This window comes from Haloferula sp. BvORR071 (assembly GCF_000739615.1).
In the GTDB taxonomy this organism is placed as follows: domain Bacteria; phylum Verrucomicrobiota; class Verrucomicrobiia; order Verrucomicrobiales; family Akkermansiaceae; genus Haloferula.
Genome location: NZ_BATP01000047.1, coordinates 115344 through 173014, shown reverse-complemented (window position 1 = coordinate 173014; position 57671 = coordinate 115344). Strand labels below are relative to the sequence as shown.

40 protein-coding genes and 1 tRNA gene (1 of these 41 only partly in view) are annotated in these 57671 nt (G+C 63.5%); 15 read left to right on the top strand and 26 right to left on the bottom strand.

Annotation, left to right across the window (positions count from 1 at the left end):
• The 10 genes from BV071_RS24830 to BV071_RS24785 all read right to left on the bottom strand — a co-directional run.
• A protein-coding gene (locus BV071_RS24830) for a hypothetical protein (RefSeq protein ID WP_035612889.1) crosses the window boundary here: on the bottom strand, positions 1 to 241 show its start. 842 nt of this gene lie to the left of the window's left edge; only the first 241 of its 1083 coding nucleotides appear in the window; it begins with the start codon at positions 239 to 241; its stop codon lies off the left edge, out of view.
• Positions 242 to 916: 675 nt separating this feature from the next.
• Positions 917 to 12154, bottom strand: a complete 11238-nt coding sequence (locus tag BV071_RS24825; RefSeq protein WP_081886221.1) for a filamentous haemagglutinin family protein — start codon at positions 12152 to 12154, stop codon at positions 917 to 919.
• Positions 12155 to 12172: 18 nt separating this feature from the next.
• On the bottom strand, positions 12173 to 13057 hold the full coding sequence (locus tag BV071_RS24820) for a peptidylprolyl isomerase (RefSeq protein ID WP_052573865.1): 885 nt from the start codon (positions 13055 to 13057) through the stop codon (positions 12173 to 12175).
• A gap of 116 nt (positions 13058 to 13173) precedes the next feature.
• Positions 13174 to 13833 (bottom strand): hypothetical protein, encoded by a 660-nt coding sequence (locus BV071_RS24815; RefSeq protein ID WP_035612884.1) that lies wholly within the window; start codon positions 13831 to 13833, stop codon positions 13174 to 13176.
• Positions 13834 to 13838: 5 nt separating this feature from the next.
• On the bottom strand, positions 13839 to 15686 hold the full coding sequence (locus BV071_RS24810; RefSeq protein WP_035612881.1) for a putative porin: 1848 nt from the start codon (positions 15684 to 15686) through the stop codon (positions 13839 to 13841).
• Between the two features lie 19 nt (positions 15687 to 15705).
• Positions 15706 to 16371: a hypothetical protein gene (locus BV071_RS24805; protein ID WP_052573863.1), complete on the bottom strand. Its 666-nt coding sequence runs from the start codon at positions 16369 to 16371 to the stop codon at positions 15706 to 15708.
• Positions 16372 to 16376: 5 nt separating this feature from the next.
• Positions 16377 to 16790: a biopolymer transporter ExbD gene (locus BV071_RS24800; protein WP_035612878.1), complete on the bottom strand. Its 414-nt coding sequence runs from the start codon at positions 16788 to 16790 to the stop codon at positions 16377 to 16379.
• Between the two features lie 22 nt (positions 16791 to 16812).
• A complete protein-coding gene (locus BV071_RS24795) occupies positions 16813 to 17214 on the bottom strand; it encodes a biopolymer transporter ExbD (protein WP_035612875.1) in 402 nt (133 codons plus the stop codon).
• Positions 17215 to 17253: 39 nt separating this feature from the next.
• Positions 17254 to 19173, bottom strand: coding sequence for a DUF2341 domain-containing protein (locus BV071_RS24790; protein ID WP_081886220.1), 1920 nt, complete (start codon positions 19171 to 19173; stop codon positions 17254 to 17256).
• Between the two features lie 41 nt (positions 19174 to 19214).
• Positions 19215 to 20834 (bottom strand): ShlB/FhaC/HecB family hemolysin secretion/activation protein, encoded by a 1620-nt coding sequence (locus BV071_RS24785; protein ID WP_035612872.1) that lies wholly within the window; start codon positions 20832 to 20834, stop codon positions 19215 to 19217.
• Positions 20835 to 21148: 314 nt separating this feature from the next.
• On the opposite strand from BV071_RS24785, the gene BV071_RS24780 reads away from it, so the two are divergent.
• On the top strand, positions 21149 to 22420 hold the full coding sequence (locus tag BV071_RS24780; protein ID WP_035612869.1) for a hypothetical protein: 1272 nt from the start codon (positions 21149 to 21151) through the stop codon (positions 22418 to 22420).
• A 12-nt stretch (positions 22421 to 22432) separates the two neighbouring features.
• Here the strand turns inward: BV071_RS24780 and BV071_RS24775 are convergent, their stop codons facing one another.
• Together BV071_RS24775 and BV071_RS24770 are read right to left on the bottom strand one after the other, a co-directional pair.
• Positions 22433 to 23293, bottom strand: coding sequence for an MYG1 family protein (locus tag BV071_RS24775; protein ID WP_035612865.1), 861 nt, complete (start codon positions 23291 to 23293; stop codon positions 22433 to 22435).
• Positions 23294 to 23419: 126 nt separating this feature from the next.
• Positions 23420 to 27898, bottom strand: a complete 4479-nt coding sequence (locus BV071_RS24770) for an autotransporter-associated beta strand repeat-containing protein (RefSeq protein WP_265594840.1) — start codon at positions 27896 to 27898, stop codon at positions 23420 to 23422.
• 565 nt (positions 27899 to 28463) lie between these two features.
• On the opposite strand from BV071_RS24770, the gene BV071_RS24765 reads away from it, so the two are divergent.
• Positions 28464 to 29132, top strand: coding sequence for a VanW family protein (locus tag BV071_RS24765; RefSeq protein WP_265594839.1), 669 nt, complete (start codon positions 28464 to 28466; stop codon positions 29130 to 29132).
• A 193-nt stretch (positions 29133 to 29325) separates the two neighbouring features.
• Here BV071_RS24765 and BV071_RS24760 read toward each other — a convergent pair whose 3' ends face one another.
• Positions 29326 to 30522 (bottom strand): hypothetical protein, encoded by a 1197-nt coding sequence (locus BV071_RS24760; RefSeq protein ID WP_265594838.1) that lies wholly within the window; start codon positions 30520 to 30522, stop codon positions 29326 to 29328.
• A 428-nt stretch (positions 30523 to 30950) separates the two neighbouring features.
• Between BV071_RS24760 and rpsB the strand changes: the two genes are divergently transcribed.
• The 4 genes from rpsB (at position 30951) to BV071_RS24740 (ending at position 33474) form a co-directional block, all read left to right on the top strand.
• Positions 30951 to 31634 carry a 30S ribosomal protein S2 gene (gene rpsB / locus BV071_RS24755; RefSeq protein ID WP_035612858.1) on the top strand — a complete coding sequence of 228 codons (684 nt, stop codon included), beginning with the start codon at positions 30951 to 30953 and terminating at the stop codon, positions 31632 to 31634.
• Positions 31635 to 31788: 154 nt separating this feature from the next.
• Positions 31789 to 32655: a translation elongation factor Ts gene (tsf, locus tag BV071_RS24750; RefSeq protein ID WP_035612857.1), complete on the top strand. Its 867-nt coding sequence runs from the start codon at positions 31789 to 31791 to the stop codon at positions 32653 to 32655.
• 164 nt (positions 32656 to 32819) lie between these two features.
• Positions 32820 to 33080: a hypothetical protein gene (locus tag BV071_RS24745; RefSeq protein ID WP_052573860.1), complete on the top strand. Its 261-nt coding sequence runs from the start codon at positions 32820 to 32822 to the stop codon at positions 33078 to 33080.
• Positions 33073 to 33474: a type II toxin-antitoxin system VapC family toxin gene (locus BV071_RS24740; protein WP_035612855.1), complete on the top strand. Its 402-nt coding sequence runs from the start codon at positions 33073 to 33075 to the stop codon at positions 33472 to 33474. The genes BV071_RS24745 and BV071_RS24740 overlap by 8 nt, the downstream gene beginning before the upstream one ends.
• A 10-nt stretch (positions 33475 to 33484) precedes the next feature.
• On the opposite strand, the gene BV071_RS24735 is transcribed toward BV071_RS24740, so the two are convergent.
• Together BV071_RS24735 and BV071_RS24730 are read right to left on the bottom strand one after the other, a co-directional pair.
• Entirely contained in the window at positions 33485 to 34345 is an 861-nt protein-coding gene (locus tag BV071_RS24735; protein ID WP_265594837.1) for a BPL-N domain-containing protein, read from the bottom strand.
• Entirely contained in the window at positions 34345 to 35079 is a 735-nt protein-coding gene (locus tag BV071_RS24730; RefSeq protein WP_035612848.1) for a peptidase E, read from the bottom strand. The genes BV071_RS24735 and BV071_RS24730 overlap by 1 nt, the downstream gene beginning before the upstream one ends.
• Positions 35080 to 35227: 148 nt before the next feature.
• On the opposite strand from BV071_RS24730, the gene BV071_RS24725 reads away from it, so the two are divergent.
• The gene (locus BV071_RS24725; RefSeq protein WP_035612846.1) at positions 35228 to 36310 is read left to right on the top strand and encodes a virulence RhuM family protein; all 1083 of its coding nucleotides are present in this window, start codon (positions 35228 to 35230) and stop codon (positions 36308 to 36310) included.
• A gap of 43 nt (positions 36311 to 36353) precedes the next feature.
• Here the strand turns inward: BV071_RS24725 and BV071_RS24720 are convergent, their stop codons facing one another.
• Positions 36354 to 37658 (bottom strand): DUF5009 domain-containing protein, encoded by a 1305-nt coding sequence (locus BV071_RS24720; protein ID WP_035612843.1) that lies wholly within the window; start codon positions 37656 to 37658, stop codon positions 36354 to 36356.
• Between the two features lie 140 nt (positions 37659 to 37798).
• Between BV071_RS24720 and BV071_RS24715 the strand changes: the two genes are divergently transcribed.
• Both BV071_RS24715 and BV071_RS24710 read left to right on the top strand, forming a co-directional pair.
• Positions 37799 to 38395: a hypothetical protein gene (locus BV071_RS24715; protein ID WP_265594836.1), complete on the top strand. Its 597-nt coding sequence runs from the start codon at positions 37799 to 37801 to the stop codon at positions 38393 to 38395.
• 119 nt (positions 38396 to 38514) lie between these two features.
• The gene (locus BV071_RS24710; RefSeq protein ID WP_052573870.1) at positions 38515 to 39480 is read left to right on the top strand and encodes a DUF72 domain-containing protein; all 966 of its coding nucleotides are present in this window, start codon (positions 38515 to 38517) and stop codon (positions 39478 to 39480) included.
• A gap of 4 nt (positions 39481 to 39484) precedes the next feature.
• Here the strand turns inward: BV071_RS24710 and BV071_RS24705 are convergent, their stop codons facing one another.
• From BV071_RS24705 to BV071_RS24680, 6 genes are all read right to left on the bottom strand, one after another.
• Complete coding sequence (locus BV071_RS24705) at positions 39485 to 40045, bottom strand: cupin domain-containing protein (RefSeq protein ID WP_035612837.1); 561 nt, start codon at positions 40043 to 40045, stop codon at positions 39485 to 39487.
• Between the two features lie 86 nt (positions 40046 to 40131).
• On the bottom strand, positions 40132 to 41613 hold the full coding sequence (locus tag BV071_RS24700) for a LamG domain-containing protein (RefSeq protein ID WP_081886219.1): 1482 nt from the start codon (positions 41611 to 41613) through the stop codon (positions 40132 to 40134).
• A gap of 40 nt (positions 41614 to 41653) precedes the next feature.
• Positions 41654 to 42523 (bottom strand): LamG domain-containing protein, encoded by an 870-nt coding sequence (locus tag BV071_RS24695; RefSeq protein WP_265594835.1) that lies wholly within the window; start codon positions 42521 to 42523, stop codon positions 41654 to 41656.
• Between the two features lie 26 nt (positions 42524 to 42549).
• Positions 42550 to 44064: a LamG-like jellyroll fold domain-containing protein gene (locus tag BV071_RS24690; protein ID WP_035612830.1), complete on the bottom strand. Its 1515-nt coding sequence runs from the start codon at positions 44062 to 44064 to the stop codon at positions 42550 to 42552.
• Between the two features lie 276 nt (positions 44065 to 44340).
• Positions 44341 to 46848, bottom strand: a complete 2508-nt coding sequence (locus tag BV071_RS24685; RefSeq protein ID WP_081886217.1) for a LamG-like jellyroll fold domain-containing protein — start codon at positions 46846 to 46848, stop codon at positions 44341 to 44343.
• Positions 46845 to 48278 carry a cytochrome c peroxidase gene (locus BV071_RS24680; protein WP_035612827.1) on the bottom strand — a complete coding sequence of 478 codons (1434 nt, stop codon included), beginning with the start codon at positions 48276 to 48278 and terminating at the stop codon, positions 46845 to 46847. The genes BV071_RS24685 and BV071_RS24680 overlap by 4 nt, the downstream gene beginning before the upstream one ends.
• A 131-nt stretch (positions 48279 to 48409) precedes the next feature.
• Between BV071_RS24680 and BV071_RS24675 the strand changes: the two genes are divergently transcribed.
• Together BV071_RS24675 and BV071_RS24670 are read left to right on the top strand one after the other, a co-directional pair.
• Entirely contained in the window at positions 48410 to 49657 is a 1248-nt protein-coding gene (locus BV071_RS24675) for an MFS transporter (protein ID WP_035612824.1), read from the top strand.
• Positions 49654 to 50748, top strand: coding sequence for a zinc-binding dehydrogenase (locus BV071_RS24670; RefSeq protein ID WP_052573859.1), 1095 nt, complete (start codon positions 49654 to 49656; stop codon positions 50746 to 50748). Before BV071_RS24675 ends, BV071_RS24670 begins: the two co-directional genes overlap by 4 nt.
• 12 nt (positions 50749 to 50760) lie before the next feature.
• Here BV071_RS24670 and BV071_RS24665 read toward each other — a convergent pair.
• The 3 genes from BV071_RS24665 to BV071_RS24655 all read right to left on the bottom strand — a co-directional run bounded on the left by BV071_RS24665 (position 50761) and on the right by BV071_RS24655 (position 52158).
• Positions 50761 to 50833: transfer RNA gene (locus BV071_RS24665), tRNA-Lys, on the bottom strand.
• 79 nt (positions 50834 to 50912) lie between these two features.
• Positions 50913 to 51581: an HAD-IIIA family hydrolase gene (locus tag BV071_RS24660; RefSeq protein ID WP_265594834.1), complete on the bottom strand. Its 669-nt coding sequence runs from the start codon at positions 51579 to 51581 to the stop codon at positions 50913 to 50915.
• Positions 51582 to 51618: 37 nt separating this feature from the next.
• Positions 51619 to 52158 (bottom strand): hypothetical protein, encoded by a 540-nt coding sequence (locus BV071_RS24655; protein WP_265594833.1) that lies wholly within the window; start codon positions 52156 to 52158, stop codon positions 51619 to 51621.
• A gap of 166 nt (positions 52159 to 52324) precedes the next feature.
• Between BV071_RS24655 and BV071_RS24650 the strand changes: the two genes are divergently transcribed.
• The 4 genes from BV071_RS24650 to rbfA all read left to right on the top strand — a co-directional run bounded on the left by BV071_RS24650 (position 52325) and on the right by rbfA (position 57188).
• A complete protein-coding gene (locus BV071_RS24650) occupies positions 52325 to 52987 on the top strand; it encodes a family 16 glycoside hydrolase (RefSeq protein WP_052573857.1) in 663 nt (220 codons plus the stop codon).
• A 224-nt stretch (positions 52988 to 53211) separates the two neighbouring features.
• Positions 53212 to 54477, top strand: a complete 1266-nt coding sequence (gene nusA / locus BV071_RS24645) for a transcription termination factor NusA (RefSeq protein WP_035612819.1) — start codon at positions 53212 to 53214, stop codon at positions 54475 to 54477.
• Positions 54474 to 56708, top strand: a complete 2235-nt coding sequence (infB, locus tag BV071_RS24640; protein WP_265594832.1) for a translation initiation factor IF-2 — start codon at positions 54474 to 54476, stop codon at positions 56706 to 56708. Before nusA ends, infB begins: the two co-directional genes overlap by 4 nt.
• Before the next feature lie 123 nt (positions 56709 to 56831).
• Positions 56832 to 57188, top strand: a complete 357-nt coding sequence (gene rbfA, locus BV071_RS24635) for a 30S ribosome-binding factor RbfA (RefSeq protein ID WP_035612816.1) — start codon at positions 56832 to 56834, stop codon at positions 57186 to 57188.
• A 29-nt stretch (positions 57189 to 57217) separates the two neighbouring features.
• On the opposite strand, the gene BV071_RS24630 is transcribed toward rbfA, so the two are convergent.
• Complete coding sequence (locus BV071_RS24630; RefSeq protein ID WP_052573856.1) at positions 57218 to 57670, bottom strand: GNAT family N-acetyltransferase; 453 nt, start codon at positions 57668 to 57670, stop codon at positions 57218 to 57220.
• Position 57671: the final 1 nt, after the last annotated feature.

The window sequence follows — 57671 nt, the reverse complement described above, 5'->3', positions numbered from 1 at the left end:
AGAGTGCCTTGAGATCTTCACCGATGTCGCCGATGGCAGTCAGCGTGATCGGGCTGGTGGCATCGCGGAAGGCGGCGGCGGAACCGATATTCACCAGCAGCACGCTGGTATCACCCGGCTGTTCGGTGGCCCGGAAGCCCATGAACAAATCACCGGTGGTGTAGGTCGGAGCCGCAGCAAAAAGAGCTGCGGGAAGGAATGCGCCAAGGGCGGCTAGCAATGAGGGGAAGGTGCGGGTCATGGGTATCATGGAGAGTGCGGTGGCGGGATTCGCCATCACCTTTGGAACGCGATTCGCGGGCTTGGAAGGGGTACATTCTGACGCATTCGTCACACGGGGAGCGCCGCAGTTAGGAATCAGGTTTCAAAAACGACACGAATGTTTACGGAACTACTATTAGTCACGTAGTAGTTATACCGTGACGGATTCAGACCAAGGTGACGCCTCCGTCACAAACGAGTGACCGGAGCGGGGCGACAGGTTTCAAAAACGTCACATGAGACGCAGCCAGAGGCGAAAAGGACTCACCGGGAGTGGTGCTTCTTGAAGGGACGGCTTTGCGAGCGGGCGACGCGGGCCAGCAGGCAGGGTGGCTTCGCGATGACCTTGCGGCGGAGAGCCCGCGAGAGGCCCGGCGCTGGCGGCGCGCATGGGCCGCTTCATTCCCATCGAGCGAGCGAGCCGCAAGATGCACTCGAAAGCTGGGGATGACCCCAGCAGTCCGAAAGCCTGCGGCGGTCATCGGGGTGCACGCATGGATAGAAGAATGCGGGTCCTCAACTGCATTGGCCTTGAAGCGGACGGAGCTGCCCTGACGACCCAAATTTCCCGAGGGCCTTGCGTGTGGATCCGCTGCAAGAACTGCTTCGTCCGCCTGAAGGCGGGACTACCTACCCTTGAAGCCGGGCCGCCCTCTTATTGGGTCGGAGCAGTCCCCTCCCCTTCCTGCTGCGCTTTGTCCTTATCCTTGTCTTTATCTTTGTCCTCCTCGTCGGTGGCGCCACCGTAGCCGATGACTTCCGCAGTGATGAGAGACGGGGACTCGACGGCCTGCTCACCGGTGGCTGCCTTCTCCGCGGCACCCTGATTGCTGTTGGTGGCGGCAGTCGTGGCGGCGGAGGTATTCGAGGCGGAGGTGATACTGGCCACGGAGGGCGCGGCGACGCCGCTGGGTGCGGCACCGGCGGCGCTGCCACCCACGGAGATGTTCGAGGCATTCACCACCACGGCGGCGGCAATGTTCAGGTTGCCCGAGACGCGAATACCGGCATCGCCTGCATCGATGGTTCCTTCCGGAGCGACGAGATCGACATCGGCCGGATCCACACCGGCGACCGTGGTGAGCACGCCGATACCACCACCGGTGGCAAGACCTGCAAGGTCGGTGCGGACATCGGCGCTCTGCGGGTCGATCAGCACGCGGGTCGGCGGGGCGGATTGGACCGTCTTGGAAGACGAACCAGCGGCGATATTGCCGCGGGTGGACCAGATGATTTCATCCCCGCCGCGCAGCGTGAAGATACGCGAGATGCCGAGGTCGACGTTCTTGTCGGTGAAGACATTGATCGCGCCGCCGGACTCCGTGATGATGCCCGGAGGTGCCAGGATATTCGACTGCTGGGTGGTGGCCAGGGTGAGCGAGCCGCCTGGCAGCAGCAGCGAGATACCGCCGCCATTGCGGGTGCGGATGTCGCGCGAGTGGGTATCGATGTTACCGCTCCAGTCCGTGCCGGGGAAGAGCGTGGCCACCGCGTCCTTGCCGGCATCGTAGTTGCCGAAGCCCGGGCTATCCGGATCGTTGTGATTGCGGCCGGCATCGCGCAGGACGAAGAAGAAGATCTTGAGGGCCACCTGGGCCTGTTCTTCGTCGCTCAGCGCGTCGAACTCCGCTTGGGTGATATCGAGCTCCTTGAGGTGGTCGGTGCCGCCGTCGCTCTTCACATACTTGGCAATGAAGGCAGGGAAGTCGGCCTTCGAGTCATCAAGCGAGGAAGCCACGCCGATGCCCGCGGCAGCCAGGATCTCCGCGCCATCGAAGGGCAGTGCCGGATTGCGGCCATTGCCGATGCTGGTGATGCCGGTGCCGGTGCCGTCGGCGTTATTGCCGCCGATGCCGAGGTCGAGATTACGGCCGGCCAGAATCTGAATTGAGCCCGGGCCGGAGACCTGGATGTCGCCTGCCTGCGGGGCCGAGCCTAGCGAGACGATATTGCCCGCGGAAGCCGCCACGCTGCGGGCGGGCGAGGTGCTATCGTAGAGGATGATGTCGCGGCCCGCGGCGATCACACTGGTGTCCTTCGCACCGAGCTGCTGCACGTAGAAGGACACGTCGCGGATGTCGTTTCCGGCGAGGATGCTAACGCTCTTGGGCGAATAGAGCGTGAGGCCGTGGATGTCTCCCGTCTCTGCGTAGATGCGGACGGGGTCCGTATCACCGGCGTGAAGCAGGCCGGGGGCGTGCAGGAATTGCTTCTCCGACAGCGTGCCATTCGTGGAACCGGTCTCCGTGAAGAGGCGGTCGAGCGTGAGGAAGGTGCTCGTCTGGGTGACGCGGGTGGTGCCGGAGGTGAAGCCGAAGAGGGTCTGGTTCGCCAGCGGATTGACGATGCCGGGGACGGAGGCTGGATCGGCGTCCGAGACATTGATGCGGCTGTCATCCCAGATATTCACCAGTGGGCCGGTGCCGCCGAGCTGGCTGCGGCCGGCGATCGTGAAGCCTTGTACGGATCCCGCGGCCAAGACCGAAAGGCCACCGCGCGGTGCCGGCGAGAGGGTGATATTGCCATGCATGTTCACATCCCCGGTGAAGGACACCAGATCCATGTGAGCCGGACGCAGGCTGAAATTCGTGGCGAAGGGAGCCACGCTGCTCTCGGTGAGGCGCAGCCAAGGCTGCAGGAAGGAGGAGGAGCTCGAGCTCAGCAGTTGCTGGGTGGTGATCCACACGTGCAGCGCGGAGTTCGACGGGTAGTTCGTCTGCGTGGCACCCGGCGCGTAGGCGATCGAGTCGCGCATGTTCACCGATCCGCCGAGCGAGGACACGCTGAGGGCGCTGTCCGGGCCGTAGGTGGAGAACCAGGTCTTGTACCACATCGAGTTGTTGTAGCCCTGGGGCAGCAGAAAGGGATTCGCCACCGGGCCTAACAGGACATCGCCGGCGGCCTGCACATCGAAGTCGCCCTTGCCAAGGAACAAGGTGGTCGGCAGCCAGGTGGCGGAATCCGCCACTACGTTCGGCGTGCGCAGGATCGTCAGCGTGGGCGAGCGTGTCGCATTCGTGGTGATCGAGCCGCCAGCATTGAGCGAGCCGTGGCCGCGTTCGACGTAATAGACGCCGCCATCGATATTGCGGCCGGAGCTGACCGTCACATCGCCGCCGCCGAGTTCGATTAGCTTGGAGGCATCCGGACGGCCCTTCGGCATGCGCGCATTGGTCGGCGCGGCGGCATCGACGTTGGTCACGTCGCGGCCGGCATCGAGCAGGACATTGCCGCCGCCCAGGGCGCCGACGCCTTCGAAGAAGTTGGTGAAGTCGACCCACCAGGTGGTGGAAGCCTTATCGAGGAAGAAGGCGGTGGCGAACTCGCCGGTGGCCGGATCGACCGCGGAGCGGCGGTAGAGCCAGTTGTTCGGCAGCTGGCGCTCGGAGTCGGCGATGAGCTGGTTCGCGCTGTTGCGGGTCAGGTGGATGATGTCGTTGCCCGCGGAGATGCTGACATTGCCGCCGCCGGAGCTGTATTGCACCGGTGCGGGTGTCGGCTGCTGCGGGATGCCGAGCGAGCCGGACTGCGAATTGGTGATCGAAGGAGTGGGCGTGTCGAAAGTGCCGCCCATCAGCGGATCGGCCACCTTGGTGCCAGCGGTGTAGATGGTGGCGAACTGGTTGAGCAGTTGGACGTCGCCGCCCGCGACCACATCGATATCGCCACCGCCGGTGCGGATGACCTGATAGAGGCCGGTGGAGGAGGTGGCGCTGAGCAGAGCGGAGGTCAGCGCGTTGTTGCCGCCGGTGGTGGTCGCGGCGAAGCCGTTCTTGCCGAGCTTGATCGAGCCGGGAGCACTGCCGATCGCGCTATCGTCCGCCATGCGGACTTCGTTCACGCGACGGACATCGGAAGCCGAGAAGTCTGCGCCAGCGACCAGACGGTAGGACCATGCCTGCACGTTGTCGCCGAGCAGCTCGTTGCGGTCGAGCAGGCCGGAGGTGTAGGTGGGGCTGGTGAAGCCGTCGCTGAGGGTATTGTAAAAGACCAGATTCCCCGCGGCGCGCAGGGTGAGGATACCCGGCACTTGCTCCGCTCCGAAGCGGAAGCTGGCTAGGTTCCAGTCGCCGGCATTCGAGCTGGTGGTGGAACCGCCCAAGGTCAGGTCACCGGTGGTATTAATGATCTCGGCGCCCGGGCGCACGGTGAGGAGGGAGCCCAAGGCCGTGTTACCGGCGAGGATGCGGTCCTCGATGCTACCGGCATGATCGATGAAGGCGGCGGCCTCCGTCTTGACCGTGTTCTGCACGGTGCTGGTGATGGTACCGCTGCCGGTGAGATCGTAGGTGGCGTAGCCTTCCGCGATGATGTGCGAGGCGCCATTGATGGTGGAAGCAAGGCTGCCGATCGCGAGGTCCGCATTGCCGAGGCGCGGGGCGCGTAGATTCAGCACGCCGCTGTAGTGCCCCTTCGCGGCATCCAAGGCAGAGCCTTGAGAGGAGGCCACGCTCAGGTCGATGATCGAGCCTTGCTCAAGCTGGAGCTGACCACCGGAGACCCCGCGGGTTTCCAGTGCGACCGAGCCGCCCTTGCCCGCCGAGTCGAAGTCCTGGCCGGAGGCATTGAGCTTCGCGCCGGAGGCCAGCGTGAGGTTACGTGCCGCCACCAGGCGCACCGCTCCACCGGTTTCGCCGGAAGCATTGATGGTGCCAGTGACCAGGATCGAACCGGCATCCGCGGAGAGGCTGTAGCTGTGGGCATTCGCCACGCCATCGAGCGCGACATCACCACTGCGAACGCGGTAGGAACGCGCGAGATCGAAGGATGCGGCATTAAGCTTCGCATCCAGCGCAGCGGTGGAGGCGAGCGAGCCGGCATCGAGGTTGAAGCTGCCACCGCTTTCGGTCGGAGCGTGGCCCGCCTTGAGCGTGCCGTTGAGGGCGATCGATCCGCTCACCGCCGAGACGCTGAGTTCCCCGGCATCACCGCCACCGCCACCGCTTGGCGCGGAGACGTCGAGCACGCCGCTGCTGCCGAGAGTCACATTGCCGTGGTCCGAGGTCAGCGAGATACGGCCGCCGTTGCTGTAGCGCATCTGATCGCGGAAGCGCCGAGCCAGGCCTGCCGTCTCAATGGAAGAGTTGACCGTGAGATCGCCGCTGGTCGCGCGCAGGACCACCTCGCCACTGGGGAGGGCGATCCGGGTGCCGACATTCACGCTGGCACCGGTGAAGCTGAGCGAGGAACCGAGGCCCGCGCCGCTGACCGCCCCGGTGGAGCTGCCATTGCCCGTCAGAGAGAGCGCGCCGTTGGCAGTCACGCCATACTTCACGGCATTCGACGCCATCACCAGCGGTGTTTCGAGCGTCAGCTTGCCGGTCGTGCTGAGGTTGCCATTGGCTACCGCCTGCACGCTCTTGGCGGCTTCCAGCGTGGTGTCAGCAAAGCCGCGGATCGCCAGATTGCCGGAACCGAGCTGAATGGTATCAGCCTGGAACTTCAGCGAGCCGGCATCGGCCGGAGCGGGATTCACCAGGGTGGCACCGGCTTGGCCGCCAAGCAGCACACGCCCGGCATTCACCGTGACGCTGCCAGTGCCGACACCCACGCCGCGGATCTCCGCCGCGCGCAGGGTGAGCGAATCGATCAGCGGCTTGCCGGCACCATCCACTCCGCCGAGCGTGCCCGCACCAAGCAGGTCGATGGACGAGTAGCTCGCGAGCGAGAAGTCCGAGGCCGCGGCGAAGGACTGCAAGGCCGCATTGGTCAGCAGCAGACCGGCATTCGGGCCGGGAACCACGGCCGGATCGAGACCCAGGCTGACGTGGCCGCTGGAGAGCGAAAGCGCGTCCGCCCGCAGGACCGCGGTGGGATCGAGCAAGGTCGAGCCAGTCGAGTCAAGGGTCACGGAGGCACCCTTCACCGAAGCACCGGCACCAAGCGAAAGCGAGACGCTGTCACCCGGCGTGACGCCGTGGCGGATCAGGCCGGAGCCGGTATTGGCAGTCACGCGGACCAGCGCGCCATTACCACTGCCCGCGGTGGCATCGGTGCCGATGATCAGTGCATCGCCGCCGCTGGCGGAAGCGCCCGTCTGCTCAAGCGTGGCACCGTTGGCGAGAGTGACGCTGCTCTTCGCAACGAGGATGATTTCGCGGCCGGACAAAGTATCGCTGCCATTGTCGAGCGTGACGTGACCGGTGCTCACCGCAACCACACTGCCATCCGCAGTCGTCGTGCGGGTGCCGCCGATCAGGAGGCTGGCCGCGCCGAAGCTGGTCAAGAGGCTGGAGTCCAGCACCAGCGCATCGGCCGGACCGGCCGAGCTGCCGTCGTTGATGAAGATGTCGCTAGCGCTGCTGATGTCGACCAGGCCGCCGCGGAAGTTGGCATCGCCGGAGGAGGTCACACTGCCGGAGAGCGCCATCTGGCGGGTGGCGGCCAGCACCAGCTGACCGGCATCGCCCGGCAGGCGCAGGCTGCCCTTGCCAGCGAAGAAGGTATTCGCGGAGAGGCGGGTGTATTCCGCCCGCTTGGCAATCGTCGCGGGCGAGGCCACTTCAAAGCGGGTGGCAAGCTGCGGGACCTCGTAGCCCGCCTGCATGCCATTGAAGCGGTAGCCCCCAACGACGGAGGAACCGTCCGGACGGGAGACGCGGCCGATGGCGCTGCCGGAAAGCGGCGTCACCAGATAGGCACCCGGCAACAGCGCATAGCGCGCGGGCAAGAGGGTGTAGACCCCTGCGGCCAGACCACCACCGCCATCGAGGCGCACCTGGTCGCCGACTTGGAGCGTGGAATTCACATAGCCCGTAGTCCCGGCAGAAACTCCGAAGGGCGCATAGGGCGCGAACTCCGAGCCATAGCCCGGCACAACTGCAAAGGCTCCACTCGAAGCGAGGATATCATTGGTTCCCCCCAGGCCGCTGATCCAGCGATAGGCCATGAGATCACCGCCACCGCGGACATCAATCACCGTGCCGTTCTCCGTGATCACCGATGCACCGGCCACCTGCAGCGATTTCTGCGGCAGGCCGGAGCTGGTGATATCCGTGCCGGAGGGATCGAGCCAGGTGCTGCCATCCGTGCTGTAGCCGTAGGGAATCGTGATGCCCTTGCCGGTGATCGGATCGATGGCGGACACGGAGGTCACACTCTTCGAGCCAAGCACGACCTCGCTGCTTTGCGCGAAGTTGCCGCCCGTCAGAACATTGGCCGGAGCGGTGCCCGTGCCATCCCAGCCGAGGCGGATGGTGCCGAAGGGCGCGCGCAGCACGCCATTCTGGTGAATCACCGATGCATAGACCGAAAGCGAGCCACCGGCGGAGAGCGGCAGGCTGCGCTTGCCGGAGCCCGCGATCGTGATGGAGCCCTGGTGATTCGTGCCACCCGCCGAGTAGTCGAAAGCGGCTAGCGTGAAATTCAGCCCGGTGGGCGGGTAGATCTGTCCAGCGGTGAGCGTGAGATCACCGGCAATTTCCAGCGCGCCGCTGCCGCGGATATCGCCATTCGTGGCGGTGAGGCCCGCCTTGCCGATTCCCCCCAAGGCCAGATAGCCGACGTCGATCAGGCCAGCGGAAACGTCGAGCGTGCCGGTGCCATAGCTCGGTGCCAGAGTGACCGGGGTCTCCGCGCTATCGGCGAAGCGGAAGGCCTCCAGCTCCGCGGGAGTCATCGGCACTTGGAAGTTCGAACCGAGCACCACGTGGGATGCGGTGAGACTCACCGCGCCATCGGCATGCAAGTTTGCGCCACTGCCGCGGGTCGATCCGGTGCCCACCGTGATGCGGCCGGGAGCCTGAACCGATACCGGGCCACTGAAAGTGACGTTGCCCAACAGATCTAGGTTGGCGAAGCCGCCGCGCATGAAGTCATCGGTCGAGAAACGACCGCCACCGGTGATCCCGGAAGTATCCGTGCCCGGGATCGCGCCAATGCCGCTGAGGCCGGTCGGGATCACCGTGCCGGAGCCGGTGACGTAAAGAGTCGTATCAAAGGGCGAGACCGGAGCGCCGCCCACATAGAAGCGGCTGGAAGAAACCTGGAGCGTGCCCCCCGTGGCAGTGCTGCCGCCCGCCGCGCCGCGCAGCGTGGCATCGGTGAAGAGCATCTCCGCGCCCGCGAGCTTGATCGTGCCGCCATCGCTGGCGACCTCCACAGGGCGAACCTTGCGCGAGTAAGGCGCGGTGGTGGTACCGCTGGCACCGCTTTGCAGATCCGCCAGCGACTTGCCGGATTCACCGGCCACCAGGTCGAGCACGCCCTTGGTACCGGAGACATCCAGCACCGCACCCGCCGCGGCGAGGATATTGCCGGAGACGCTGATATTCCCGCCGTCCAGCACCGCACCGCGGCGGTTCCCGAAGGCGTCGGGTATGAGAAGTGTCGTACCGGAGGCATCGATCACCGCGCTGGAGCCGATCCACACGGTGCTGGCGGCGTTCTGGCCTTCCTCCGGACCGGCCAGGCGCTTGCCGCCGGCGATCGTGATATTTCCCCCGGCGCTGCGCAGGGTACCCTGCACGCTCACGGTGTCACCTTTCAGCGTGATGCTCCCGGCAGGGCCGGCATTGAGCTGCGCCCCGGCATCCACCACCACGTCGCCGCGGTTCATGAAGACGCTGGTCGGCGCGGGACCACGCAGGCCCGTGCCGGTGAAGGACAGGCTCACCGGGCTCCGCAAACCTTCCGGTCGGACGATGGTGTCCACGCTCAGCGAGTCGCCAGTCAGATTCGCCAGCAAGCTGGAGACCACCGGAGCCACAGACGTGCCCGAGGTGATGTGCACCGCGGCGAGATCGGTGCGGCCGATGCCGCTGATATCGAAGGACGAGAAGCCACCCTGATTGAAGAATTCCTGGCCGAGCAGCAGCACACGTGGATCGCTGCTGCTACCGCCGACCTGCACCGCCTGGGCCTGGAGCGCAAGCGTGCCGCCCTTCGCACCGGAGTAGCCCTTCAAGGTGGAGCCGAGCACCAGATTGCCACCGACCAGGGAAGGCACGGTGGAATCATTGCCCGCGAGGATCGAAAGCTTGCCCGCATTCCCGTAGCTGATGGCACCGCGCTCGCTGACCCGCAGGCCGCCCGAGACATCGATCGTCGAGCCCGCGGCAAGATCCGCGGACAGGGACTTGATGCTGATATTGCCAGCGGCCGTCACCAGCGGGCTGGTCAGCGCACCGGCGGAGAGCGGACGATCATCCACGATGTAACCGGCGGTGCTGAGCGACGCGCCCGCAGCCAGATTGAAATGCCCGCGGGCCGGATCGGCATCCGGCAGGGTCGAGCCCAAAGCGAGGTAGGGCGAGATATTGCGCGTGGTGAAGGACAGCGAGCCACCCGCCGCACTGAGCGAGCCGGCAATATCGATGTTCGCGGCATCGATGCTGATCGAGCCCTTCGGCGCGGCATTCAGGGAGACTCCTTTCTCGACGACGACATTGCCGTCCGAGTTCACGATCGAGAGCGAACCGAAGCCACCGGCGGAAAGCACATCGCCGCGCAGCACCACCTCCCCTACCCGCTCGGTGGGCAGGGCGACCGGATTGCCGTCCGCGCCATACTGCGTGTCCAGTATTTGCGTCGCACTGGCGGTGTCCGAGAAGCGGATCAGCGGGGCGTGCGGCGAATACTGAGTGATATTCGCACCGACCAGGCGCTCGGCGGTGAAATTCAGGCTGAGCTGCGAGGCAGTCGGCAAGTTCGTGCGTTGGCGGGCACCCGCATAGACGGAACCGGCGAGCTTGCCATCCAGCGCCATCGAGGGCGCGGTGATATCCAGACTGCCGCCATTTCCACCCTGGGTGTAGGCTTCCTGATAACGGGAGCCATTCAGCGGGATCGGATTGGTGTAGTTCTGTGTGACGTTCCACTTGCCATCCACCACCGTATTCCCACCGCCATACACGCCGTCGTAGGCGCGGTCGGGGGTGGCATTCGCCAAGTCGATTATCTTGCCATCCGCCACCAGGCGGGTCGTCTGGACCATGCCCGCGGCGTAGTTCACCCAGCCGCCGGACACATCGATCACGGCGTCCTTGTTCATGGTCACGCCGCCACCGGCATTCAGCTTCACCGTGCCGCCCGCAGTGGTGAGTTGCCCCACCGTGCGCTGCACCAAATTCGCATAGCCGGAGACATCCGCCAGCGGCGTGCCGATCCAGGTCTCGCCATTGTAGGTGCCGGTCTGGGTGATATCGACGTAGATGGTCTGGCCGCGAAGCGGGCCATCGCGCAGCAGTGGCGAGTCCGCCAACTCAGTGCCGCGCAGCTCGACGCGGACAATGTTCGACGAAGCCGCCGCGGTGACACCCTTCGCGCCGGAGACATCGATCGTCGCGCCCTTGTCGAGATCGATCCGGCCGCTGTCGTGGACGAAGCGATGGGTCGAGATACCAGAAGCCTGCGTCGCCGGTTGCACGAACCATGTGCCCGCATCCACCTTCACATCGCCGCTGGTGGCTACCAGCAGGGAGTCGTCATCGAAATGGACGTTCTGGCCGAGGATATTGACCTGCGACTTTAGCGCCAGGCTGCTGCCGATCACCGTTTCGGCGCTCGCCAGCTCCGGCAGGATCTGGGTCACGCTGCCATCACCGAGCGTCACATTGCCGGTGTAGCGGGTCAGGAAAATCGGGCCCTTCGAGGGGTTTGCGGCATCGTAGGCGATATTGCCCACCGCTCCATATTCCGCGCGCAGGTCGATGCGACCATTCAGCGACACCGAGGTGCTGCTGTTGATCACGCCCATCTGCTTGACCGTCTTGCCGGTCATGGTGACGTTGGCACGCGCGGCATCGATGATGCCGTTGTTCGTTACCGTGCCCGCGTAAGCGGTGAGGACCGAAGCGGGATCAACCACCGCACCGACGTAAGTATCCAGGCCACGCAGCGAAGGATCCGAGCTGGCATGAGCATCGAAGCCGACCTGCAGGCCTGCGGCGAGAATCGTCTGGCCATCGGCGCTGCTGATCGTGCCGTTGTTCACCACATTTGCACCGACGAGCGCGATGCGCCCGCCGACCTTGGCAGCGGTGCTCGGCGCGGTGAGCCGGGCGCCGGCCTCCACGATCACATCGCCCACGCGGGTATTCGCCGGCAGACCCGGATCGAAGGCGGGCATGCCATCGTCACCCGCGGGCATCGACAGCGCGGAGAAGAGGAACTGCTGGTCCGGATTGCTGAGCAGGCCGCGATCGATCAGGTTCGTATTGATCGGCAGGGCCGAGGCCACCAGCGTGTGGACGTTCACCTGCGAACTCCCGCCGAAGACGATCCCGTTGCGGTTGAGAATGTAGACCTGCCCCGGGGCCTCGATCCTGCCGAGGATCTGCGTGGGATTGGCCAGCGGATCATTGACCTGGTTAAAGGCGATCCATTGGCCGACGTTCGAGCCACCAGCGCTTTGGTCGAAGGTCAGCGTGGTGTTCTTACCGACGTTAAAGGTCTCCCAGTTCAGCAGCGCCTGCTGGGCAGTCTGCTTGATGGTGACATTGACGGCTCCACCCGTATTCGTGGTCTGCGTCGGAAGCTCCGCCCCTTTCCAGAAAGCCGAGTTCGCGGCGGTGACCCGCGGGTCCACCTTCAGGCCGCCGGTGCCGAGGCCATCCGGCACATCGGGAAGCACGGAGCCGCCACCGGATGGATTGGTATTCGCGTGGTTGCCGTTGGCGAGATTGCGCGCGGCAAGCTGCATCGCCTGCGCCGACTGGATCGCCATCGCGGTGCGCGCCAGCGAGTCGCGTGTGGTGCCACCGGTCGGCACCACCGGTGGTGGCGTGGTGCCCACCGGATTGGTCGCACCGGCAGGCGCGCCAGTCGGGCGACCGCCACGCAGGATATCCCCGGCATGCGCCTGTTGGGCCACGATCAAGCTGATCTCGCCCAGGATGAAAAGGGCGGTGCCGGCTGCTCGGGAGGACAGTCGCAAGGATGACGGGGATCGCATGGGGTGCGGGGTGCTGGGTTACTTGCCCTTCTTGTCGGAAAGGACTTTGGGAAGCTCGATCTCGTTGATAACGACCGGATGGTCACGTAACAGTTTCGCCACATACTCCTGGCTCGCTGCCTGAGCGCGTTGCTCACGAAGGCGTTCCGTCAATCTGGGCTTCACCTCCTCGTACGTAAGTTTCCGGGGTTCTTCGCGGTCGAGGACCTTCACGAAGTGCCAGCCGTCCTTCAGCTCGATGGCGGCGGTCACGCCCCCCTTGTTCACCTTCGCGACGGCATTGCGGATGCCTTCCTCTACCAGATTTTCTTCGAGCCAGCCGATCTCGCCGCCCTTACCGGCGCTGCTCGCTTCCTCGCTATGGGCGCGGGCGATCGCGGAGAAGTCAGCGCCTGGTGCGGCAAGCTTCTTCTTCACCTCGGCCACTTCCGCATCCTTGGCGGCCTTGTCCTTCGCGTCCGCGGAAGCCGCGATGTAGACTTGGGCGAGCTTCAGGCGGCGCTGGACGTTGAGCGCATCACCGGCGGCATCGTAGGCACTCTTCAGGACCTCCTCGGAAGGAAAGTCCGAAGGAGCTTCGGATACGGAGCGCAGGTAGCTATCGGCGATGATGCTGGCGCGCTGGCGCTCGATCTTCGCGGCAACATCCGGACGATCCGCCCACTTCTTGTCCTCCGCCTCGCGGAGAACCAGGCGCTGGACCAAGAGGGTGCGGACCGCTTCGGTTAGAATCGAGGGTTGCTTCGCGGCGGCTTCGGCCTGGGCGGGATCCAGCCCAGCGAGCCAAGCGCGGATGTCCTCGGCATAGACCTCGGACTCGCCGACCTTGGCGACGACGGTCTTACCGGCTTGAGCGAAGAGCGAAGAGCTCAGGGCGAAGAGAAACAGGAAAGGGTAACGCATGATCTGAATAAATAAGGCAGGGGCCGCGCTCCGGGCACTCGGGCCCGGGGCGAGCGGAACTTGGTTTCTTGAACTGGTGGGCTGGCGGTCGGCCGGGAGGAGCCGCCACTTCGCACTTACTGCTTCTTGGCGGTCTTCTCGGCCGGCTTTTCCGCGGGGATGCGGGCATCCTCGATCTGGTCGCGGTAGTCCTGGACCTGCTTTTCGAGACGGGCCTTGGCGATGCCGGTGAAGGGCTCGCGGGCCTTGAGGGAATCCCCGACCCCGAAGCTGCGGTAGCGGTCGAGCACTTCCATGGCGGTGCGGTAGAGTTCCAGGTTCTGGGCCTTGTGGTCGCGGACCTTGGCGCTTAGCACCGCCTTCTCATCCGCCAGCTTGGCGCGCTCGGTTTCCTTTGTTTGCGCGACTTGGGCGGCTTTTGCGTAGCCTTCCTTCCACTTGGCGAGAGCTTCGTTGAGCTGCTTCACCGTGGTGCCGAGGTCATCGTTCATGACCGTCAGTTCTTCGATCTTCTTGCGCGAGCTCGCTTGATCCTCGGCCGACTGCTTGGACAGGGAATCGACCTTCTTGGTCAGTTCGGCGACCTTGGCCTCGGCAGCCGTCTTGGCCGCCTGCTCGGTGGCCAGATCGGTCTGTGCGGTGCGGAGCTGGAGCATGTTGCTCTTGAGCGCCTCGCGCAGCTTGGCATTCGCGGCGGCCTGCGGGTCGGCTTCTTCCGCGCCATGCACGGCTACCGCCAGCGAGAGGAAGGAAAGGACAGTAAGGATACGGGACATGGCGGTTAGAACTTCGCGTTGACGTCGAATTGGAGGATATCGCTCTTGAGCGTGGGCCCGGCGATTTCGCTGGCGCTCATCCAGCGCGCACCGAGGCGCACGGAGGGCGAGAGCGCGTAATTGCCGCCGATGGTGAAGCCCTTCATGTTGGTGCCACCACCGCCGAAGTCGGAATCGGTGAAGCCGTCCACCACGGAGTCGGACTCGACATAGCGGTAGCCGAGGAAGGTATTCCAGTTGCCGCACTCATCGAGCGCCGCATCACCGGCCATCAGGTTGAGGAACCAGGCCATGTCGCCGCCCTCGAAGGCACCGGTGCCACCGATCGCGGCGGGACCGCGGTTATTCACCGCCACGGCAGCGATATCCGCCTCATTGAAGGCGATGTTCTTGATCACCTCACCGGTCAGCGACAGGCGGAAGGGCTCATAGCCATCGTAGTCCAGGCGTCCGGTCGCGGTGATATTGCGGAAGGGCGTGGCCAGACCGAAGTATTGCCACTGGTTGGTGGTGCCGAAACCATTGCTCGCATCCGGGATGATATTGCGCAGGGTCATGTAGGTATTCCCTTTCTGCGCGAAGGAAGGACGGGTGCCGTCGGTATTGCCGGCGTCATTGGCGGTGAGCGGCACGAAGGGCGTGGACTTCTCGCCGTCGATGCCCCGGAAGTCATAGTAGGCGATCGCGAACTTGGCGTTGAGGTCCTCCTTGATCTTCCACTCTGCACCGAGCTGGGCGGCATAGAGCCACTTGTCCGTGCTCTCGAACTTCGCCGGATTGTTCGTCCCGAAGTTCAGGTCGGTATTGAAGACTGGGAAGGCCCCGCCGGAGCCAAAGACCTTGAAGGTATCGTTGACCTTGTGGCTGCCGCGCAGGGCCAAGCCGTCCAGGCCGATATCATCATCCCACATCACCTCGGAGGAGAAGAAGGGGTTGTTGAAGCGGCCGAGGTCGACATTCAGGTCCGTGCCATCTCCGAGGGACTTGCCGAAATTGTAGGAGATGAAGGCGCGATCGAGCCAGAGCTGGTATTTCGAGAACTGGCCGCCATTCGTGCCGAAGGACTGATTGGTCGAGACCGGCGAGTTGCTATCGCCCGTCGCCACGCGGAAGCCGCCGGTGAAGCCATCTTCCATCGCGATCGAGGCACCCGCGCGGAAGCGGAAGCGCACGCGGTTGCGGTCTTGGTCGACGTTGAGCTGCGGCGAGAACTGCGTGCCGGAGACATCGAAGGGTGCGCCGGTATTGATCGCGTTGAAATTCGGGAAGGCCCCGGTATTGTCGTTGCCGTCCGGGAAAAAGATCCCCTCGTAGCGGGTGCGGAAGTCACCGAAGACGACGAACTTGTTCACCCAATCCGGCGTCGGATTCTTCTCGCGCCAGGCGTGCTCGCGGGAATCCGCTTCCAGCTCGGCCTTAATCTCGGCAGCCATCTGCTGGCGCACCGGCTGCGGCACGTAGGCCACCGAGACATCGCCTTCCTGTGCCGGCGGCGCTGAGGCATCGGCGATCGCCACGCGCATGGCCTCATCGCGCATGCGGGCCGCTTCGGCATCGGCCTTGGCCATCTTGATCAAGTCACCGGCATCCTCTTGGCTCAGCACACCGCGCTTCACCAGGCGGTTGATCAGGTTGACCGTGACGTTCTGTGAAATGCCACCGGCAGCCAGAGCCGCGGCGGGATCCACGCCTTCGCCCACGGGAGGGACTGGGTCTGTTAGAACAGGGAGGCCTGCGCCAGATTCATCGGGAACGGCAGGCGGCGGCGTCTCTTGCGCAAAGAGAGCACCGGCCTGCAGCGAAAGGGCGGCAAGGGTAGCAAAGGACAGGATATCCTGGCGAGTCGGGGACATGGAATGGCTGATGGGAGAGTCAATTCACCTTGCGACCCGCCACCCGCATCTGCACGGGCATGGGCATATCGGAAGGCAAGGCTTCGGGAAACTGGAGGCCGATGAGCGTGGCAGGCACCGACTCATCGACGCCGGAGCCACCGAGGGTGCCCACGGCCTTCGCCTTGGTGATGCGGCCGGAGGAGTCTACCCAGAGGGCGACCTTGCCGCTGAAGACGGCACTCTTGGTCTTGGGATTGCGGCGCAATTCGCCGGCAACGGTGTTCTGGATCATCAGCGCCTGGCGACCGAAGCGGCTACCGCCCTGCCCGCCGATGCTTCCGCGGCCATTCCCACCGCCATTGCCTTTGCCGCCCACGCCATAGCCATTGTCCGGACCATTGCCGGGGGCCATGTTAGTGCCGAGCTGCGGCGGCTCATCCACCGGACCGGGATCCGGCGGAGTTTCTTCGACCGGTGCTTGCTCGACCATCTCCGGCTTCTGCTCTTCCGGCGGCGGGGGCTCTTCCTTCGGTGGCGGCGGCGGGATCACCACCGGTGGTGGTGGTGGCAAGGAGACTTCAACGACGACAGGCGCTGCCTTCTTCTTGGCAACGGTGGTCTTGCCGCCGCAACCCGTGAGGGTGGATGCGGCGGCAATGGCAAGCGCGGCGAGGCCGCTGGTGATAAGTTTCGCTTGGGCCATGGCGGTTATTTTTCCGGTGGTTTGGTCGCGAGACCGATCTTGGTGATCTTCAGACGGCCCAGCAGGTCGAGCACGTCCATGATGGTTTGATACTGCGTTTGGCGGTCGCCGCGGACCACCGCGGGGACTTCAGCGGAAGCGGTGCGGGCGGCAGCGAGCTTGGTCTCAAGCTGGGCAAAGGAGACGTCCTCGCCGTTGAGTTTGATCTTGCCGCTGTTGTCGATGACGATGGCCTGCAGCTTCGGCGCGTTTGGATTCGGCTTCGACACCGAGTTCTTGCTGGGGCGCGGCAGATCCACTTTCATGCCCTTCACCGCGGCGGTGGTCATGATGATGAAGATCAAGAGCAGCACGAGGTAGAGGTCCACCATCGGCGTGACATTGATGTCGTCGAAGTTCTTGTCGTCGGCGGAAGCCATGATGGTCGAAATTTGAGGTGGCTTACTTGCTGGCGGTCGCCATCCCGATGTTGTCGATACCCGCGCGGCCGAGGGCATCGAGCACGTCCATGATCCCCTGGTATTGGCTGCGGCTGTCACCGCGCACCACCACCAGCAGGTTCTTCTTCTTCGCCTTCAGAGCACCCAGTTTGGATTCGAGTTCGGCGGTGGTGACCGGGATCGTATTCAGAAAGATCTTGCCCTGATTGCTCACGGTGACGGCCTGCATGCCCGGCACCCCGAGCTCCTGGACCGAATTCTTGTTGGCCTTCGGAAGATTCACCTTCGTGCCCTGCACCCCCGCCGTGGTCATGATGATGAAGATCAAGAGCAGCACCAGGTAGAGGTCCACCATCGGTGTGACGTTGATGTCGTCGTAGCTCTTGTCGTCGGCGGAGGCCATGGGAGTCGGTAGTCGGGAAGCGGAAAGCGGGTGGATTTCTCAATGCACCGCGTGCTGCGAATGCGCGTGCTCCTTGGCGACGGGCGAGCCGCCTTCACCGGCGGGTGGGTAGAACTCGGCCATCTTGGCGACGAATTCATCGATGAAGACCTGCATCCCGCTGGTGGCTTCCTTGATCCGGCTGTTCAGGTAGCTGTAGATGAACAGCGCGGGAATCGCGACCAGCAGGCCGACCACCGTGGCGAGCAGGGCAGATGCAATACCGGGCGCGATCGAGTTCACATCCACCTCGCCGCTCTTCGCGATGATGGCGAAGGTGATCATCACGCCCACCACCGTGCCCAGCAGGCCGACGTAGGGGCCACCGGCAATGCTGATGGTGAGGAAGACCAGGCCCTTCGTCAGGCGGTGGGTCTCGTGGACCAGGCCGCCGTCAAGCGCAGCGCGGATCGCGGTGATCGAGCGGGCGGACAAGCCCTGCGTGCGGTGCTTGTCCTTCTCCAGGCGGTGGCGGATTTCTTCCGAGCCGATGTGGTAGATCTGATAGAGCGGCGACTTCTCGATCACCGACATCTCCTTGGTATCCGCATTGCCGCCGAGGCTCTTCACGCTGGCGCGGTCGGTGTGGTCGATCGCGGTGAGATCGGAGGACAGCTCCTTCCACTGCTTCAGGAAGGCCTTGCTGCCCTTCTGGATCGAGTTGAGGTAGCTGAACTTCTGGATCGCTACGGTCCAGCCGACGATGATCATGATCACGCAAAGGCCGATCGCGATCCAGCCGTCGAACATCATGTTGTTCGCGATGTCGCCGAAGAGCGAAAGGTGCTCCATCATGCCGCCGCTGTGCTTGCCACCGTCACCTTCGCCAGTCTCGGCTTCACCCACGGTCAGCAGGCGCAGGGCCGCATCCGAAGTCCCCTGCTGGACACCAGCGAGCTTTACCCAGCCGGCGCTGCGGGCGACCTTGTCGATGCGGAGTTCATCGATCTCGCCCTTGAAGCGGGTGGCGGTGTCATCCGTGCCACCGATTTGGATCGGACTGTTCAGCGCGGGCAGGCCGGCCTGCACCAACGAGTATTCGCTGCCATTCACGAAAAGCTTCACCGAGCCACCATTCGCCACCACCGCGAGGTGGGCCCAGGCACCGGGAGCGAGCTGCGTGCCCGGAGTGCTACGGGCACCATTGATCTCGACGGTGGGCACACCCTGGTCGACCACGAGGCGCAGGGACTTGCTGCCCTCGCTACGGGAAAGGATCACGGAGCGCGGGGCGGGATTGCCGGCATTGGCCCACAGCGAGAGGGTCATCGCGCCACCTTCACTCCAGGCGAGCGAGGGCGTGGGCGGGATGACGAGCGGATCACCGCCGAGGAAGCGCTGGCCTGCGGCAATCAGCGAGCCCTCCGAAGGCGTGCCGGCGTTGGAGGCATTGTTGGCGTTCTCGGTCGCGTCCGCAGGATTGCCCGACGCACTGAAGTGATAGACCGCAGCGGTGTTGGAGTCCCAGGTATCGCTGGCCTTGCCCTCGGCATCCGGTGCGCCATTGCCACTATACATGAAGAAGCTGGTGGCCGAACCGGGCGAGATCTCCGGGACCTTCACCCAGACCAAGGCCTCGTTGACCACATTGTCATACTTCTCCACCTGATGCGGATAGACGGTCTTGCCGTCTTCCGAGACGAAGCGGATGTCCGCCCCGCCATCGGCACTACCGAGGAAAGCGTAGTTCGAATCGCTGAGGCGCAGCAGCACGTTCGCGGCGCCAGTGGCATCCGGCAGCTTGGTGTCCGCGGAAGGATCGATGGTGACCTTCTGGCGCTTGGTCCAAGCGGGGTTCCACCAGGCGGCAGCGTCGCCGCCCTCCTTTTTATCGGCGGCGTGCAAGGGCATGCTCAGCGCCAGCAGCGCGGGCAGGCATTGCAAGAGAAAGGTCGGGACGTGGGCGGGTCGGGCTCGCATGGCGTGACGGTTGACGGATCGGGAGGAAGAGAAGGCAGGGCTCAAAAATCGCCCCAGAGGCGGAAGGTGTACATCATCTCGCGGTCGCGGCCGGTGGGCCGTTCGAAGAGCGGATAGGCGGCATCCACGGAACCGTTGAGGTGATCGAAGACGCGGCCGCGGGTGCCGAGGCCGATGCTGCCGAGCTGCTCGCCGCTGCTCTGGCCGGGCAGTGCATCGTGGATGCTGGTCACGCCACCATCCATGAAGGCGTAGAGGCGCAGGTCATCCTCCTCATCCCAAGTGCCGCCGAGATACTTCAGCAGTGAAGGGGTGCGGAATTCGAGCGTGCCGAAGAGCGCATCATCGCCCAGCGCTTCGGACTCCAGGTAGCCGCGCACGCTGCCCAGGCCACCGGCGGCGAATTGCTCGGCGCTCACCAGCGGCTCGTTCGAGGCCTGGCCCTGAATCTTGGCGAACCACTGGAAACCGTTCGTCAGGTCGCGGGTGTGAGAAATGTCGCCGCGGGCATAGATGAAGCCGCCGCTGGCGTTGTAGCGCTTGATCGAATAATCGTATTGGGAATCGCCGACCCCGCGGAAGGCCCAGTTCACGCCCATGTTGAAGTCCGTGCGCCCCTTGCCCTTCACCGAGGCGGTGTAGAGCATACTAAAAGGATAGTAGGTGATCGGCGACGGCGAGTTGACCCCGGCGACGTTCAGCTCGTCGTCGTAGTGCTTGTAGTCGAAGCCGAAGCTCAGCGAGTGATAGAGGCTCGCCGAGGAAGGCAGGGTCTTGAGCGCCCGGATACCGACCGTGTCGCCCTTGCCCACGGAAGTGATGCCGCCGAGCGTGGCGACATCGCTGTCCTGCTTGCTGCCTTGCAGCATGATCGCCCAGCTCGGGTCGTTCTGCAGGCGGGCCATGTAGAAGCCGGAGAAAACCAAGGCATCGTCCAGGTTTTCCGGGGCGAGCTGGAAGCTGGCACCGATCGAGTGGCCCATCTGCCAGAGATTGTCGTAGGAGAGCGATCCCGCGACGCGCAGTTGGGAAGTATCCGGGCTGTAGCGGTTGTTCAGCTCCAGGCTGCCATGTGCGGGCAGCTCATCCTTCACATCCAGGTCCACATCCACGGTGCCCGGCGTGACGCCCGGCTTGAGCGCCGGAGTGACGGTGCGGCCGGAGACCTGGTTCATCGCCACGATGTCCTGGGTGAGACGGTTGAAATCGACCGGCTTGCCCTCTTGCATCGAGGGCGCTTGGCGGGTGAGCGCGGAAGGCGAGGTGAAGTTCGCGCCGCGCACCCGCAGCCGACCCACCGGATTCTCCTCCACCTGCAGCATCACGATCCCCTTGCGGATGCGCTGCTCCGGGATGAAGACCGAGACGGCCTTGAAGCCCTTGTCGTGATAGGCCTTCTCCAGCGCCGCACGCGCCGCATCCACATCGGAGGGCAGGCGACCGGGGCCGAGGTAGGGATAGACCGCCTCCTGCACCTCACCGGCGCTCAGCGTCTTCGACCCGCGCACCCGGTACTCCGTGACATACATCGGCCGCGGCTCGGCAGCCGGGGCCGCAGGAGCTGGGGCCGGCGCGGCAGCTTCCTGCGCCTGCACGACGTTGCCTGCCAGCAAAAGAGTGGCGGCACAAAAGTGAGACGGCAGGACAAAAAGCGAGCGCATGCGAGACGGCGGATTTCGCCCCGCGTGCCCCCTGCCCTCAATCCACCCGACGTGACGCTTCCGTCACGAAGCCGGAGGCAGTTTCGTTACATTGCCGCCTCATGCGGTGGAATCGCTTCTGCTAGAGCGATTCCCAACAGGGTGCGCAGACCCTGCGCATCGGCCGATGACGTTTTCGCCACGAAGTCCGGGCCCCGGAGCCGCGACAGGTACATCGGGCACCAGGGACCAGCCGGTCCTGCCAGCCCACCGATGCGGTTGGCGACAAAGCCGCGGTGGGGCGGCTTTATCCCTACAAGACATCTCCTCCACTTATGAACCGCAGAAAAAGGATCTATCTGGGAAGCCTCGCGCTCAGCTTGGCGGCACTCACCATCGCGGGCCTCAGCGGCTCCTTGCCAGCCCTGCGAAAGCCATCGGCAAATGATAGAGACAGCGGATCGCAAAATTCCGGACGCGAGACTGGCAAATCCACGGATCGGCACGCGGAGACGAAACTGGATCGCAAGGCGATCGATGAAGCCGCTGAGCGCTGGTATCAAGAGTTGCTCGCAAAGCATCCGGAATTTCGCATCGAGTATCGCACGGTTCCCGATGAGCAGAATGGCTACCTGCAGTGGATCGGGTTCCTCCAGAAGCTCGGCACCAAGGGGGAACTGCCCGACTTCCAGGAGATTCGCGAAGCGCTGGGGCCAAGCGACAAGATCGATATCGCCTTGATCGAAAAATGGATCGCGGCGCATCCGGACCTTCTCGTAGAGGTCCTGCGAATCGCCGAGTTGCCCGACCGCTCGACTAAAGGCATCGCGCCCGGGCAGCTTTTCAAATTCTATTCGGGCGATTTCCAATTGCTGCTGGCTGCCCACGCCCGGCTCGCGGCCGCGCAAGGTGATCCGGCTGCCGCCCTGCGCAGCCATGCCGCCGCGTTCAATCTGGCGGGCCACGTCGACGGAGTGGAAGGCGCGGACATGCTCCATTCTGTCACCGCGGCTTCGATCCGGGGCCGCGTGGTCGCTGAGCTTTACGAGTATCTCCTGCCGAAGATCAGCGCCGACCCCGCCCTGCTGGCAGAAGCCCGGAATTTACTCGCCGGTGCCGGTCTCGGAGCAAGTGCTTCGCAGATTGCCATCGGCGAATGGAACAGTGCGACCCGCAACTTCCTAATTCCGGCCTTACTGGGTGATACGGAAGCAAAACTTCAGGTCATCCCCGTCACGAACATGCAGGCGTTTCTGGATGCCTACACCGCCGGGATGAAGGAGATGGCGGCATATTTCAACACCCCGGCCTTCCATGGGAACGCGGCGATTCCGCAAGCCGCCGCCTTGGACTTGCTCAGCGGTCAGGACCACAATGCCCTGCAAACGATCCTCGACTTCTATACGGGGCCGATCGAAGCGGTGCGACTGCAGCAGGCGGATTTCGTACGCCATCAGGCGGCAATGGCGATCCTAGGGGGAGAAGAGCCGCCGCTTGAACTCCTCACCGGCGAACCTTTTGTGTGGGATCCCGTGACGCGACAGCTTTCGTTTCCCGCGGACATGAAGGGCACGAATCCGACGCTCAACCCGATCACCCTGCCCTGAGTCGCAAGCTTCTCAGGCAGTTGCGACCAGCGCCTTCTCCAACAGCTCCCGCAGGCGCTGGGCATCCGCCGATGAGGTCTTTGCGACAAAGCCGCGGGCATGCGCGAAGTGGACATCCGCCTCGCCCTCGATCCGGGTGAAGTCGAAGCAGGGTGAATCATTGTGCCGAGAGAGCCCATAGCCGCTGCCGCGGCGGTCCGGGTAAACCATGGCGACGACCTCCTTGTCCTTGCCGATCGTCTGCAGGTAGCGGCCGAGCCCAGCAGAGGGTTCCTCCGGCAGCGGCTCGGTGCGCGGCAGGAATAGCACCTCGTGCCCTGCCACATTCCAGATCACGGCGCGCGAGGCCAGGAAATCGAGCCGCTGGCGCAGCGAGCGGAGATACTCTAGCAGGTCCTCGCCGGTGTAGCGCAGCATCTCCCAGATCGGATCGCCGGGGACCAAGTGCACCGACTTCGCGAAGCGCCGCAGCAAGGTCACATCGATGGGCGAGTTCACCTTCGACAGGACCTCACGGTCGACGCCCAGCCACTTCGCCGTGGCGTTCGGGCCGCGGGTGTCGAACCACTCAGCAGGCTCCAACCAATCGCAGAAAGCCCGCGCGTCCTCATAAAGCCCGAGATGCTGGAGCACCAGGCTGACCGAGCAGAGCGGCGGGTGATCCGCGGGAAACTGGTGGTGGTCGAAATTGTTACGCGCCGGTTCATGCTCCCCGCCGACATCCACCACCGCGGTCGTCGGATCATCGAGATCCGCCTGCGTCGGCTCGCGGCGGATGATCTCCACGCCATGGACCGCGACCAGCAAGGCACAGGCTAGCAATTCGTCCTTATGCGCGCTGCCGGGATGGGTGAGGATGCGTTCGGTGGCCATGGTGGGCGGAGGATTTGGGGCCAATCCGCGCCCGGCGCAAGGCCGATCCGGCACGGTTAGAACGAAACAAGGCCCCGGCATGAAGCGCGGGGCCTTGCTCGATTTTACCCGGAAATCCCCGGTGCTTCAGCCTTGGGTGATCACCACACGCATGAAGCCCTTGTCAGCCGAGCTCACGGGTCCAGCCAACCGGAAGCTCCGGTAAGTCCAGCCGCTGGATACCGCTGGCAGGCCGGATTGCAGCGCCGTGGCATCCGCACCCGTCACCTCCAGCACCTGCAGCGGGAAGCTGGCGAGCACCGCGGAGCCTTGGATCCGGTAGATCACGCCATCGACCGCGCCGGAGACCAGCTCAGTCGTGCCGCTGAAGCTGGCACCGCTGCGTACCGGCAGGGTCAGCGTCAGCACCTGCTGGCCGCCGATCGTCGCAATCTTCGAGACCATCTTCCCGCCGACAGCGCCCGAGAGAGGAGGGCCATCCAGTGCGAACTCGGTGATGTTGTCCAAGCCGTCGCCATCCGCATCCACGGTCTTGCCGTTGTTCGCCCCGGTCAGCCCGGCCGCACTGGCCCAGCTATCGTAGGCACCGCCGACAGCGCCGGTCAGCACATTCAGGATGCCCGTCCCGGTGATACGGGCGGTCTTGTTCGTGGCGGTGGAACTCAGGCTGCCCCAAGTGCCCGCGGCTTGCAGCACGCCATCGATGTAGAGCGAGCGCACATCATCGGTCAGCGCGTGTCCGAGGTTCAAGACTGCGCTCGCCCCGATGCGGACATCCGCGGCATTCGCCAAGCTGGCAGTGGCGAGGGTCAGGCTGCCCGCACTGACGATGGTATCGCCGGTATAGGTATTCGTGCCATTCAGCGTGAGGCTGCCGCCGCTCACGGTGACCGGGGTACCAGCCCCGTCGATCGAATCGGTCAGAACCAGGCTGCCCGGGCCGCTCTTCGTGAAAGGCTTGTTCACCGTGCCGCCGGTGGAGGTGAAGGTCAGCACCGCCGCGGGATTCGTCACCTCGACAACACCGCTCACCTGGTCATTCCACAGCGCGCGGGCGGTGGTGGCGGATGGGCCGGTGTAACGCAGCGTGCCGCCGCCGAAGCTGATCAGACCGGTCGACAGCGGAGCCCCGGCGACATCCGAGATCACCGCGGACTCGATCACCCCACCCTGGATGTTGGTGCTGCCGGTATTCACGCTCGCGCCGGTCACGATCAGCGTGCCCGCGCCGTACTTCCACAAGGCGCCGGTGGAGCTGAGGAGCGGCGAAGCCCAGGTGACGGTCTGGCCATTCGTATCGATCCGGTAGATCTGCCCGGCCGCAGTGGAGAAGCGGGCCGAGTAGTCGGTGGTATTTGCCGCGCTGGCTTGCATGGTCCCGCCGGTGAAGGACAGCGTGCCGGTGGTGCCGAGCGCGCCGGGGCTATCGAGACGCATCAGGCCGGTACCGGTGAAGTTCGTGCCGCCGGTGTAGCTGTTCGTGCCGGAGAGCACGATCAGGCCGGAGGAAGTGGACTGCAGCGTGCCCGGGCCGCTGATCGGGCCGGACATCGTCAGCGGGAACTGTCCGCCATCGAGCGAGCCGACGATGCCGGTATTGATGACCACCGGGTTTGCGATGTTCCGTGCGCCACCACCCACGGCGGTGGCAAAGGTGCCCGCGCCGGTGAAGGTGAGTGTGCCGCTGCTGAGGGCCGCATCGGTATAGGCTACCCGCAGGAAGCCCGAGAGGATATCGGTGCCACCGGTATAGGTGTTCGCCTTGTTGAGGACCACGGAGGCCCCGGTCTCACCACTCGGCGTTTCGCGGAAGACGGTGAGCTTGCCGGGGCCGGAGATCACGCTGTCGACCACCGTGTTCTTGTTGTTCCACTTGGCCGAGAGCGTGCCGCCGCCGGCCGCCAGGGTCAGCCCGCCCTTCAGGACATTGATGCCGTCCTCACCGAGAATGCGTCCGCCATCGAGCGTGATCGGGTTGCTGAAGTAGCTGGTGGTGCCGTTGGCGATCCACAGCTTCAGCAGCGCTCCGGTATTCACGGTCACCGGGCCGGAGCCAAGCGCGCCGGGATTGTTGCTGCCGGAGGCGGTGGCGGAGAGGCTCAGCGAAACCGTGCCACCGTTGATGGTGGTGCCGCCCGCGAAGGAGTTCGCAGTGGGCAGCACCAGCATGCCAGTGCCGTTCTTCACCAGCGAACCAGTGATGATCGAGCCGGTGCCACCGAAGGTGTAGGCATTAGTGGTATTCGTCACCGTGACCGCTGAGGGGGCGAGACCGCCGGTCATGGTCACCGTGGTGGCGGCGGACGGCTCATTGAAGCTCACCGCATCGCCCTGATAGAAGATACCGCTGCCCTCCACCCACGAGGGAGTAGTGCCCGCATCCCACACCGTGCCCAGTCCGCTCCAGGTGAGCGCGGAGCTGGTGTAGCTCATGGTGATCTTGTTGTTCACCGTGTCATTGGCCACACTCGCACCGCGGTAGGCTGCGGTATTGAAGTTCGCGGTGTCCGGGGCCAGGCCATCGACATCATCGCCGTAGTAAACGAGGTCCACGGTCTTCAGGCCGGGCGTGGCGGAGCTGTTCGGCACCACGATGCCCACGCCGTTGGTGGTCTTGTTGGCAGTGACGCCGAAGAGCGTGCCAAGCGGCGGCGTGGAGGCAATGATGTTCGAGCCTTCTTCCAGCGTCAGCATGCGCACCATGCCGGTGCCGCCGATGCTGGCACCGGCGCGAGCGACCGCATCGGAGGCCGGAAGGTTGCCATTCACGAGCAACTTGCCGCTGACGGCCACGGTGTCGCTGGAGTAATTCTTGTCACCGGACAAGATCAAGGTGCCGGCACCACCGGACTGGAACTCGGGGCCGTCGAAGTTACCGCCGTCAATCGCGCCGCTGATGGTGGTGATGGCACCACTGTCCACCACGAAGCGAGTGGTGGAGACAGCGGTTGTATTGAGCGTGATGTCATTGGTCAGGGTGCCGGTGGTGGTAAAGCGCAGGCCATTGATCGAGCTGCCATTGACGAAGTTGATCGCGCCGGGACCGAAGCCGCCGTAGTTCGAAACATTGAAGGCTCCGTTCGGCGTGGTGTCCGCGATGTCCGGGCCGCCGCCAATCGTGGTGCCGCCCGCGTAGGTATTCGCAAAGCTCAGCTCGATGTAACCGCCGCCGTTCTTGGTCAGCTTGCCGGGGCCGCTGATCAAGCTGCCAAGCCCGATGCGCGAGCGGGAATTGAGCGCGCCATAGGCATCGAAGATCCCACCGCCAGGTCCGAGCGTGATGCCGCGGGTGCCGCTGAAGACCGGGCCGCCATTGATAAAGTAAACTCCGGCCGCGACATCATAAATGCCACCGCCATCGAGCGTGAGCTGATCCGCCTGGAAGCTGGCGGGAGCCGGGCCGAGCGCGCCCTCGCCGTGCATGCCCATGTAGCCGCCGGTGACGGAGGTCTTACCAACGAAAGTGTGGTTCAGGTTGGTTGCGAAGGTGCCGGTGCCAGTCTTCGAAATCGAGCCGGTGCCGGAGATCACCCCGGTGCGGAGGTTCGTGGTATTGGAACCGGTAAGGGTCAGCGTGGTGCCGGTGGTGATGGAGATCGGCGTGTTGATATTCGCATCACTGCCCAAATTCTGGATCGTGCCGTTGTACGAGACGATCGGGCGGGTGATCAAGGTGTCACCATTGCCGTAGAGCCCGAGGATACCGGGGCTGTTGATCGTGGTGCTGCCCGTGCCAGTCATCGTGCTGGTGGTCTCCACGCTGAAGGTGCCCTGATTGATCACCACATTGCCCGCAGTGATGGCGGTGCCGACCATGCTGAATTGGTTCGCGCCGGTCTTGGTCAGGGTGAAGCCCGCGAGATCCAGCGTCGGCGTGGTGCCGGGCCGGACGTCGAAGCGTGCGCTGCCGCCAACGGTGGCATTGCCGGTGAGGACGACCTTGTTCAGGGCATTCTGCTGGGCACCGCCATTATTCACGAGCGCACCAACGCCCCCCACCCCACTACCGGCGATCTGCACGATTTCGGTGGCGGTGAGTGCGGAGCCATTCACATCGAAGGTGGCACCGCTGGCGACCGCGGTTTCATTGCCCGCACCACCCGCGCCCAGGGCAGTGGCACTGGCAGCCCTCAAGGTGCCGGCAGCCACTTGCAGCGGGCCGAGGAAGGTATTGCCGCCGGAAAGGCTCAAGGCGCCCGCGCCGGTCTTGGTGAAGCCCTGCGTGCCGGCGAGTTCCATACCGAGGGTCACGGCACGGTTATCCACCGCGATTCCCGGGGTACCAGTGGCGGCCAAGGTCAACGGACCACCACTGCCCGCCGCGAGCGTCCAGTCATTGCTGGCAGTCGCGGCGTCGGCGAAGTGAAGCGTGCCGATGGTCCGGGCGCCATCAAGGGTCACCGTGGTATCTGCAGCGATGTCCAGCGTGCTGAAGTCGGCGATGGCACCGCTGCCATCGGCAATCGTCGAGCCCGACCAATTCGCGGCATCGGCCCATGAGCCGCCGGCCGGATTGGTCCACACGCCATCAGCGGCAACGACGGTGTGGATGGATAGTGAAATGATGGAGGAGCGGAGCGCGGCACGCGCGAAAGGTAAGGTCATTGGTCTAACGGGTTCGATGGAGGTCAGCCCGATCACACGGCGGGTGAAACCATGCATCGGAGCCCGACCCGCAAAGCACCTCGGATGCGAGGCTTTGAACTAATTTCAGGAATTCGCATTTCAAACATCGCCGCGCTTGCCTGTTAGAAGGCGATGAATGAGCGCGACAAATGACCCCGCACCCGTTAGGGTAGTTCTCGCATCTATTCGCGTTTCAATCCCCCGACGAGGCCACCGCCCATCTAACAGAATCATTCCGGAGCAACTACGGGAATCCCCGTATCAAGGACCGAAGCAGCCGGAGCAGAAGTGACGATTCCGCCTCGCACGTCGTCAGAGCCAACTGTGAAAAATTGGCGAAGACTCGCTTGGAAATTGCCTGACCCCTTCCCGTTTGAAATAACGGTACAACGTGCTCCTCAGCCACCGGCATCCCCTTCTCTATCAACTCGCCGTGGCTTGGCACAGGACCCGGCGGCGAATCTCTTGGCTACGCGACCGCCAGCGCTTCGCGAGGCCTCACGAAGGACAACTCCCCTTTCTGGTAAAAAGACATTCCTCGCGCTTGATCAAGGTACTGGGCGACTCGGATATGCAGCTTCAGAAGAACAAGGTGGTGAATCTCACCATCATTGCGCCCTTGGTCGACGGCGTTCGGATTCATCCGGGCGAGGTCTTCTCCTTCTGCCGCCTCGTCGGCAAGCCGACCCGCAAGCGTGGCTTCCTTCCCGGCATGGAATTATCCATGGGCAAGGCCCAGTCGGGCATCGGCGGCGGGATCTGCCAAATGGCAAACCTGCTGAACTGGCTAGTCCTGCACAGCTCGCTGACCGTCACGGAGCGCAGTGCGCACAGCTTCGATCCCTTCCCCGACCAGAACCGCAGCATGCCCTTCGGCACCGGCTGCGCGGTCTTCTACAACTACGTGGACTTCGCCTTCCGCAACGACACTGCCGAGACCTTCCAGCTCAAGATCTGGCTCACCGACACGGACCTGTGGGGTGAACTCCGCTCCGCGGAGGAAATCGCCGAGACCTACAAGATTTATGAGGAGCGACACCGCTTCCTGAAACGCGGGGAGGAGTTCTTCCGCAGCAATGAGATCTGGCGCCGCGTGATGGAGCGCAAGACCGGAAGGCACCTCCGCGATGAGAAGATCAAGGAGAACTTCGTGCGGGTAATGTACACACCGGAGACTTGGGAGGAGGAAGAAAAGGCACCTCTCAATTCATAGAGCCGCTCTCCCCGTCCGCTCACCGCGGGGAGATCACCACGGCATCCACATAAGCGTCTTGGCTCGCCACGGTGGTCCGTCCGCCCATACCGGGAGGGCAACGGAATTCTGGCGACGAGGTCGCCAAAGAGGTGCCTGCGTCCCTAGGGTCGCGGCTCTTTATGCCCTGCATTCCCGCCGACCCGGGCGGCATTTACTCATCCTGCTTCACCAGGATCTGCCGCCCTTTCCAAGCCTCGCCATTCTTGTGGAAGGCGAGGGTGCCGAAGGCATTCGTGGCCACGAAGATGTCCCCCTGCTTCCCGATCGCCATCGCGCCGGGATAGCACCCGACCAGATAGGGTCCGGCATCGTAGACATGCATGAAGGGATGATCCATCACTTGGGAGATCGCCTTCTCCTCCAACCGGAAGACGCCGGCACCGGCACCCTGACCTAGCAGATACACATCGCCCTTGGCATCCGCCGCCATCGTGGACAGGGAGACATCCTTCGGCAGCGAGAGCGGGCCGGAGACATCATCGATGACGGTGCTGATCAAGGTGCTCCAGCGCCCGTCCCCATCGCGGCGGCTGAGACCCGACCAAGTGCCGCCCAAGTGGGCCAGCCCGGTGGCCACCCAGAGGGTCTTGCCGTCGGTGGAGAGGATCTTCCGCACCGGCTGGTTTTCCGGGATGCCGGTGGTGTCGCCCTGCTTCTTGCCGCTGAGGTGGACCCACTGGGCTTTCTCGTCCTTCAGGTCGATAGATGCGAGCATGCCGCCCCACTCGCCGTGGTCCCAGCCGACGAACAGCGTCTCCCCGAGCAGGTAGCGCTGCCCTCCGAGTTCGTCGGGTTCGAACTCGGGGTAGAACTTCGGCACCTCCGGCAGCTTTCGGTTTTTCCATTCCTCGCCCTCCAGCCACCAGACGGTCCGCTCCCCGAACATGAGGGTGGGCCCGGTGAGCGCCAGCCAGCGGGAGGAATCTAGCAGCGCCGGAGGACGCACGCCCTTGCCTGGAGAAGGGGGCGGCAGCGGCTCCCGGAGCTCGCGGGGCAAGGGGATCACGCGGACTTCCTGGCCCGGCTTCTCCTCCGCCAGGACCCATTCCCCGCTTTCCTTGATGCCTAGGAAAAGCACGGCATCCCCCAGCTTCCCGATGCTGGTGACGAGGCCGATGCCGCCGACGGGAAATTTCTCCGCCACCTTGGAGTCGTATTTCATGAAGTGCAGGCCGCGCTCGAGGCCGAGGACGCCGTCCCGGTAGGGAAGCAACTCTTGGATCTCGACGAAGTGCTTTTCATCGCCCTTCGGTTCCTCCGCGAAGACCACCTTGGGTGCCGCGGCCAAAGGCACGGTGGCGAGGAGCAAGATGGCAACTCCGGCCCGGGAAAGAGGGGTTCGCGGCATATTGGGAGACTGGGCAGGCGTGTGCGGGCTGTCAAACTGCCGCGGCGGGACGCCCCCCCTTTTTGAAGTTCCGCGGATTTCGGGTGGAATCGAAATCGCCCGCTGGCTGTCGGGCGAAGGGAAAGGTGAAGGGCGAATCGAGAGCTCGCTCACAGCAACAGGGTTGCCTGCCGAAGGCGGCGACAGGGTCGCGCGTAGTCTAAGGCGGCTGCGCCGCGGGCGGCTCCCTCTCCCATTCGAAATTCGGCGTTCGGCGTTCGCCCTTCATTCTCATGCCTTTTCCCTTGCCAAGCAGCCCCTGCCTCCCTATCCAACCCGCCCCTTCGCACGCCGCCATGTCACCAATGGAAGATCGGAAGGGACCTCAAAAGCGGCGGATTTTCCGAGAATCGCCCGACCTGAATCAAGGCGGGACACACTGAATCACAATGATCAACGAACTTATCAGCGATATGGTGGACGCCGGCGTCCACTACGGCCACCAGACCAAGAAGTGGAACCCGAAAATGAAGCCCTACCTCATGAAGGACAAGGGCGGGATCTACATCATCAATCTGGAGCAAACCGTGAAGTGCCTGGACAAGGCCTCCGATTTCCTTTCCGACCTCGCCGGCAAGGGCAAGAAGATCCTTTTCGTCGGCTGCAAGCGCCAAGCCCAGGACGCCGTCCGTGAGGCTGCTGAAGCCACCGGCCAATACTACGTGAACCACCGCTGGCTCGGCGGCATGCTCACGAACATGACCACCGTCCGCAAGTCGATCGAGCGCCTGAAGTGGCTCGAAACCATCGAGAAGCAGCCGGAATTCAAGGCCATGTCCAAGAAGGAACTCTCCGCGCTCGGCCGTGAGCGTGAGAAGCTCCTGCGCAACCTGCGCGGCATCCGTGGCCTCGAAGGCAAGCCGGACGCGATCGTGATCGTCGACTCCGCCCGTGAGTCGATCGCCGTCGCCGAAGCCCGCCGTCTGGAGATCCCGATCGTCGCCATCGTCGACACCAATGCCGACCCTTCGATCGTGAACTACCCGGTCCCCGGCAACGACGACGCCGTCCGCTCGATCCGCATCATCCTCCAGAACCTGGTGGATGCCATCGTGGTCGCGAAGAAAGGCTAATCCGTCACATTTCCCCGGCTGCGGGCAATCCCCGCAGCCGGAACTCTCCCGCGGATCCGGCCTTTCAAAAAGCCGATCCGCGTTTTCATTCCAGCTCTCTGGCCCCTTTCCCTGACTCTAATACCGCCCAACCGGTCTCCGACCACTTCCCAAAATGATTACTGCATCGCTCGTTAACGAACTCCGCAAGAAGACCAACGTCGGCATGATGGAGTGCAAGAAGGCACTCACGGAAACCAATGGCGACATCGACGCCGCCGTGAAGTACCTCCGCGAAAAGGGCATCATGAAGTCCAGCACCATGGCGACCCGGGGCGGCACGGAAGGCATCATCGCCGCCCGCCTCACCAGTGACGGCAAATCCGGCATCCTGATCGAAGTGAACTGCGAGACCGACTTCGTCTCCCGCAACGAGAACTACGTGAAGTTCGTCGATGAAATTGCTGATACCCTCGCTGCTTCTGACGCCAAGAACCTTGAGGAAGCCCTCGCCGTGAAAAAGGCTGAAGGCACTGTCGAAGACTTCGTGAAGGCCAAGGTGCTTGAGCTCGGCGAGAACATCCGTCTCCGCAAGTTCGAGCGCTTCGACCTGCAGGACGGTGGCTCGATCGCCCAGTACATCCACATGGGTGGCAAGGTCGGCGTGCTCTTGGAAGTTTCCGCGGCCTCCGGCGAGACCGCCGCGAAGGATGAGTTCCGCGACCTCGTGAAGGACATCACCCTGCACATCGCCGCCGCCGCACCGAAGGGCCTGTCCCGCGACGAAATCACCGCCGACATCGTCGAAGCGGAGAAAGAAATCTACCGCGCCCAGCTCGCCGCCGAAGGCAAGCCCGAAGCGATGATCGAGAAGATCGTGGAAGGCAAGATCGGCAAGTTCTTCTCCGAAGCCGTGCTCCTCGAGCAGGCCTTCGTGAAGGACCCGGACACCACCATCAAGAAGCTCGTGGAAGCCAAGGGCAAGGAAGTGGGCGACACCCTCGTGGTGAAGCGCTTCGTCCGCTTCGGCCTCGGCGACTAAGACTTCGGAAGCAGATCTCTGCTGACAACTGGGTTCGTTCACCCGAACCACTCCCCCTTTGGACCAAGCCCGTCTCCGCATGGAGGCGGGCTTTTTCCTTTTTCACGGGATCGCTTGGTCCGCTCCAATTTGACAGCAATGCTAGCATTGCTTACAGATTATCCATGAGCACCACTTTAACCATCCGGAACCTCGCCGAGCCGGTGAAACAGCAGCTTCGCCTCAGGGCGGCAAGCAATGGTCGCTCGATGGAGGCAGAGGCCCGCGAGATCCTGAGCGCGGCTGTATTGGAATCCCGGGTCAGTCCCCCGCGCACGCCGGAGGAAATGCGCGAGCGTCTGAAGGCTGTCACTGGCATTTGGAAGAGCCGCACAGCCGGCAAGACCACGGATGAAATGATGAGGGAACTCCGCAGCGATGACTGATCTCGTCCTGGTCGATACCAACGTGATTCTCGACATCACAGGAGCCGACCCCGTTTGGCTCGGCTGGTCCAGTGGACAGCTCGCAGGACTGGTTCACCGGCTAGCGATCAATCCCCTGATCTACACCGAGCTCTGCCACTCGGCAGGCAAGATTGAGGACGTGGAAGCGATTCTGGCATCCCTCGGCCTTATTTACTTGGAGCTGCCCCGCGAAGCTCTGTTTCTCGCCTCCCAAGCCTTCCGCAACTATCGCCGCAATGGAGGAACAAAGAGCGCGCCGCTGGCAGATTTCTTTATCGGGGCACATGCCCAGGCGGAGGGCTTCACCCTGCTCACCCGGGACGTGGATCGATATCGCAGCTACTTCCCAAGCGTCCCTTTGATTCACCCGTGAAGATCCGGCGTCACTCCTTCGCCGCCTTCTCTGACATCGAAGGAAACACCGCTGCATAGTTGATCTTCTCTTCCTCCGGCAGCTTGCCCCGCACCACCCAGCGGGCGGCATCCACGATCATGGGAGTGTTGCCATACTTCCACTTGAACTCCGGATGGGCGCTGAAGAGCACGTAGCGTCCCTCGCCGAAGCTGCCTGCTAGAATTGCGGGAGTGCCGGGCATGACACCCCCGGGATCGCCTTCCTTCTTCATGTCCGTCACGAAGGTCGCCAGCGCCTCCGTCCGCCCGAATCCCGGCGCATCGGTGATCTTCCACAGCGGGCCGTTCGCGTAGAAGATCTTGCGCTGGGACAGGCCTTCGCCGCGCGGGGAGATCATGACTTCACCGCTGCCGCGGACCCAGCGGCCATTCTCGGTATCGATGCAGACCGCATTGGCGATCTCGATGTAGCGCAGGGCCTCATTGTGCCCGCGCACGAAGGAGTAGCCGCCCGCGCAACTGCCCATCGCCCCTCCCCCTTTCTTCACGAAGGCCTCCACCTTCGCCCCGCCATCGGGGCCCAGGGATTTGTTGAAGGCGGTCCCGCTGCCGCCACCGATGATGAAGAGATCCAGCTTGTCCAAGGCACCGTCCTTCACCATCTGCGCAGAGACCGGCCCAGCCTCCATGCCCGCGTCCTTCAGGATCTTGATGTAGAGTCCCTGGCTGGTATTCGCCGCAGGCGCATCCGAAGCGGACAGCACACCGACACGGATCGGCTTCGGAGCTTCCTCCGCCAAGACGATGGGAGCCAGAATACCGAGGACAAAGGCGAGACCAGCAGCGAGTCGCATGCGGCGCAAACGGCAGAGGCAATCCTCTCCTTTCATCAGGTCCCCAGGAGACGCACCGGCAGCTTGGTCTCGACGACCTTTCCCTCGGCCAGCTCCACGCGGTAGGCCGCTGCACCGGCCTGCGAGCTGATGACCTCCACCAGCTCGGTGCCCCGGAAGTAAAGCGCCGCGCCATCGTCGGCAGCATAGCCGGCCTGAAAACCCTCGCCCACGAGCCGCTGATAGGTCGGGCGGCGCTCGGCCTCGCCATCATAGTGCGGGCAGGCCGAAGCATCGATCAGGCCCAAGCCATCATCGAGCGGTGCCACATCACCGAAGGAATCCGTGACGCAGGAACGGAACCAACAGATCATCCCCGCGCTCACGCCGCAGAGGATCTTTCCCTTCAGCCATGCCTCGCGCAGGATCTTGTCCAAGCCGTGCGCCCGCCAGATGGCGAGCAGGTTCGCGGTGCTGCCGCCACCGACGTAGATGATGTCCTGCTCCGCCACGAAGGCTTCCAGCTCGGACGACCGGGCTGGCCGCCGCGGCGTCGAGGCAGGATCGAAAATCGTCAGGTCTGTCGCGATCGCCCGCCCGCTGAAAGCCCGGTAGAACTTCAGCAGATACGTGGCCGAATCTGCGCTGGCAGTCGGGACGAAGCAAACCTTCGCCGGCTGTCGCGGTGACAGCGAGAGGACGAAGTCATCCATCAGAGTGTTGTCGGATTCCATCGAGAATCCTCCGCCACCCATCGCGATGATATGCCCTGCTTGGTCAGTTGGTTTCATGCTTTTGTTGCGGTGCAATCAGACGCGATCTTGCCGATCTCGGATCTAACCTATCCCCAGAGCTTTCCGCCGTCGAGACTCCGGCCTTGGGACGCTCTCTCTAAATTCTCGCCCTTATGATAGCGAGCCAGTAGCTTGGCCTCGCAGCATGCCCGATGACAACCAGCTCCCCGAGCCCGCCGGAGAGTTCCTCCTCTATACTACGGAGGACGGCCGGACCCGCGTCGATTGCCGCTTTGAGCAGGAGACTCTGTGGCTCAGTCAGAAGCTGATGGCTGAGCTTTTTGAGGTCGCGGTTCCCACGATCAACGAACATCTGAAAGTTCTCTACGAAACGGGGGAAATCGACCCCGCCGCAACTATTAGGAAATTCCGAATAGTTCGCCAAGAGGGCTCCCGTGAGGTCGCGCGGCTAATCGAACACTACAATCTCGATGCCATCCTTGCGGTCGGCTATCGGGTCCGGTCGGCGCGTGGCATGCAGTTCCGCCGCTGGGCCACCGAACGGCTCCGTGAATTCCTGGTGAAAGGTTTCACCCTCGATGACGAGCGCCTGAAGAACCCGCCCAGCCCTCAGGTCGGCATCCCCGATTACTTCGACGAATTGCTCGCCCGGATCCGGGATATCCGCGCCAGCGAGCGACGAATGTATTTACGGGTAAAAGAGATCTTTGCCATGGCGGCGGACTATCAGCCGGCCGCTGCGGATACCGGTCGCTTCTTTCAGATCATCCAGAACAAGCTCCATTTCGCTGCCACCGGGCTGACTGCCGCGGAGCTGATCCATCGTCGAGCGAATGCCTCCGAGCCGAATATGGGCCTGACCACTTGGAAGGGAAGTGTCGTGCGTAAGGCGGACGTGACCGTTGCAAAGAATTTCCTGACCGAAAGTGAGATCGACGAGTTGAACCGGATCGTGGTGATGTGGCTAGATTTCGCTGAAGATCAGGCGCGACGCCGGAGGCAGGTGTTCCTGCGCGACTGGCAAAGCAAGCTCGACGAGTTTCTGCGATTCAACGATCGCGATATCTTGGAGAATGCCGGCTCTGTGTCCAAGGAAGAAGCAGATGCCCTCGCCTCCGCCGAATATGAAATCTTTTCTGAACGTCGCCGAACCCTTCTTGAGGCCGAGGGAGAAAAGGAAGGGATCGAGACGCTCGAGCAAGCCGCCAAGACCCTGCCTAACAAGGCGAGCAAGAGCACGCATGCTGGCGACACCAGCTTGGAATAACCGGGCTTTCTGTGTCCCAATCCTAACCTGACTCCAAACCATCCTACAGTTTCAAGCGGAAGCCCAAGCGATTCAGCAAGGCGGTCACCGCCAGTATCACTACCGAGCACCCGATTGACCTTCCCACCGCGGCTCCCAGCGATGCTTCCCCAAGATGGCCGTACCAATCGTCAAGATGCAGCAGCGGCAGGAGCGATGGCAGCATCTCTGAGATCAGGTAAGCCAGCAGCACATTCTGCCCGGCGACGGCCAAGGGCTTGGCCACCACACCGGCACGCGCCACATCACAGACCAGATAGAATAGCAGCCACAGGGCAGCGGTGATGGCACTCGCCCACAGGCACCAGGCAGGGGTGGCCGCGTTCTTGCTGATTCCGTACAGCCCCTTTGTCAGCATCGCCGCGGCAGCGAAGCCAGCGATGAATAGCAGGGTAAAACCAATCCGCGTGCGGTGCTGCTTCATGTCCGCTGCCACCAGGATCGAGGCGAGCAGCAGCCCGGCAACGGCAATGGCCGCCTGCGCCCCCAAGGTGCTGCCAAAGTCGACGTATTGATTCGGCCAGAAATCCTCGAAGAAGCCCTTCCGGTCGGCAGCGTAGAAACAGGTCATCAAGGCCACGCAGCCGAGCAAGGCGGTCCGGCGGCCACGGAATACCAGGAAGATCAGCGCCGCCGCCAGATAAGCCCAGGCGATCAGCCCCAGGATGCCATACCAGTCGCGGTTGATGTGGAATGGCGTGAGCGTGATGATCCGGTTCTCCGCCTCATTCCCACGCCAAGCAAAGGCCAGCCAAATCAGCCCCGCATAGCCGATGCTGCGGATTACCAGATTCAGCACCTTCCAAAAACGCGGCCGCGGCGACACACTCAAACCACTGGGAGGCGTGAGCGATGAGAAGGCAAGGATCGCCGAGCCGAACATCAGCACTGCCCACAGTGAGGGCGACCACCCGAGATTCCCGGCGTCGGGCAACTCATTCACCATGACGATCCCGATCGCCAGCAGCGCCAGCGTCCGCCCCAGGATGTGCAGCACGATCTTCCACAGCGCCTCGCCCTTGGCCAAGCGCGAGCCCAGCGCAAAGGGAATCGACATGCCGACGATGAAAATGAAGGCGGGAAAGACCAGATCGACTAAGGTCATCCCACTACCGCCGCGATGACGGTCGCTATAGTGGACCATCCAATCCGGCACCAAATGTCGTGGAGCACCGGCCAGATCATTCACGAAGATCATCGTGAACATCACGAAACCACGCAGCGCATCGATCGAGGTGATGCGTTGGGCCTTTGCTTGAACGGCGGGAACGGCCGGAGAGCCATCGGCGGGAGGAGCGACGGTTGTCATACAGCTTATACTGACTAACAAAGGCGATGTTTCAAAACAATCTCACCGCCGCAGCGAGCCATCATCGCCGCAGTCGATGAGCGGCGGCCTTCAAATCAATTTTGAGGATAACAGGAATCGGTTCACGATGGCTCGTCCTGATGAACTCTGTTTTCCGATATCTTGCCTCCACCCATGACAAGCCACTGCGTGTGGCCCTGGGCATCGGTTGCTGTTGCTTCCTCTGGGGTATGAGGGTGCCCGGCTATGACTTGAACTGGATGGCCGCAGGCGCGCTTCTCTTCACGCTCGCCTTGCTCTTTATCCTCCTCCGCATCACCACGCGCTCGATCGCCAATTACCGCAATCAGAAGCGCGACTCAGCTCCCCGCATCATGGACGGCGTGCGCGTGTGGCTCCTCTATCCCAGCGCTGCGGTCTTCCTCGCTATGCTCGGGATGAACGGCATACCATTCAAGGTGGCCTTCGCCCTCAGCCGCTCCAGCCTTGATCGATTTGCCATGTCACATCCGTCCTCCGAGAGGATAAAGGACAAGCACTGGATCGGGCTCTTCTCCTTCGCCTCTGCGGATCGCGACCCGACTCGCTTGCAGCTCACCTTCGACAAGGACGAGATCCTCTGGGGCAGGCGGGGCTTCTACTTCAGCCCTAGCGGGGCCCCCGTCGGCTCCAGCTACTACTACGACCAAGAGGCGCTCGGTGGCGGATGGTTCGTCTGGCACTACGGCGGATGGTGAATGAATTGCAGAATGTCAAAGCCAGCCGTGCATCGCGCATCGGGAGAAATTCCAGCCGCGGGCTTCCCGTCCGGGGGACCTTCATCCAAGGCTGGCATGCCGGATGCGAAGAGGGATGCATGAGCAAGACGCTCACACCGCAAGCCACTCGGGACATCCGCATCGGCATCTCCGGCTGGACCTATCCGCCATGGCGCAAAGTCTTCTATCCGGAGGAGCTGCCCCAGCACCGCGAGCTGGAGTATGCCTCGCGGGCCCTCCGCTCGATCGAGATCAATGGCACCTTCTATTCCCTTCAGCGCGCCTCCAGCATTCGCAGATGGTACGACACAGTACCGGAGAACTTTCGCTTCTCGGTGAAGGGCAATCGCTTCATCACCCACATCCGGCGCTTGAAGGACGTCAAAGGACCACTCGCGAACTTCTTCGCCTCGGGCTTACTCCAGCTCGGCGAAAAGCAGGGTCCCTTCCTCTGGCAATTCCCGCCGAGCTTCAGCTACGACCGCGCGCTCCTGGAGGCATTCTTCAAGCTCCTTCCGCGCAGCAGCAAGGAGGCTGCGCATCTCGCCAAGTCCCACGACGGACGCTTACCCGAGCGCGCCGTGCTCAAGGCGCGCACTGATGTCCGGCTGCGGCACGCCATCGAAATCCGCCACCGCTCCTTCGAGATCCCGGAGTTCATTGAACTCCTCCGTGAGCACGAGATCGCCATCGTCGTCGCTGATGCCGCCAAGAAGTGGCCCTTCATCGAGGACCTCACCGCAGACTTCGTCTACGTCCGCCTGCACGGCCACGATGAACTCTACAAGAGCGGCTATACCAAGCGCGCCCTCGATGCCTGGGAGCGCAAGATACGCCGCTGGGCCAAGGGCGGGAGCCCGCAGGAGGCCCAGCGCCTCACTCCCCCACCCTCACCGCGAAAGTCCGGCCGCGATGTCTTCGTGTATTTCGACAATGACGTGAAGGTCCACGCGCCCTTCGATGCGATGACCCTCGCGATGCATCTCGGCATGAAACCCAAGCCCGTGGATGGCTTCAAGGTCGATCTCCACCGCGATCCCAAGGCGGCGGAAGCCGCGTCCTGAAAAATCACATCGGCCGCCCGAGGAAAACGCACAGCAGCTTCGCCTCCTTCGCCCCGGGATTGAAGACCCGGTGGTCCACCTCGGCATCGAAGTAAGCCGAGTCGCCTTCCTTCAGCTGGTGCACCTCGCCGTTGTATTCGAAGGACACCCCGCCCTTCAGCACGATCAGGAATTCCTCGCCCTCGTGCGGCATTGCCTCGCGCCGTCCCCCGCCCGCTGGGATATCCAGCACGAAGGGATCCATGTTCCGGTCAGGCCGGCCGTGGGCCAGCGCGTGGTAGTTGATATCGGATTGGTCGCGGTCGCGTTCGATCTCCTTGCGCTCCGCCACCCTCGTGATGCTCAGCTTCGGCTTCTCATCCAGCCCCTCGAAGAGTTCCGACAAGCTCATCCCGAGCGCCTCGCAGAGCTTCGCCAGGGTTGGCAGCGATGGCGTGACCCGGAAGTTCTCCACCTTCGACAACAAGCCCTTGCCCAGACCGGAAATCTCAGCCACGCGGTCGAGCGTGTAGCCCTTGGCCATGCGGGTCGCTTTGATTCGGGAGGCCAGTTCGACGAGGTTCATGTTTCCCGAAAGACAATCGCCAGCGGCGGGCACCGGGTCAAGAGCCCCCGCACCCTTTCCGCTGGCGACCATCGACCCCAACAAGATCAGGGCTTGTTGCCCTCAAGCCGGAAAAAGCGCTTCCGGTCGGATGTCCCCGGCACCTGCAGCAGGAAATCCCCCGCGCTCGCGCCCGCCGTCACTCCCGCGCTGGCGGGCGTCAGACTGGTCCAGACTCCGACCGTGGCGGAGGTCCCTGCCTTCAGCTTCACGGTGAGCGTATTGTTCACGGTGTTCCGAGCCAGCACGGTATCGTTCGGTCCCGCCGCCCCGAGATTCGCCAGGATGTAGCTCACCGCCGCCTGCTCACTGACGACCGGATTGGTATGCGTCTGCAAGACCTCCACGCCATCGGGAATCTGGTCGTCATCCGTATCCGCATCATCTGGCACGGTCTGATAGACCACCAGCTCCTCGTAGTTACTGAGCCCGTCGCTGTCATCATCGGCAGTGTCGCGGGCCAGGTTCGCCGTGAAGGATACCGAGCCTGTGACCGTGAGATCGAAGGCCGCCGGCTTGCCGCTGAAAGGAGCGCTCCAGCCGGTGAGAACATGACCCAGCAGCGGCACCGCCTCGATCGGCACCACTTCGTTCAGATTGTAGAGCCCGCTGCCAAAGGTCTGACCCATCGCCGGATCGGATGGATCCACACCCACGAAGGCCTTGCCCGCAGGTAGTGGATCATCCAGTGCCAGCGACTCCGTGCCGCGCGCATAGAGTTCCGTCACCTCGCTGGGCTTCAGCGCACGATTCCAGATCGCCACCTCATCGATCATGCCATCCCAATCGCGGTCCTGCGCGGTCTCCACCGTGCGATGACGTCCCAGGATGATGGAAGGAAAGTTGATCGCCGAGGTCGCCACCGTGCGGCTGCCGATGAAGGCACCGTCCACATAAAGGCGCAGCGTCGTGGTCGTGCCATCGGAGGACACGCTGTGCACCACATGATGCCAAGTCTGCGTGGCTACTCCCGTCGGGCCAAAGCCACCGGCCGGCCCTTCGCCAATGTAGGCGAGATACTGGTAGGAACCCTGCACACTGGTGAAGGCGGTATTCGCCGTGCCCCATGAGATGTCGAAGCCATTGGGTGACTCGAAGACGTGGTAGCGGTTGCTCGTATTTGAAGCTCCCGGCGTGAGCGCATGCCAGGCGGAGATGGTGAAGGAAGTGCCCAGCTCCGTTGAGCCGATTGGGATCTCCACGCGTTCGTTGCGGTCATCGTCGAGATTCAGCGCTCTGCCCACCAGCAGGTCGGAGCGGTCGCTCGCGCCGCTGGTCGTGGCGGTGAAGTCAACCTTGCCCGCAAAGCCGGGACCGGTGGGATTGTCGCCCGTCGCCCAGTCGGCGAAGAGAGTGCCACCGCGAGTCGCATTGTAGGCACTCGCACCGGGTGCTTTGTTGGCCAGACCTGCTGCGCCCGTTTCCTCGAAGTCATAGTAGGCGAGCAAATTGCTTGAGAGGCCAGCCTGAGCCGCCGGAAGAGAAAGCATGGAACCCAAGGCGATCAAATGGAGTCGTGAGGTTTTCATGGATACCGGGTTGTTAGAGAGAAAATGAATACAAAAGAACTTACCGCACGCGCCGACGCAGCAGGGCGATTAGGCCCAGGCTGCCGAGCAGGGCGGCAGCAGGTTCGGGGATTGCCTGGCCATTCTGACCCGCGGTGAAAATGGCGGTGACCTCGTCCTGGTCGAGGGCCCGGTTCCAGAGGCCCACCTCGTCGATCATGCCGTCGAAGTGGCGGTTGTTGGTGCCACCTCGGGCACGGCCAAGCAGGATACCGGTGGCACTGATGTTGGCATTGGCGTTGGCCATGGTGCCTTGCAGGGTGCCGTTGATGTAGGTGCTGATCGTGGTGTTCGTCGCGCCTGCCGCGTAGACTTGCACGATATTCACCCACTCCCCCGGCGTTGCCAGGTCGGCATAGGTCGCTTGCGCTGCGATCGCCCCGCTGGTGCCTTCGGTGAATACCTGGATGTCATTGATGCCAGCCGCACCGGAGACCGCGCGCAGGCTCAGCGAGAGATCGAAGTTGTTCAGCCCTTCATAGACAAAGTAACGGGCGGATCCATTGGAAGCGGTCGTGGCATCCAGGTTCACCCACGAACTCACCGTGAAGGAGGCGCCCAGATCCTGGCCGCCGCCAAAGCCAATCGGGATCGTGACGCCATTCACCGAGCCGGTGGTGCCCGCCACCTGCACGTTCAGGCCATTGCCGGAGCGGCCGCCGCTGGCACCCACGGTGTAGTCGGTGATGGCGTCCGTCTCTGTCAGGCTGCCGTCTTCGAAGGTTCCGCCGTAGTCGGAGCCCACCGCGGCGGCTTGGTTGGTCAGGCTTGATTCAAAATCGAAGTAGCCGACGAGTCCGGCGGTCAGGACCGCGTGCGAAGCGGTGGACATACCGAGGGACGCGGCGAGGAAGAGGCAATGGAGTTTCATGGGAGCTGGGGATATGGGGGAAGGGTTCATGGCCGGCCGCTGCGCAGGATGTAGCTGTCCACGCTGTTCGACGGGGCCGGGAAGCTCACATTCCAACCGTCCCCGGAGGGCACGATGGAGACCGAGGGCTGACTCAGGTCGATGTCCTGCCAGAGCGTCTGGTTGGCGGAGCCGCTCACAGAGAGGAAGAGACTGACCGCACCCGTCCCTGGGTTGCGGTCGATCCGCAGCGGTGAGAGGGCAATGGCGCCGGCGCCTCCCGCCGAGAGATTCTGCCGGACAAAGGCGACCAACTGGGCATCGCTGGTCTTCGGATTCGTCCCGGTTGTCAGGACCTCCGCACCGTCGGGGATCTCGTCGCCGTCCGTGTCGGGGTTGTTCGGCAGTGTCTGATAGACCACCACCTCCTCGTAGTTGCTCAGCCCGTCGCCGTCGCTGTCCGCAGTGTCTTCGCCGAAGGTCGCGGTGGCCGTGATATTGCCACCCACGGTGTGGGTGAAGGATGCCGGCTGGCCGGTGAAGCCGCCTTCCCAAGCGGCGAAGACATAACCGGGATTCGGCGTGGCTGAGACCGGCACCTGGGCTCCCGGGTTGTAGAGTCCCCCACCCGCGACGCTGCCGCCGCCACCGGGGGAAACGGCAAGCGTGATCGCGAACTTGCTGGCCGTGATCGCCACGCCGCTCAAGCCGCGCTGGCGGAGCTCGGCCACCTCTTCCGCAGTCAGCGGACGGTTCCAGACGCCGACCTCATCCATCATCCCGTCGAAGATCCGGGCTCCGCTGCGGTTCGCACCGAAGTTGATCCCGCGGAAGTCCATCGTCGTGGTCGCCGCAGTGCCGGTGCCGACCAACTCGCCGTCGAGGTAGACCGACATCACCGTATCAGTGCCGGAGGTGGCAAAGGAATGGACCACATGATGCCAGGCCCCGGCGGCAAGCGAGCGGTTGTTCGCCGCATTCGTGACACTGGCCACGTAGGACGCATAGGTCGTGCCTGCCGCATCCGTGGTGCCGAAGGAGATGTCGAAGACGGCAGTGTTGTCCGGCCCGTTCAGGCGCGACTCGAAGACGAAGTCGCGGAGGATATCCGCGGTGGTGCCGGTGTTGTCGGCATCGGGTGCAAGGTAGAACCACGCGGAAACCGCAAACTGGGTTCCCAGGGTGCCATAGTCTCCAGCCGTTGGTGGTGTGCCGCGACTGGTAAGCGTGGTCACTGAGAATTGTCCCGAACCGGCAGTCGTGCTCGCATCGCTCTTCGCGATGTTGAGGGCATTGCCGACCAGCAATGTCGAACGGTTGGTCGTGGCCCCGGCTTCGGCACCGGCATAGACGGCACTGCCAGCAAAGCCAGCCCCGGCGCCGAAGCTCGTGCCATTGAGGTAGTTGCCGTTGTGGTCGCTGGCACCCGCCGCCTTGTTCGAGATCCCGGCGGTGCCGGTCTCCTCGAAGTTGTAGTAGGCGACCAGATTGTCGGTGAGCGCCGCGGAAGCCGGCAGGGCAGCGGCCAGCGGGAAGATGGAGAGCAGGACGAGGTTTTTCATGAGAGTGTGCGGAACACGGCAGCAGTTGCCGCCTGATTTCTTTTATTGTTCTTTGAGAAACCAATTGGCCGATTGGAGGACCGCGAGTGAGTGAGGGAAAATGGCGCAGCTCGCGCCATGTCCGGATCGCGCCAAGCTCAGGCGTCCGGCGGGAAGAGTGGAGCTTCCGTTTTGAAGCGGAGGTCCAGCATTCAAGGAATACGGGTAGGACCTTTCCTCAGCCGTGTTTCCAAATCAACATCAAAGTTTCTTTATGGCAACTTCGTGACACAGCGATCAAAGGTCGGACGCTTCGATGCGGAAGTAGCGCTGCGTGTCGGTCATGGTCGGGAGGCTGAAAAGAAACTCGTTCGAAAACACATCGCCCGCCATCTCGGTATCGGGCAAGAGCGGTGTCCAATCCCCGAGGTTCTCCGAATCCAGGACCTTGAGATGGAGGTTCAAGGTCCCCAGCGAGGGATGACGGAAAAGCATCGCGGCACTGGGAGCGCCTGGGGCAGCGATCTGGCGCAGGTAATCATACATCGCCGAATCATCGACCAGCGGACTGGTGCCGGCCGCGCGCTCCAGCCAAGCAGGAACGGAATCATGATCCGCATCGGCCAAGGCATCGGCGGCATTCGCCGGATCGAGTCCTGCGAGATGCTCCCACCAGTCTTCCAGCGTGTCGCCATCGGTATCGGCGGCGGAGACCTCGTTTGGCAGTGCCTGCGGGATGCCGGAGTGGTGCAGCGTGATGATCTCCTCTGCCGTGAGGGCGCGGGACCAGAGTGCCACTTCGTCGATCAGCCCGTCGTAGTTCCGCCCGGTGCCACTGCGATGACCGCCGATGACAAGGCCAGCAGTCTCCGCCGCGGGTCCTGGTACGGGCAAGGCGTGAGCCGCGACTTCGTTGCCATCGACGTAAAGGCGCAGATACTTGCTATCGAAGGTCATCGCCACGTGGGCCCAACGGTTCGTGAAAAGCGCTCGATCCAGTTCGCAAGCGAAAGGTCCCTGCGCCAGCGGTGTCGGCTGCGCAGTGCTGGCGCTGCCTGCGGGTTGCAGGGTCGTAGTGTAGAGTTCCAGATTGATCTTGGCCGGATCACTCGCCGCGCTGCGGAAGCCGAGCGACAGCACATAGCCCGGATCCGCACTCCCGCCCAAGGCGCTCTCTAGCAGGAAGGAACGCTCGGCACTGCCATGGGCAGGCAGGCTCGCCGGCTTGCACCACAGCGAGAGGCTGTGAGCGGCACTGTTGTCATCGAGCGGATTGCGCCCGGCGCGCTCCGACAGTGGCGGTGTATCATCCAGCGTCTGCCGACCGATCCGCAGGTACTGCTGGCCCGCCCGCGAGAATGAAGCCGCACCACCGCGCAAGCCGCCATCAGCCAGCAGCGAAGCACCATTCACTGCCGTGGCATCGAAGCGGCTGCCGGTCACGCTGTGATTCTTCAGATCGCCATCGAAGGACCACCATGCCCGCAGACCACGGCCCAGACCCTCGCCCTCCTTCGGCACCAGTTGATCATAGGGAATCGCCACCTCGCGCTGGATCGTGCCATCCGCCAGATAAAAGCGCGCGGTCAGCAAGGCTGGATTCACCCGTGTATCCGCCGTCAGGGTCATGAACTGCCGCGGCTGCTGCGAGGACCACTCCAGATCCGGATGGGTGACGTCGAGGCTCGGGATGATCGAGGTGTGCGCCGGCGAGGTCACGAAGTCATGCAGGTCATAACCGAGCCGCTGGCGGTGGATGAGATGCCGCGAGACGTGAATGTCACCGCCGACCACCACCACGCCCGGAATCGCTTTCGCGCGGATGAAATCGTAGAGCGCATCGCGCTCATACCAGTAGGTGAACTGGTCGTCGTTCTCGGCGTTCTTCTTGTCCTCCCAAACCTCGCCGATCGTCAGGACCTTGAAGGGCGCACGCGATGCCTCCAGCGCCTGCTGGATCCAGGCCCACTGCTGCGGCCCGAAGGCGGTCTTTTTCGTGGGGTCCACCGGCGAGGCCTCCGTCTGCGACCACCAGCGCGGATCGAGCAGGAAGATCTCCATCACCCCCAGATCGATCTTGTGATAGACACCCTCGATACCGGTGCCGAATTGATCGTGCGCCCGGTATTCAACGAAGGCACGGCGGGTATTGGGACGGCGGTCCGCGGCGCTCACCCCATTGCCGTTGTTCAGACCGAAGTCGTGGTCGTCCCAAGTGCCTACTGTCGAATTGCCACGGATCAGCGACTGCATGAAGGGGGTCTCTAGGAATGCGCGCTGCTTGTCACGGCTGCCCGCCAGATCGGCCACGTCCACATAGGGCGTGTCGCCGCCGAGAATCACTTGGTCGGGATTGAGCACTCCGATGCGCTCCCAGACCGGCTCCGAGGTGTTGTTCGCGCAGGACACGAAGGCCGTGGTGATCACGCCCTTGGTGCCCGTGGTCATGCGGGTTTTGAAGTGGAGGCCGTCGGCTGGGCCAGCGAGCTGCACCGGCGAGGCCCCGGACAGATCCTCGATCTTGTAAGTGTAAGCCGTCGCCGCTTGTAGCCCCGTCACATGGAATTTTGCCACGTAGTCGTTCGCGTCATCACTGTCGGCATTGCTGGTGGCGACGACTTGCTGGCTGGCGTCCAGCACGCTCAAGCGAAGAGGCTTCTCCACCGCCCCGGGACGATAGAGGAAATAGGCTTCGTCGGTTTTCACCGTTCCGACCAGGGGACCGGTCTGGGAGAATGCGGGCAACATTGCCGCGGCCATCAGCAGCAGCGCGAAAATTGACGTTCTGTTAGAAGAGACTTTCATCGTGATATAGAGAGCGGCCCCGCTTCAAGGGTATGTAGTCCCGCCTTTAGGCGGACGAAGTACGGGAAGAGCGGTAATTTCGAATAGCCCTCGGGTGGATGTGGTCCGCCAAGGTGGCTTCGTCCGCCTAAAGGCGGGACTACATACCCTTGGAATCGCCGCCCTTGGGGATCGTTCTTCACTCCACTCCGCCCACCTTCATCTCCCCGCTCCCCCATCCTCAACCACTTCCCTCGGTAGGGCTCATGCGGCGGCATCATCGGCGCGGCATAGTTCCAATCGGGAAAATAAGCTCGCATCTTCCACGAGTCCGGCGTGCCCGGCACTGCTGCGGGGAAGCTCTCACCGCGCTCCCGCATCTGCAAGAGGCTGCGATCGGTGAAGGCATCCATCAGCGCGGTCAGGTCGCTGATCTCCGCATCGCTGAGCCCCAGATTGCCGAGGTCGCTGTGATTCACCGTCTCCGGGAAATCGGTCTTGCCCCAGCGCTCCGGATCCAGGTCGCGGCGATTGTAGAACTCCATCACTTCGCGCAGCGTGGCGATCGAGCCATTGTGGAAGTAGGGCGCGGTGAGTGCGACATTGCGCAGGCTCGGCGCGCGGAATTGACCGATCTCCCCTTCCACCAGCGTGTGCCCACCCAAGCCTGGATCTTTCTCGCCCCGTGAGGGCGCTCCGAGATTGTCGTAGCCGAAATCACTCAGCAGCAGCTTCGGCCAGGAAGTCGCTTGCAGGAAGTGGCAGTCCGCACACTTGCCGCGTTCCTTGAAGACCACCAGACCGCGCTTTTCTTGATCGGTTAGAACCTTCTCATCCCCGGCGAGATACTCATCGATCCGGGCATCGAAGGGCCGGAACATCGGCTCCTTCAGAAACTCGACCAAAGCACGGTAGGAACGCTGGGCCAACTTTGCATCGTCCGCCCACTCCTGATCCTTCATCCCGAACTTCAGCCTTTCGGCATAGGCCGACTTCCGCAGCTTCGCCGCCAACTCGGCCTCGCTGCCGACATTCATCTCCGCATGCTCGAAGAAGGGCCGCTGGACCTGCTCGTGCAGGGTGCGGGCACTGCCATCCTGGAAGAGGCCACCTTGCCAGACCCACTCCTGGGTGCCGTCCTCACGGAGCATGTCCTCCTGGTCGATGTTCGGGATCAGGGCGGCATACATCAGGCTCGGTGCATTCCGGCGCCCCATGCTGCCTGCGACTGCACCCGGCGACACCGGCCGCGGATCCGCGAAAGCCGCCTCCGGCACATGGCAACTCGCGCAGCCTACACCCGGCGGATTCGACAAGCTCTTGTCGAGAAACAGATCACGCCCCACCGCAGCCAAAGCCGCTTGCTGCATCGCATCCTCCGCAGCCACGGCCGCCCCAGCCACGCAGAGCGCGGTGGCCAAGAGCCGGGAAACGAGTGGGAACACAGGCATGGCGGCGACTTACAAAAGCGGAAATACCCGAAGTTTCTCATAAAGCAACAAAATCGTTTCAGGGAAACTTTTGGCTTGGTCGGCGTTTCCTGCGGAGCTAGTCCTTCCGGCAGTCCGCCGGTCCTCCGACCATGACTGAAAGCCAACCCACTAGCAGCTTCGCGACCGCGCGGGTGAAGACCCTCCTGTCGGTGATGTTCTGCTACCTCTTCTACTACACGGGCCGCCAGAATTTCGGCTTCGCCATCCCCGGCATGGCGGAGGAATTACACCTCACGAAGGCCCAGCTGGGCTGGTGCAGCAGCGCCCTGCTCTGGTCCTATGCGATCGGCCAAGCGATCAACGGCCAGCTCGCCGACCGCTTCGGCGGCCGGACGCTGATGTCGCTCGGCGGGATGCTGTCCTTCATCATGAACTGGATCACCAGCTTCGCCGGTGGCCTGGCCGGAGTGATGGTGCCATGGGCGGGCAATGGCTTCGTGCAATCGATGGGCTGGGCGCCGGGCAGCCGCATCCTCTCGAACTGGTGGGACAAGCAACACCGCGGCCGCGTCTATGGCTGGTATGTCTTCGCCGCCGGGATGTCATCGGTGGTGACCTACGTGATGGCCGCGACGATCGTGGACTTCGGCTGGCGCTGGATCTTCCGCGGACCGGTGGTGCTGATGCTGTTAGGCTGTTTCGTCTTCTGGCTGGTGGTCCGCGAGCGGCCCTCACAAGCGGGCTACGAAGACCTGCTGGATGAAGCGGACAGCGCCGGGGAGAATATCCATCCCGAGCGCGATCTCACCTGGTGGGAACGCTACAAGGTCGGCTTCACCTGCGTGCCCTTCCTCTTCGGCTGCGTGGCCATTGGCTTCCAGAATCTCGCCCGCTACGGACTGCTGGTGTGGGTGCCAGTGCATTTCCTGGGCGACGACTGGAAGAACTCGCCGCAGAAGTGGGTGGCGGTCGCCCTACCAGTCGGCATGGCGATTGGTGCGGTCTCCGCCGGCTGGATCTCGGATCGCGTCTTCGACGGAAAGCGCGCCACACCGGTGGTGATCTTCCTCGCCATCGCGGCCTTCTGCGCGGGTGGAATGGTCATGCTCGACCGCAGCTCGATGCTGGCGCTGCCGCTGCTCTTTCTAACAGGATTCTTCGTGTATGGCCCGCAGTCGGCCTTCTGGGCGCTGTGCCCTGACCTCCTCGGCAAGCGCCTGGCGGGCACCGGCACGGGGATGATGAATTTCTTCGCCTATCTCTTCGCCGGCCTTGGTGAACCGTTGATCGGCCACCTGATCGAGAGCCAGCACTCGACCCACATGGTCTTCCGCGTGGTGGCGGTCGCCTGCGTCCTGGGTGCCACCATGATGTCCTTTATCCGCAAAACTGCATGAATACCGAACGCAGCGGCGGCCGCGCCTTGGCGGCTGTCTTTTCAGGCCACGGCCATCCCTTCCAACTCGAGACTTTCCCCGTGCCGGCTCCCGGCCCCGGTGAGGTCTTGGTGGACATCACCTGCAGCACCATCTGCGGCAGCGATCTGCACACTTGGCATGGCCGTCGTCAGGAACCGGTGCCCTGCATCCTCGGTCATGAGATCGTCGGCCGCATCGTCGCCTTCGGGCCTAACACCTTGCGATTCGATCTGCGCGGCGAGCCACTGCGCGAAGGCGACCGCATCACCTGGACCCTCGCGGCCTCCTGCGGCGAGTGCTTCTTCTGCCGCCGCGCCCTGCCACAGAAATGCGAGCAGCTCTTCAAGTACGGCCACAGCGCCATCGCCGCCGGCCGTGAGTTCAGCGGTGGCTTCGCCGAGTGCTGCCTGCTGACCCGCGGCACCGGCATCGTGAAACTGCCCGACGAGCTCAGCGACTCCCTGGCCGCACCCGCAAACTGCGCCGTCGCCACCGTCGCCGCGGCCTTCCGCCTCGCCGGACCGATCGAAGGTGCCAGCGTGAGCATCCTCGGCTGCGGCGTGCTCGGCCTCACCGCGGTCGCCATGGCGCGTGAACTCGGTGCCGCGGAGGTCATCACCTGCGACCTTGATCCCACTCGCGCCGACGCCTCACGCAGCTTCGGGTCGGATCTCTTCTGCGAACCTGCCGACCTGCTCTCCGACTTGCGAGACCTGACAAATGGCCGCGGCGCCGATCTCACCATGGAATTCTCCGGCTCCTCCGCCGCTGTATCCGCAGCGCTCGCCGCCACCCGCACCGGCGGCATCGCAGTCATCGCCGGGACCACCACTCCGGGTGGGAGCGTCGCGATCGATCCGAATGAACTCGTCCGCCGGATGCTCACGATCCGCGGGCTGCACAACTACGCCCCGCAGGATCTGGTCAGCGCCGTCGACTTCCTGGCCAAGGCTGGCAGCCGCTTCCCCTTCCACTCACTCGGCGGCAGCAGCTTTCCCCTCGCTGAGATCACTCAGGCCTTCGAGACCGCGACCTCGAGCCCGGGCCGCCGCGTGGCGATCACGCCGTGATGGCGAAGGAAGTACGAGGACTGGGATTCGAACCCAGGACCAATTGGTTAAAAGCCAACTGCTCTACCGACTGAGCTATCCTCGCTTTGATGTCTTCCGTTCCGGCGAACCTTGGTGGCCGCCGGGGCGGGGATGGGTAGTGGCGGGGTCAGGGTTTGGCAAGTTCATTTTACCCGTTCTTGCAGGGCAGTATTGAGGAAGTCCCGCAGGTCATTGCGCGGGCGGTCGAGGTGGAAAGCCGCAATCCCGGCGGCGCGGGCGCCCTCGACGTCGGCGGCGATGGAATCGCCCGCGTGCAGTGCCTCGGAGGGGGCGACCTTGAGCGCAGACAGAGCCGTTTCGAAGATTTCAGCCCGGGGCTTCCGGCAAGCGGCATCGGCGGAGGTGATCACGGCATGGAACTCCAGACCGTGACCGGCGAGGATCCCGTGGAGGCGACGATCGAAGTTCGAGACCACCGCCAGCAGGAAGCCGGCGTCCCTGGCAGCAGCCAGAACCTCCGGGACCTCGGGGAAGACCCGCCAGGCTGCGGGATCCGCATAGTGCGCGAAGAGGACCTCGAAGAGTGCTAGGGCGGCAGCGGAGCCGCTTGCATACCCGAAGGTCGACCCGACTACATCCTGCCACCACGCCCGCTCCGCCGTATCTCCATCAGGATGAGCGCGCCAAGCCGGGTCGCCGAGGCTGGTGAAAGCGCGGATGAAGGCGGGCTTGATGGCTGCGGGATCGACCGGATTTCCGAGGGCTGCCGCAGCCCGGGAATAGACCTCGGCGACCGGCTCGGCAGGCTCAATCAGGGTCCCGGCGGCATCGAAGAGGAGAGCTCGGATCACGGGCGGAGCATGGAGGGTTCCGGCAGTGCGGAGCAATTCAAGGATGACTCACACGTTGGGCTCCCGCCGCAAGGGTCAGGCCCTTGTCGTTCATCTCCAGGCGGAGTTGGAAGGAAGCGTTCCGGTCTTCGCCATCGATGTAGACGGTGATCACGTTCGGCGGAGCAGACGGACAATCCATGTAGTCCTTGTCGATGGGCATCGTGACCGAAGTCTTCAAGTCCTTCACTTGCGAGTTCAGGATCTCGGCGGCCTTGAGGAAGATGCGATGCCCTTCCTGATAGGATAGCGTTCCGATGCTGAAGCCGTGGGAGACTAGGACTCCTTTGGAGAAATTGAACTCCGCTTGGGAATCGCAACCGAAGAGCTTGGCTTTGACGATGATCTCCGAGTTCTCCTCACCCACATCGGGCTTCGGTGGCGGGCAATCAGGAATGAGCTTCCGCAGGTCCTCAGGGGTCTCGATGTATTGGAGATTATGGAGGAGACCGATGAAGCGGGTTTCTTCCTTCAGGTCCTCGGCACGCGCCAAGGGTGAGGCGAGGAGGCATGCGAATACGACAAGGAGCGTCTTCATGAGGAGTGTGGTCCACTGAGGTCATGAACGGGAGTGGAGAGGGTATGGCGAGGATCGGGTGAATTCCGCGTGAAGAGCCTCCGGATGGGAAGCCGCCCGTGCAGTCGGCGTTTGCGGATCATTCTTGCGGCTTCCAAAGCCGCGCGCCCAATTCATATTTCGCGCAATGACCCGCCGTCACTGGATCACGCTCGGCTTGGCTGCCTCCTCGGTCTCCTGCCGCAAAAATGCGGCACCACCCGCCCGCGCGGCCGCAGGCCCTCCAATAAAATCCACCGCAGAGTACTGGCATCCCCTCACCGACGCCACCCAATGGCGGCAAGTCATGGGCGGCCCGCTTAGCGAGCCCGAGCCGGGGATCCTGCATCTCCAGTTCGGGGAAGGCCTCAGTGGCTTGAAGTGGGCGGGCCCCGCCCCGGAAGGAGCGTTTGAAATCGAGTTGGAAGCGCGCCGGGTAGACGGCACCGACTTTTTCTGCGGACTGACCTTCCCAGCGCGGCGCAGTGGCGAGTGCGTCACCTGGGTGGTCGGCGGCTGGGGTGGCGGACTGGTCGGGATCTCCTCGGTCGACGAGCGGGACGCCTCCGAGAACGAGACGGCGCGGCCGATGAGCTTCGAGAAGGGCCGCTGGTATAAACTGCGGCTGAGCTGCGGCGACGAGAGGATCCAGGCATGGATCGACGGGGTGCAGGTCGTGGATCTGGACACCAAGGGCAGAAAGCTGTCCCTGCGGCCGGGGCCGATCGATTCCTGCGCTCCCTTCGGGCTGTCGACTTGGCAAACCACCGGGGAATTCCGGGCCCTGCGCTGGCGGGGGTTCTGCGGCTGAATCCCGCCGCGCCGCGCGGGTCCCGGGGGCAATTTCGGCACTAAAACGCCGTCCCACGGGGCGGCAGCCGGGGTGCCGCTGCGGGCGGGAGATTCGACTTGCAACTCAAGGTATTCCGCCGTATTCCCCCCGGCCTCAGATCTTCCGACACGAAGGAGTGGGTCGAAAAGCCCGCTCTTTTGCGTCTCTGGACATACGGAGCGCCAAGCGCCGCACTGCCCGCCATGACCAACGACATCGTCGCTCTCATCGACTACTACGAGAAGGAAAAAGGCATCGACCGTGACAAGGTCGTAGCCGCGCTCGAGTACGCCTTCATTTCCGCCTACCGCAAGATGGTTCCCGGGGCTGACGCCATCGAGACCCTGCGCGCCGACGTGAACACCAAGAAGGGTGAAACCCGCATCTTCGCGGTCCTGACCGTGGTGGGTGAGGGCGAGCAGACGGACAAGTTCAACCAGGTTCCGATCGCCACTGCTTCCAAGAAGGACCCGGGCGTGCAGCCGGGGGACACGATGGAATTCAACGTCACGCCGAAGGACTTCGGCCGCATCGCCGTCCAGACCGCGAAGCAGACGATGATGCAGCGCCTCCGCCAGGCGGAGAAGGAGATGATTTACGAGGAGTTCAAGGACCGCGCGGGGGACATCGTCTCCGGCACTGTCCGCCGCTTCGACCGCAGTGATGTGTTGATCGACCTCGGCAAGTTCGAGGGTGTGATGCCATCCCGCGAGCGCGTGCAGACCGAGGAATACAACATCGGTGACCGCATCCGCGCCTACGTGGTGGCGGTGGAGAACGAAGGCCGCGGCCCGGAGATCATCCTCTCCCGCAGCCACCCGAACTTCGTGCGCCGCTTGTTCGAGGCCGAGGTGAACGAAATTTCCGACCGCACCGTGGAGATCCGTGGGATCGCCCGTGAAGCCGGCTACCGCACCAAGGTGGCCGTGTGGAGCACCGACGACAAGGTGGACCCAGTGGGCGCCTGCGTGGGTCTGCGCGGGGCACGCGTGAAGAACATCGTCCGCGAGCTCAACAACGAGAAGGTCGACATCATCCGCTGGAGCGACAATCCGGAGGAATTCGTCCGCGAGGCGCTGAAGCCCGCCGTGCTCCGCACCATCAATGTGGATACGGAAAACCGCGTGTTGCACGTGACCGTGGATGAGGAAGATTTGAGCAAGGCAATCGGCCGCCGCGGCCAGAATGCCCGCCTCTCCTCCCGCCTGATGGGCTGGGATGTGCAAGTCCGCAAGGATGAGAGTAAGCTGGAGCAGTTCGAGAAGAAGATCGCCGGTGCCGCGCACTCGGTCGGGGCACTCCTCGGTCTGGACGACGATCTGGCCGACAAGCTCTTCCGCGCCGGTGGCACCAGCCCTGACATGGTGGCTGACATGGACGCCGACTACATCATGGATGAATTGGGCGTTCCCGAGGAACGGGCGCTCGATATCATCGCCCGGGCGAAGGCGAATGCCGCGTCCGCTTGACATATCTACGACCTTACCTCCCCGGAGCCGATCCAATCCGCGGCTCCGAAACGACCGACGACATTTACCGCCTGATGGCCAAAGACAGCAGCAGCAGCGATTCTACGCCTCCCAAAAAGCCGAAGGTTCTCGATCTGATCGAGCCAACCAAGGCTCCCTCGCGCCGGGACCGGCAGCGCGCCGCCCAGGCGTCCGAAGCCGCTCCCCCGCCACCGAGCAAGCTCGATGCGGACAAGGCGAATGCTCTGGATCTCTTCAGCGAGGACGGGAAGAAGAAGCGCTCCGGAATCCGCAAGACCGAGCAATCCGGCAAGGCCGTGTTGCCAACGATTTCCAAGCTGCTGGAGGAGGAAGAGCCCGCCAAGCCGGTGGTGCCAGTCGCTCCTCCGCCCGCAGCGGAAACCATTTCCCCTGCTCCGGTAGAAGTCGAGGAAGTCGATGCCGGCAATGTGATCAGCATCAAGCCACCGATCATCGTGGCCGAGCTGGCGACGCGGATGGGTCTGAAGCCCTTCCGACTGCTGGCGGACCTGATCAAGCTGCAGGTTTTCGTGGCGCCGCACCAGGCGATCGAGCCGGAAATCGCGGCCAGGGTCTGCGAGATGCACGGTTTCGTCTTCGAGCGCGAGAAGCGCGAGAAGGGCGGCGGCGTGCACAAGGTCGAGGAAGTCGTCGTCGAGCCGGAAAAGATCCAGGACGAGCCGGAAGACGTGCTGCAATTGCGCCCGCCGATCGTCACGATCATGGGCCACGTCGACCACGGCAAGACCTCGCTGCTCGACTACATCCGCAACTCCACGATCGTGAAGGGCGAGGCCGGCGGCATCACCCAGCATGTGGCCGCTTACAAGGTGGAGCACGAGGGCAAGCCGATCACTTTCATCGATACCCCGGGTCACGCGATCTTCTCCGACATGCGCGCCCGCGGCGCCGACATCACGGACATCGTGGTGCTCGTGGTGGCCGCGAATGACGGCATCATGCCACAGACCTTGGAGGCCATTGAGCACGCCAAGAAGGCCAAGAAGACCATCGTGGTGGCGATCAACAAGATCGACCTGCCTGCTGCCAACGTGCAACGGGTGAAGTCCCAGCTCGCCGAGAAAGGCCTGCAGACCACCGACTTCGGCGGCGACACCGAGTTCGCGGAGATCTCCGCCCTCACCGGTGCCGGCGTCCCTGATTTGCTCGAATTGCTGGCCCTGCAAGCGGAAGTGCTCGAACTGAAGGCGAACCCGAAGGGCAATGCCCGCGCCGCCATCATCGAGGCCCGCGTGCAACCCGGACGCGGCGCGACGGCTTCCGTCATCGTCGAGACCGGCACACTCAAGGTCGGCACTCCCTTCATCTGTGGTCCTTTCGCGGGCAAGGTGAAGTCGCTGATCAATGACCGCGGCGAATCCGTGAAGGACGCCAAGCCGGGCACACCGGTGGAAGTTATCGGCTTCGACGAAATGCCGAACGTGGGCGACAGCCTGGTCGAGATGGACTCTGTCCGCGCGGCCCAGAAGCTGGCCGACGAGCGCCAGCTCGAGCTGCGCAACTCGCGCCTGAAGATGACCCAGAAGAGCCGCATGGAGGACATCTTCTCGAATGTCATCCACGGCACCGGCAAGGCCGTCCTCAAACTCGTGCTCAAGTGCGACGTGCAGGGCTCGGTGGAAGCGATCAAGAACGCGATCGCCGACATCAAGTCCGACAAGATCACCAGCCAGGTGATCATCGCCGGAGCCGGCCCGATCACGGAAGGCGACATCCAGATGGCCAGCTCCGCGGATGCCACGGTGCTCGGCTTCAACACCAAGGTGGAGGCCAACGCCGTGAAGGCGGTCAAGGCCGAGGGTGTGCAGGTGAAGCTCTACTCGATCGTTTACGAACTGATCGATCAGGTCCGCGAGGCGATGCTCGGCATGCTCGAGCCGCTCACCCGCGAGAATATCATCGGCCACGCCGAAGTGCGGATGGTCTTCAAGCTTTCCAAGTCGAAGGGCCGCGCTGCCGGCTCCTACGTCAAGGACGGCAAGGTCCACCGCAAGGCCCACGCCCGCGTCATCCGCGGCGGCGTGCCGGTCTTCGACGGCAAGATGTCCACCCTGCGCCGCTTCCAGGACGAAGTGGAAGAGGTCAAGTCGGGCATGGAATGCGGTATCCGCCTCGGGGAATTCAACGAATACCAGGAAGGCGATATCATCGAGTGCTACACCCTCGAGAAGATCCCACAGACCTTGTAACCTTAAGCTCCCGGTGAGTTGCCCCCAGCGCCAAGGACTTTCCTTGGCGCCGGATAGCTCGCCGGGATTTGCCTTTTCAGGCACTTGGTCCTTATTACCACGCACCCCTTACCCAGCACCGCGATGAGCCAACGAATCGACAGGGTCAACGAACTCCTCAAGCGCGAGATCGGCACTGTGGTCCAGAAGGACTACGAGTGGAACGGCTCGCTGGTGACCGTGAGCGCGGTGGAGACCACCCAGGACATCAAGGAAGCGAAGGTCTGGATCAGCGTGCTGGGCGGCCGGGTGGAGAACGTCTTGGAGAAGCTCAACCACGACCACGGGAGCATCCAGAAGAAGATCTCCAAGCGGGTTGTCCTGAAGTCCACGCCAGTGCTGCATTTCCGCCACGACGGCTCGGCCGAGCGCGGGGTGGAGATCGTGAACCTGCTAGACGAGGTGGCGAAGCTGCCGACGGCAAAGGATCCCGAGGAGTAATTCCTTGCCGCTGACAGGTGCGGGTGCCGTTACGCCCGCGGACACCACTCCAGACGATATTGGCGCTCCGTGCCCGGGATGGTGGGGAGAAAGCCCAGGCGCTCATAGAAGCGGATCGCGCGCAAATTTTCGCGCGAGACTGACAAGCGCAATGGCAGGCCCAGTTCGAGGGCCTCCGCTTGCAGGATCTCCATGGTGGCGCGTCCTGCGCCCCTCCCCTGCTGGCCGGGCAGCAGCCCCAGGGAAAGGAGATAGATATGATCCGCTTCGGACCTTTGCTGGAGGTAGCCTGCGACCTCGCCGGCCATCCGGATCAGGCGGATCCGGGTAGTCTCCCATTCCGCCGCGAGGTTGCTCAACTGCGCCTCGTGATCCCAGCCCAACAGCGCCTCGATCTCCTCCCGGAACAGCGCCTCGTGAAACGCGAATACCATGCCCAGGTCGGCCGGAGCGGCGTCGTGTAGGTCGATGCCAAGCAGCATA

Bases quoted from the DNA above. Each gene is read 5' to 3' on its own strand.
- BV071_RS24825 (WP_081886221.1), bottom strand. From the start codon at position 12,154: ATGCGATCCCCGTCATCCTTGCGACTGTCCTCCCGAGCAGCCGGCACC.
- BV071_RS24820 (WP_052573865.1), bottom strand. From the start codon at position 13,057: ATGCGTTACCCTTTCCTGTTTCTCTTCGCCCTGAGCTCTTCGCTCTTC.
- BV071_RS24815 (WP_035612884.1), bottom strand. From the start codon at position 13,833: ATGTCCCGTATCCTTACTGTCCTTTCCTTCCTCTCGCTGGCGGTAGCC.
- BV071_RS24810 (WP_035612881.1), bottom strand. From the start codon at position 15,686: ATGTCCCCGACTCGCCAGGATATCCTGTCCTTTGCTACCCTTGCCGCC.
- BV071_RS24805 (WP_052573863.1), bottom strand. From the start codon at position 16,371: ATGGCCCAAGCGAAACTTATCACCAGCGGCCTCGCCGCGCTTGCCATT.
- BV071_RS24800 (WP_035612878.1), bottom strand. From the start codon at position 16,790: ATGGCTTCCGCCGACGACAAGAACTTCGACGACATCAATGTCACGCCG.
- BV071_RS24795 (WP_035612875.1), bottom strand. From the start codon at position 17,214: ATGGCCTCCGCCGACGACAAGAGCTACGACGACATCAACGTCACACCG.
- BV071_RS24790 (WP_081886220.1), bottom strand. From the start codon at position 19,173: ATGCGAGCCCGACCCGCCCACGTCCCGACCTTTCTCTTGCAATGCCTG.
- BV071_RS24785 (WP_035612872.1), bottom strand. From the start codon at position 20,834: ATGCGCTCGCTTTTTGTCCTGCCGTCTCACTTTTGTGCCGCCACTCTT.
- BV071_RS24780 (WP_035612869.1), top strand. From the start codon at position 21,149: ATGAACCGCAGAAAAAGGATCTATCTGGGAAGCCTCGCGCTCAGCTTG.
- BV071_RS24775 (WP_035612865.1), bottom strand. From the start codon at position 23,293: ATGGCCACCGAACGCATCCTCACCCATCCCGGCAGCGCGCATAAGGAC.
- BV071_RS24770 (WP_265594840.1), bottom strand. From the start codon at position 27,898: ATGACCTTACCTTTCGCGCGTGCCGCGCTCCGCTCCTCCATCATTTCA.
- BV071_RS24760 (WP_265594838.1), bottom strand. From the start codon at position 30,522: ATGCCGCGAACCCCTCTTTCCCGGGCCGGAGTTGCCATCTTGCTCCTC.
- rpsB (WP_035612858.1), top strand. From the start codon at position 30,951: ATGATCAACGAACTTATCAGCGATATGGTGGACGCCGGCGTCCACTAC.
- tsf (WP_035612857.1), top strand. From the start codon at position 31,789: ATGATTACTGCATCGCTCGTTAACGAACTCCGCAAGAAGACCAACGTC.
- BV071_RS24745 (WP_052573860.1), top strand. From the start codon at position 32,820: ATGAGCACCACTTTAACCATCCGGAACCTCGCCGAGCCGGTGAAACAG.
- BV071_RS24740 (WP_035612855.1), top strand. From the start codon at position 33,073: ATGACTGATCTCGTCCTGGTCGATACCAACGTGATTCTCGACATCACA.
- BV071_RS24735 (WP_265594837.1), bottom strand. From the start codon at position 34,345: ATGAAAGGAGAGGATTGCCTCTGCCGTTTGCGCCGCATGCGACTCGCT.
- BV071_RS24730 (WP_035612848.1), bottom strand. From the start codon at position 35,079: ATGAAACCAACTGACCAAGCAGGGCATATCATCGCGATGGGTGGCGGA.
- BV071_RS24725 (WP_035612846.1), top strand. From the start codon at position 35,228: ATGCCCGATGACAACCAGCTCCCCGAGCCCGCCGGAGAGTTCCTCCTC.
- BV071_RS24720 (WP_035612843.1), bottom strand. From the start codon at position 37,658: ATGACAACCGTCGCTCCTCCCGCCGATGGCTCTCCGGCCGTTCCCGCC.
- BV071_RS24715 (WP_265594836.1), top strand. From the start codon at position 37,799: ATGAACTCTGTTTTCCGATATCTTGCCTCCACCCATGACAAGCCACTG.
- BV071_RS24710 (WP_052573870.1), top strand. From the start codon at position 38,515: ATGAGCAAGACGCTCACACCGCAAGCCACTCGGGACATCCGCATCGGC.
- BV071_RS24705 (WP_035612837.1), bottom strand. From the start codon at position 40,045: ATGAACCTCGTCGAACTGGCCTCCCGAATCAAAGCGACCCGCATGGCC.
- BV071_RS24700 (WP_081886219.1), bottom strand. From the start codon at position 41,613: ATGAAAACCTCACGACTCCATTTGATCGCCTTGGGTTCCATGCTTTCT.
- BV071_RS24695 (WP_265594835.1), bottom strand. From the start codon at position 42,523: ATGAAACTCCATTGCCTCTTCCTCGCCGCGTCCCTCGGTATGTCCACC.
- BV071_RS24690 (WP_035612830.1), bottom strand. From the start codon at position 44,064: ATGAAAAACCTCGTCCTGCTCTCCATCTTCCCGCTGGCCGCTGCCCTG.
- BV071_RS24685 (WP_081886217.1), bottom strand. From the start codon at position 46,848: ATGAAAGTCTCTTCTAACAGAACGTCAATTTTCGCGCTGCTGCTGATG.
- BV071_RS24680 (WP_035612827.1), bottom strand. From the start codon at position 48,278: ATGCCTGTGTTCCCACTCGTTTCCCGGCTCTTGGCCACCGCGCTCTGC.
- BV071_RS24675 (WP_035612824.1), top strand. From the start codon at position 48,410: ATGACTGAAAGCCAACCCACTAGCAGCTTCGCGACCGCGCGGGTGAAG.
- BV071_RS24670 (WP_052573859.1), top strand. From the start codon at position 49,654: ATGAATACCGAACGCAGCGGCGGCCGCGCCTTGGCGGCTGTCTTTTCA.
- BV071_RS24655 (WP_265594833.1), bottom strand. From the start codon at position 52,158: ATGAAGACGCTCCTTGTCGTATTCGCATGCCTCCTCGCCTCACCCTTG.
- BV071_RS24650 (WP_052573857.1), top strand. From the start codon at position 52,325: ATGACCCGCCGTCACTGGATCACGCTCGGCTTGGCTGCCTCCTCGGTC.
- nusA (WP_035612819.1), top strand. From the start codon at position 53,212: ATGACCAACGACATCGTCGCTCTCATCGACTACTACGAGAAGGAAAAA.
- rbfA (WP_035612816.1), top strand. From the start codon at position 56,832: ATGAGCCAACGAATCGACAGGGTCAACGAACTCCTCAAGCGCGAGATC.
- BV071_RS24630 (WP_052573856.1), bottom strand. From the start codon at position 57,670: ATGCTGCTTGGCATCGACCTACACGACGCCGCTCCGGCCGACCTGGGC.